We start from the raw sequence: 54767 nt of genomic DNA, 5'->3' as shown, positions 1-54767 counted from the left end.
CGTTATCGTGTTCGGTGCGTTCCTGCCTGGTTCTCTGGTTGACGTGCGTCCAGTGCGCGTCACCACGCACCTGGAAGGCAAAGAGCTGGAATTCAAGGTCATCAAGCTGGACCAGAAGCGCAACAACGTTGTCGTTTCCCGTCGCAGTGTCCTGGAAGCCGAGAACAGCGCCGAGCGCGAAGCTCTGCTGGAATCCCTGCAGGAAGGTCAGCAAGTCAAGGGTATCGTCAAGAACCTCACCGACTACGGCGCATTCGTCGACCTGGGCGGCGTCGATGGCCTGCTGCACATCACCGACATGGCCTGGAAGCGCATCAAGCATCCATCGGAAATCGTCAACGTTGGCGATGAGATCGATGTAAAAGTCCTGAAGTACGATCGCGAGCGCAATCGTGTTTCCCTGGGTCTGAAGCAACTGGGTGAAGACCCATGGGTTGCTATCAAGGCTCGCTACCCGGAAAGCACCCGCGTTACCGCGCGTGTAACCAACCTGACCGACTACGGCTGCTTCGCAGAGCTGGAAGAAGGCGTGGAAGGCCTGGTACACGTTTCCGAAATGGACTGGACCAACAAGAACATCCACCCATCGAAAGTCGTTCAGGTTGGCGACGAAGTGGAAGTCATGGTTCTGGACATCGACGAAGAGCGTCGTCGTATCTCCCTGGGCATCAAGCAGTGCAAATCTAACCCATGGGAAGATTTCTCTGGCCAGTTCAACAAGGGCGACAAGATCTCCGGCACCATCAAGTCGATCACCGATTTCGGTATCTTCATTGGTCTGGACGGCGGCATCGACGGTCTGGTTCACCTGTCCGACATCTCCTGGAACGAAGTGGGCGAAGAAGCCGTACGTCGCTTCAAGAAGGGCGACGAGCTCGACACCGTGATCCTGTCTGTTGATCCAGAGCGTGAGCGCATCTCGCTGGGTATCAAGCAGCTGGAAAGCGATCCGTTCTCCGAGTACGTCACTGTCAATGACAAAGGCGCTATCGTTCGCGGTACCGTTAAAGAAGTTGACGCCAAAGGCGCCATCATCACTCTGGCCGACGACATCGAAGCTACCCTCAAAGCCTCCGAAATCAGCCGTGACCGCGTTGAAGACGCGCGTAACGTTCTGAAAGAAGGCGAAGAGATCGAAGCCAAGATCATCAGCGTTGACCGCAAGAGCCGCGTGATTTCTCTGTCCATCAAGTCGAAAGACGTTGAAGACGAGAAAGAAGCTATTCAGAGCCTGCGTAGCAAGCCTGAAACCGCAGAAAACACTGGTCCTACCACTCTGGGTGACCTGCTGCGTGCTCAAATGGAAAAACAGAACTGAGTTCTGTCTGACCATTGAAAAAGGGCGACTTCGGTCGCCCTTTTTTGTGGGCGGTGTTTTTTTCGGCAATCACCAGGCGCAAGTGATCACATAAGTGGGGCAGTGGGGCTGTTCAAATCCATTCGGTCATGCTAAAACCTTCAAAGCGCTTTACCTAGCTGCTTGAAAAAGAAGGGAAAAATATGACGAAGTCGGAGTTGATCGAACGAATTGTCACCCATCAAGGACTGCTCTCATCCAAGGATGTGGAGTTGGCCATCAAGACCATGCTTGAGCAGATGTCGCAATGCCTCGCCACAGGCGACCGTATCGAGATACGGGGCTTTGGCAGCTTTTCCCTGCATTACCGCGCGCCTCGTGTAGGCCGCAATCCAAAGACCGGACAGTCGGTCAGTCTGGACGGCAAGTTCGTCCCGCACTTCAAGCCCGGCAAGGAATTGCGTGATCGGGTGAACGAAGAGGAGGAGCATGAGCTCCAATAGCGTTCTAAAGGAGTGCTGAATGCGAAATCTCAAACGCCTGGTTTTTTTTATAGTCGTCGTGCTGATCGTCTCGGCGACGGTAGTATTCATGCTTGAAAACCAGCAGCCGGTGGCGTTGGTGTTCTTTGGCTGGTCGGCGCCCGAGTTTTCGGTGGCTGTACCGGTGATACTGGCGTTGTTGGTGGGGATGATGATCGGGCCTGTGTTGGCCTGGGGTGCGCGATTGCGTGGCAGACCCAAGGCATCTCGCGTGGCGTGAGTGTTATCTTCTTTGACTGAGTTGCCCCCTCCATTCCTCGGCTGGAATTCCAGTCCCCTCCTGTACAATGAGTCGCTGGCGAGCGCTGATCGAAAGGTCATTGGCTGGTCAAGATGGAGCTAGAGCCCTCTGGTTCGCGCCTTGGCGTCGGTGACTAATGCCCTTATGATGTCGTCAGGTAACGTTATTTATCTGAAAACATTGAAAATGTTGGGTTTCACCGCCGCGAGCAGTCGTAAAATCCGCCGCGAGCTGTAGAATAATGACCTGCTCGCGTACAGGCGCATTTCATGGATCCCTTGCACCGGCTTTATCGATTGCGGGACATCGAGCTCTGATTGCGGTTTGTAACACTACTAATACCTTCTCTGGCCAGCTTCGCCAGAAAAGGACCAAGGATTTTAGAATGGAATTGATTCCCGTAATCATGTCTGGCGGCGTTGGTAGCCGGTTGTGGCCTGTTTCCCGCGAGACGCATCCCAAGCCGTTCATGCAACTGCCGGACGGGCAGAATCTGATTCAGAAAACCTTCCTGCGTGCCTCTGCCCTGGACAGCGTTGTCGAGATCCTTACCGTCACCAACCGCGAACTGTTGTTCAAGACCGAAGACGAATACCGGGTAGTCGATCGTGCGCACCACGCGCAAAGCTACATTCTTGAGCCGTTTGGCCGCAACACCGCTGCGGCGGTTGCGGCAGCAGCCTTGCAGTTGCAGGAAACCCGCGGCGACGACGCTTGCATGCTGGTGCTCGCGGCGGATCATCTGATTCAGGATCAGGCGGCATTCGCAGCAGCCGTGAACAACGCCGTGTCTCTGGCGACTCAAGGTTGGCTGGTGACGTTTGGCATTCAGCCGACCTATCCGGAAACCGGTTTTGGCTATATCGAAGCCGACGCTGGAACCCGCCTGGACGCTGGCCAAAAAGTCGCCCGTTTCGTTGAAAAACCCAATCTGGAAACTGCCAGGAGCTACGTGAGTGCCGGTAACTACTACTGGAACTCCGGCATGTTCTGTTTCCGTGTCGGTACAGTGCTGGATGAACTGCGCGCCCATGCGCCGGATGTCGTGGATGCGGTTGTCCAGACAATCGAGGGCTCGCGCCTGTCGACTGCCAAGGGGTACGCCTGCCGTGCGCTCGATGCCGACGCGTTCGCCAGGGTGCCGGATATTTCCATTGATTACGCCCTGATGGAGCGCTCAGCCAAGGTCGCCACCATTCCTTGTGATATCGGCTGGAGTGACATTGGTTCGTGGAATGCCGTCAGCGAGTTGACCGGTGAAGATGAAAACGGAAACCGGTTCGAAGGCGAAGTGCTGTCCCACGGCTCGCGAAATAACTACGTCAACAGCGAAGAGCGCCTGACCGCCTTGGTCGGTGTTTCCGATCTGCTGGTGGTCGATACGCCGGATGCGTTGTTGATCACCAACAAAGAGCATGCCCAGGACGTGAAGCACATCGTCCAGCAGCTCAAGTCCGGTGGCCATACTGCACACTTGCTGCACCGCACAGTGCATCGTCCGTGGGGCACCTACACGACCCTGGAAAACGGTGAGCGCTTCAAGATCAAACGTATCGTGGTCAAGCCCAAGGCCTCGTTGTCGCTGCAGATGCACCATCATCGCAGCGAACACTGGATCGTGGTCAGCGGCATGGCCGTGGTGATCAACGATCAGCAGGAATTGATGCTGAACACCAACGAATCGACCTTCATTCGTGCCGGTCACAAGCACCGCCTGCAGAACCCGGGTGTGATCGATCTGGTTCTGATCGAAGTGCAGAGCGGCGACTACCTGGGTGAGGACGACATCGTCCGTTTCGAAGATAATTACGGTCGCGTGGATAACTAATCTTCATTTTCAGTGCCTAACCCTCGCCTCGGGCATGATGCGCGAGGGTTGCGTGCAGTCTGCCTTGCGGGCTGCTTCATACTGAACAAAGAAACCTTCGGGTTTTTTGTCGCATAGGTTTTTACACATGAATTCCGTCTATCCCGCTATTCAGACACGCTGCTTCAAAGCCTACGATATCCGCGGCCAGGTCCCCAATGATCTGGATGCCGACATTGCCTATCGCATTGGTCGCTCGATGGTCGTGGAACTGAGCGCCAAAAATGTCGTGGTCGGCAGAGACATGCGTCTCGAAAGTCCTTCACTCGCCCAGGCTCTGATCCAGGGCATTCGGGATGCCGGCGCGGATGTCATCGACATTGGCCTATGCGGTACCGAGGAAGTTTATTTCGCAACCAGTCATTATGTTGCCGATGGCGGCGTGATGGTCACCGCCAGTCATAACCCCAAGGGTTATAACGGCATGAAGCTGGTACAGCGTGAGTCGCGTCCAATCAGCGGCGATACCGGCCTTGACGCCATTCGCCAGCGTGTCGATGCCGGTGACTTCGGTGAAGTCGCCATGCAGCAGGGTGGTGTGAAGCCGGCTCCTGACAAGACTGCTTACATCCAGCATTTGCTGGGTTATGTCGACGGCGCGGATCTGCGTCCGCTGAAGATCCTTGCCGATCCGGGCAACGGTGCCGTTGGCCCGGCTTTGCAGGCGATCAAGGACAAGCTGCCGTTCGAATGGGTGATCATCAACGCCGAACCCGATGGCAACTTCCCAAATGGCGTGCCCAATCCGCTGCTGCCGGAAAACCGCAGCATCACCCAGGACGCCTTGCTCAAGCATGGTTGCGACCTGGGCCTGGCCTGGGATGGTGACTTCGACCGCTGCTTCTTCTTCGATGAGAAGGGCCGCTTCGTAGAGGGTTATTACCTGGTGGGCCTGCTGGCAGAGATGCTGCTCAAACAGCACCCTGGCTCGAAGATCATTCATGATCCGCGCCTGACCTGGAACACTATCGATCAGGTCAATGAGGCAGGCGGTACGCCCGTGCTATGCAAGACCGGCCATGCCTTCATCAAGGAACGCATGCGCAAGGAAGATGCGGTCTACGGTGGCGAGATGAGCGCTCACCACTATTTCCGCGATTTCGCCTACTGCGACAGCGGCATGATCCCATGGCTTCTGGTGACTGCGCTGATGTCGGTTTCCGGCAAAACCCTGTCCCAGCTGGTCGATGAGCGCATCGCCGCCTATCCATGCAGCGGTGAAATCAACTACAAGGTCGACGACGTTAAGGCTGTGCTGGGCAAGGTCTACGACCATTACGCCTCGACTTGCTCGAACATCGACAAGACCGACGGCATAAGCCTTGAGTTCGCCCAATGGCGTTTCAACCTGCGTGGTTCGAACACAGAGCCGCTGCTGCGCCTGAACGTCGAAAGCCGCCGTGATCCGCAACTGGTCGCGGCGAAGGTCAAGGAAATCGAGGGGTTGTTGAACAGTAAATAGAAGGATTTGACACACAGCCTCTGATCTAGAGATCAGGGGCTTAGGAGCCGTCCCATCGCAGGACGAAAATGTACTGTTGCATGCCCAATTTGAATGGTGAAGAAGATGAGTGACAAGAAAGTAGCGTTGATTACCGGTATCACGGGGCAGGATGGTGCCTATCTGGCTGAGTTCCTTCTCAAGAAAGGCTACTCGGTACATGGCATCAAGCGTCGTAGCTCGCTGTTCAATACCGCGCGTATCGACCATCTGTACCATGATCCAAACGCTCAAGGCTACGATCTGACCCTGCACCACGGTGACCTGACTGACTCCAGCAGCCTGATCCGCATCGTGCAGGAAGTTCAACCGGACGAAATCTACAACCTGGCAGCACAGAGCCACGTAGCCGTATCGTTCGAAGAGCCGGAATATACCGCCAACTCCGACGCCCTGGGTGCCTTGCGCCTGCTGGAAGCCATCCGCATTGCCGGCCTGGAAAAGAAAACCAAGTTCTATCAGGCTTCGACATCCGAGCTGTACGGTCTGGTTCAGGAAATCCCGCAGAAAGAAACCACGCCTTTCTACCCGCGCTCTCCGTACGCAGTTGCCAAGCTGTACGCCTACTGGATCACGGTCAACTACCGCGAGTCTTATGGGATCTACGCCTGCAACGGCATCCTGTTCAACCACGAGTCGCCGATCCGTGGCGAAACTTTCGTAACCCGCAAAATTACTCGCGCACTGGCCCGTATCAAGCTGGGTCTGCAAGAGTGCCTGTATCTGGGCAACATGAACGCTCTGCGCGACTGGGGCCACGCCCGCGACTACGTCGAGATGCAGTGGCTGATGCTGCAACAGGAAGTGCCGGAAGATTTCGTCATTGCAACTGGCGAGCAGCACTCGGTGCGTGAATTCGTCGAGCTGGCAGCCAAGGAAATGGGTATCGCAGTTCGCTGGGAAGGCACTGGCATTGAAGAGAAAGGCTACGACGTTGCAACCAACAAGTGCATCGTTGCTGTAGACCCTCGCTACTTCCGTCCTGCCGAAGTGGAAACCCTGCTGGGTGATCCATCCAACGCCAAGAACAAGCTGGGCTGGGTGCCGACCACTTCTTTCGCCGAACTGGTTGAGGAAATGGCTCGTGAAGACCTGCGTGAAGCCGAGCGCGACCAACTGGTCAAGCAGCACGGCTACAAGTATTTCAACACTCAAGAATAATTGGGGTCCTCAATGATTCCCGTATACCAGCCCCATTTGGGTGGCCGTGAAAAAGAGTACGTCAATCAGTGCCTCGATTCGACGTGGATTTCCTCGCGTGGCGAGTTCATCTCCCGCTTCGAGACCGGCTTTGCCGAGTACATCGGTTCTGAGCACGCGACTACCGTCAGCAATGGTACTGTCGCGCTGCATTTGGCCATGGCTGCACTAGAGATTGGTGCTGGCGATGAGGTCATCGTCCCGACGCTGACCTACATTGCATCCGTCAACACCATCATGCAGACCGGCGCGGCCGTGGTGTACGCCGAGTCCCTGGCTGATACCTGGAACGTGAGTGTCGCTGACATCAAGGCGCGGATCACACCCAAGACCCGTGCCGTGATGGTCGTTCACCTGTATGGCCTTTCCTGTGACATGGACGCCATCGTGGCCTTGTGCAAGGAGCACAACCTGCTCCTGATCGAAGACTGCGCTGAAGCGTTCGGCTCCCTTTACAAGGGGCAACATGTCGGTACGTTCGGCGACGTGGCGACATTCAGCTTTTTCGGGAACAAGACCATCACCACCGGCGAAGGCGGAATGGTTGTGTGCAAGGACAAGGCCGTGCATGACCGAGCCTGTCACCTCAAGAGTCAGGGCGTGTCCAAGACCCGTGAGTACTGGCATGACGAGCTGGCCTATAACTACCGCATGACCAACATCTGTGCGGCTATCGGCCTGGCCCAGCTGGAACGTGCCGACGAGACCATCGCCCAGAAGCGTCAACTGGCCGACTGGTACCGTGAAGCGCTCAAGGGGCTGCCACTGGTTCTGCACGCAGAGCCTGAAGGCTATCGTCACTCCTACTGGATGTGCTCGATCCTGCTGGACGACCCTGCCCAGCGTCAGCCACTGCGTGACCGCCTGAAAGAGAAGGGTGTCGAAACCCGTCCTCTGTTTCCGCCGGCGCACACCATGCCACACTGCAAGACCGAGGAAGACTTCCCCATCGCGCAGAGCCTGGGTTCGCGTGGCGTGAACCTGCCTAGCTTCCCTACGCTGACGCGTGAGCAGGTGCAGCAGGTGGCGGATGAGATCAGGGCGTTCTATTCGAACTGATTAAGTAAGAGCCGCTGGGTAGAACCTTCGGTTTGGTTTCAAGCAACACGCCAGGCAATGCCTGGCGTTGTCGCCAAATATTCCAGAGGAAATAATGATTTCATATTTTTCCCGTGTTTGGGGCGCACGATATTTTTGGGTGCATCTCGCTTTTGCAGACCTCCGCTCACGCTGGAGGCGTTCTTTTTTTGGAGTTCTGTGGTCGATCATTCAACCATTGGGATTGACGCTCTTGTTGAGTCTGGTATTTAGCAAAATCTTCAACACCGAGATTGTGACATACGCTCCCTATGTTCTGTCGGGCATCATTGTATGGGACTTCATTTCCGCTAATACAGTGGCGGGATCTCTGTCTTTCGTGCAAGCGGATTCGTACATCAAGCAATGCAACCATCCGTTGGCCATCTATACCCTGAGAACCGTTGTTGGCAGTTCGATCATCTTTCTGTTGGCCAGCCTTTCACTTTTCGTGTGGGTGCTCATCGTGATGCCCCAGAATCTGGGCTGGTGCTGGCTGGCTGTTTTGACACTGTATCCATTGCTGGCGCTGATTGCATGGCCAGTCGCGACGCTTCTTTCCTATTTCGCTACGCGTTTTCGTGATATCCCGCATGCCTTGGGACTGGTCATGCAGGCGCTCTGGTTCGTATCCCCTGTTTATTTCGAGGCGAAACTGTTTCAACAGGGCGGTTTGCATGCGCTGGTGGACTACAATCCCATTTACCATATCCTGCAACTCATCAGGGCACCGTTGTTGCAGGGCGAATGGCCAACGCTTGATAACTACATGTTCAGTTTTGGTACAGCACTGTTTTTTGCACTGCTGGCACTGCTTGTCGGGTCCAAGTCCGAACGAAAAGTGATTTTTTATCTATGAACAAGAATCGGATAACCCTCAGCGGTGTGAACCTGCACTACGCCTCCGTCGCCTATAAAGAGCGGTCGATGAAGTCACTTTTAGCGAGTGTACTCAAAGGGGGCGATCAAAGCAGCCGAAAGGTCGCGGATATCCACGCGCTGAAAGACATCAGTCTGGAGATCGTCAGCGGCGAGAGAGTCGGCCTCCTGGGCCACAATGGCGCGGGTAAAAGTACGCTGCTCAAAACCATGGCGGGTCTTTATCCTATCTCAGCCGGGCAGTTGGAAGTGGTTGGGCAGGTACGTTCTCTGTTTGATTTGAGTCTGGGGTTCGAGCCGGACGCTTCGGGTCGGGAAAATATTCTTTACAGAGGGCTGCTGCTCGGTCTTTCGCCACGCTTCATGCGAGAGAAAGAAGCCGCAATCGTTGAGTTCGCCGGTTTGGGAGAGTTTATCGACTACCCCATCAAAACCTATTCAGCTGGCATGCAAGTGCGTTTGGCTTTTGCTATTTCCACTACGGTGGGGGGCGACATATTGCTGCTGGATGAGGTGATCGGGGCAGGTGACGCGAATTTCATGGCCAAGGCCAAGGCGCGCATCAGCGAACTGATCGAACAGGCTGAGATACTGGTTTTGGCGTCTCACGACCTGAGCGCATTGCGCTCGATTTGTACCCGCGGTCTCGTGTTCCACCACGGATCGCTTATGTTTGACGGTGGAATTGAACAAGCCATCGCAGAATACGCAAGAATTAATGGATTGAATAATGTCGGCTAAACCGTTGCGTGTGATGTGGCTTCTGAACCATGGGTCGGCACGGAAGTTTGAACTCCCAATGCTCAAGGCAGTGGGTATCAATGAGATTTTCCTGCCTAAGAGTTTTCCGCAGGAGATCGGGTTTCGCTCAGCGAGCGTGGATTATTCCGAAGACGCGAATCTGACGATTCCGGCAGAAGACTTGGAAATCCTGAACGGTCAGAACTGGTACGTTGCGCCAACGAAAGAGGCGTGGGCCATCGCGAACAAGCATTTCGATATTTGCTTTTTCATCTGCCACTCCCCGGGCTTCATGAATGAAGTCGCTCGCTCGTTCGAGGGAGCAGCCATTTGGCGAGCATACGGTCTCGACAAGAGTCTGAGTTACGGTGAGGTTGTCAAGGTTCTCCATTACGGTAGTCAGTCGGTCAAGCGTTTGGGGCGGCGGCTCTGGTTCGGGATTGCGTACGATCACCTCGCGCAGATCGAGCCACTTTTCCTGCAAAAGCGGGAAGTCTATCTGCCCTTGGGGCTGAGCAATTGCACGATCACCGACACGTGGAAGGGACGTGACAAGCAGATTTTCTTTGTCTGCCCTGACATCGGCTTCAGCAGTTACTACAAAAAGGTCTACGACGAATTCCGGCGTGACATGGGTGAGTTCCCATACAAGATCGGCGGGTCGCAGCCTATTGAGGTGGATGATCCCGATGTACTCGGGTTTGTAACCAACGAACAGCATGAGCGGAACATGACCGAGTCACGACTCATGTTCTACCACTCCAGTGAGCCTAACCATATTCACTATCACCCGTTTGAAGCCATTCGGGTCGGCATGCCTCTGGTGTTTATGGCGGGCGGCATTCTCGATCGCATGGGCGGTATAGGTTTACCCGGGCGTTGCGTGAGCATTGCAGAGGCGAGGGACAAGATTCGCAGAATTCTCAATGACGACGAGAGGTTGATTCAAAGCATTCGCGGGTCCCAAGGGATCTTGCTTGATGCAATGCGTGCGGAAAACTGCGTTGACGCCTGGCATATCGGCTTCGAGAAAATTGTCGCTGAACTGGCTGGTTATCGCGATGAGCAGGATGAGCGGCCCGCGATCAAGAACAAGAAGATCGCTGTTGTGGTGCCCGTAGAGTATAGGGGAGGGAGTTTGCGAGGGGCCAAACTGCTGGCTCAGGCACTGTACTCCGGCAGTCGTGATTGGAATGAGCCGGTTGAGGTCGTGCTAGTGCATCTGGACTTGCCAGACAGCTATCCGGACGAAGAATTCTCGGACATGAGTGAACACATCCAACGGCGTACCTATCGTTGGCGGATGCTCGATGCGAAGACTGCGCGTCGAGCGATGCGATACGCAGGTCATGAGGGGTGGGAGCCTACGTCGAGCAATTATATGGTGCCCGACGACGGTATCAAACAGTTGCTGGACTGTGATGCCTGGGTCATTGTGTCGGACCGGGTCAATGCCCCGTTGCTTCCGTTGCGTCCGTGCCTGTTCATGGTTTACGACTATCTGCAGAGATACGAAAAGGTATTGGCTGGCGCGGATGAGCACTTCATCCATGCAGTCCGCCGAGCGCAAAAGGTCATGGTTACCACTGAATTCACGCGCAAAGATGCCATTCAGTACGCGGGGGTCGATGAAAAGCGAGTGGTCAAATTACCGATGCTCGCTCCCGATTTCTCTGTTGGAACCGAACACGCTTTGGCTGCGCCAGCTCTGGCCAAGTCCTATTTTCTGTGGACGACCAACGCCAGCGCGCACAAGAATCATGAAAATGCATTCAAGGCGCTAGGGTATTATTACACTACGCTGGGCGGCAAGCTGGAATGCAAAGTGACTGGAATCGGTACCAAGAAACTGCTTAAAAGCGAACTTAACCATCTTCAAGCGGCCATCAAGGTATTCAATGGCAACAAAACACTGAAGAAGCATGTCCGCTGGTTGGGAGAGCTGCCTGATTACGAGTATCGCGCCTGGCTGGAAAATGCGGCATTTCTGTTGCACGCCGGGAAAATCGATAACGGGACGTTTAGCGTCATCGAGGCTGCCTATTACAACGTACCGTCCGTGAGTAGCGATTATCCCGCCATGCGGGAAATTGACGAGCAATTCGCGCTGAATCTCACCTGGATGGATTCCGGTGATTACAAGGATATGGCTCATAAACTCAAGGAAATGGAAATCTCCCATTTGTCGAAGTCTGCCTTGTTGCCGAGCCACGAACGCTTGAATGAGCAACACGTAGACAAGCAGGGTGGCAAATATTGGGAGGAGATCAGAGAATGTCTGTGAAGTATTACGGTATTTACCTGGCTTATGCGCCAGGTCTTGACTTGCGCCATGAAGGCTTGGGGCGGTATTTGGCAGCGTTTGTGAAAGGCGCTTCCGAACGTGCGGATGTGAAATTCGTACTGGTTTGTCCCAGTTGGTCGCGGAACAGTCTTGTCGAGCTGTTTTCTAGCGAGGGCGTTAGCGATGAGCAGCTCGAAATCGTCAGTCCTGCGAGCAAACCAATGCTGTTGAGAGTATATGAGGCTTACCTCGATCGTAAAAAACGCAGGCGCAAGTCGGTCGTTCGGCGCTGGGTAGCCGACAAGTTTTACGGTTGTAAGCGTGCGCTACTTGAGCATGCAGAGCAGCGACTGGTTATGACTAACAGCATCGGTGGAATACTGCTGTTGCTCATAGAAGCATTCATTGCCGCTCTGGTGGCGGTGGCGATCAGCCCGTTGCTGCTTTTCCTGGTGCCGCTAGTGCTCTTGCGTATGGGCAAGCGTTTGGCGAGAAAAGTGCTAAAGCCGCTCAAAAAAATCAATATCTGGTTTACAGGGGCTGTGGGCGAGCCAAAAGACGATGCATTCGTACTGCGTCTCTATCGCAGGATGGAGGTCGTCGAGTCGGAGCGAATGCTTACAATCATCAACCGAATGCACAAGGTTCGGGCATGGTACAGCCCGACCGCGTTTTGGCCTGCATTCAATGAGATCAAGACGCCAAAGTTGATGTGCGTCCCTGATGTTGTGCTATCTGATTTCCCGGTGGGCTTTTCAAGGGTGGGTGGGGATCGATATCTCCAAACCTTCGAAGCGGTACGAAAGGCGATTCAGACCGGCGATCACTTTGTGACTTACAGCAACGCCATCAAATGGGACACGTTGGTTGATCACTATGCTGTGCGCCCTTCCAGCGTAACGGTCATTCACCACGCTCCGAACATTCTGAGCCAGTGGGTGACAACCCGAGGATTCAAGGACCTTGACGCGACGTCAACGCACTACTGCTCGACACTGCTATCCAGTGCGTTGCGTAAATCGTCGAACAAGAACTACACCGTAGGATTCATGAGTTCCGAGTTCAAGTTTCTGTTCTACGCCAGTCAATTCCGGCCGAACAAGAACATGCTGACGTTGCTCAGGGCGTACGAGTATTTGCTGCGCCACGAATTCATCACTCATAAGCTGGTGCTTACAGGGGATCCTGAAAAATTCCCAATGGTCAAAAAATTCATTGCCGAGCATGGTCTGCAGAATGACGTTTTGTGCCTCTACGGTTTGAGCGTTCAGGAGCTAGCCGCCTGTTATCGACTGGCAGACGTTGCTGTCAACCCAAGCCTGAGTGAGGGCGGCTGCCCATTTACCTTCACTGAGGCGCTGTCGGTTGGTACTCCTGTGGTAATGGCCCGTATCGCGGTAACCGAAGAGGTCCTGACTGATGAGGAAATGCGGGAGAAGACTTTCTTCGACCCATACGACTGGCGTGATATGGCCGCAAGGATTCAGTGGGCTCTCCACAATCGGGAAGCACTGGTCGATCTGCAGAAACAGACATATGAGCGTTTGGTGAGTCGTACCTGGACTGATGTGGTCAACGAACATATCGACGTGCTTGATTCGATCTCTGCTGAAGTTCAGCCAGTTTTGAAAGAGGCGGTAGCATGATTGTACCCAAGCGGCTACTGGTCTTGGGGTTCGGGGGGCATGCGCGGAGTGTGGCGGATGTCGCGCTCTCACTGGGTATCAAACAGCTATTTTTTCTTGATGAGAACGCCAGACCGGAAGAGCAGTTTTGCTCGTTTCCGGTTAAAGCCGCAATTGATTTCGTTCCCGATGAAGAGTGGCAGGCACTACCTGCCTCTGGAGATAACGCCAGGCGCAGAGAGCAAATCGCTTGGGCAGAGCAGAATGGCTTCAAAGTTGCTACGCTCATTTCTGACCGTGCCACTCTGGGGATCGGTGCGAGGATAGGAGCTGGCAGTTTCGTCGCCCACCATGCGCACGTTGGCCCAATGGCAAATGTCGGAAAAGCTTGCATTATCAACACCGGCGCGGTGGTTGAGCATGAGTGCACAGTCGGCGATTACACGCACATTTCGGTCAATTCAGTCGTGGCCGGCCGTAGCCGTATAGGCAACCAATGTTTTATTGGGGCAAGTGCGGCTGTAATCGACGGCATTTCAGTGGGGGACGAGGTCGTTCTCGGCGCGGGTGGTTGTGCCGTTCACAGCCTTACAGAGCCGGGGGTTTACATCGGTGTACCTGCTAGGCGAATGGGTTCATAACGATGAAGGTCCTTCATTTCTTCAAGACTTACCTGCCCGACACGATGGGAGGCATTGAACAAGTCATCTTTCAACTTGCCGAAGGCGGGCGGCGGGTAGGTGTTGAAGCGCAGGTGCTTTCGCTGAGCTCAGGTCCCGTGCAATTTGATGGTCGGGTGGGAGGGCACGTAGTGCATCGCGCCCGGCAGGATTTGCATCTCGCATCTACGGGCTTTTCGCTGAGTGCCTTCGGGATGTTCAAGCGACTGTCCCGAGAGGTTGATCTTGTGCATTACCACTTTCCGTGGCCCTTCATGGATGTTGTGCATTTTGTTAGTGGTGTACAAGTTCCTTCGGTCTTGACTTATCATTCCGATATCGTCAAGCAAAAAATGCTAGTAAAAATGTATTCACCGTTGATGAATTCGTTTTTGAGAAGTGTTGATGCAATTGTTGCAACTTCGCCCAATTATCTCGCCAGCAGCCCTGTACTTCAGCGTTTTGAAAACAAAGTAAGTGTCATTCCACTCGGTATCGATCCAGAAACCTATCCTGCACCGCAAGACGCCAGACTTGATCGATGGCGTGCTGTTACCGGGCAGCGTTTTTTTCTGTTCGTTGGTGCGTTGCGGTACTACAAGGGCCTGGACTTTCTCTTGGACGCTGCGAAGCAGACCGGTTTACCGGTAGTGATCGTGGGCGGCGGCCCGCTTGAGCAAGCGCTCAAGCACAAAGCCCGATCCCTGGGGCTTGCCAATGTCCTATTTTTGGGCGGGCTGCCGGATGAAGACAAGTCGGCATTGCTGCAACTTTGTTCTGCAGTGGTCTTCCCGTCGCACCTGCGCTCCGAAGCCTTTGGCGTCACGCTGCTGGAAGGGGCCATGTACGGTAAGCCGATGATTTCTTGCGAAATCGGTACCGGTACAACCTACATCAATATCCACGGTGAGACAGGTCTGGTGGTTGAGCCTTGCAATGCGTCTGCACTGGCTGCCGCGATGCAGCAACTATGGGGTGACCCATTGTTTGCCGCACAATTGGGCGGTCGTGCTGCTATAAGGTTCGAAAAATGTTTCAGAGCCGATACAATGGTGGGTAGTTATAAATCATTGTACGACGAAGTTTTGGCGAAATGATTTCCGCTGTCTGAGCGTATTGAAGCCCGTTTTTCGTTAATTCACCCTTAGTCGATAGTTAGAATTCTGCGTCTGTTCGACATTGGCGGGAGAGTACGCTACGTTAGCTCTACAGTGCTGAGCCTTTCACACATTCGCTAGGCTTCTACTCAGGAAAAACTGGACCAAGAAAATGTTTAATGACCCGTCGTCGGACTCGATTTACGCGCTGGTTGCCACTACTGGCTATTTGCTTTTAGTGGACCTGATAAAGAAAACCGTTACGCCAATTGAAAATGCGCGCCCTGAGTACTATGGGATTTCGTGGCAGCCTCAATCGGATCATCTGATTCTGTCACATTCTGGTGTGGACAACGCCGCGATGCTGGGTATCGCCGATTACGCCACCTCGGAAAAAGGATTCATCTCTAGCGGCGAACTCAGTAGCAGCAATATCCTGTCTGCTCCACACCAGATTCTGTGCGCCAGCGACAGGCGAATCGTGTGCACTAATACCGGGCGAAATGCGGTCACCGTGCTGCAGATCGAGAAGCCGGGTCATTATCAGGAACAGCAGATTTCGTCAGCTCGATGGGATCGGCTTTCAACCGAGCAGATCACAGGAGACCATCTCAACTCGGTGTTTGAGCGTGATGGCCGCATCTATGTACTCGCCCATGGGCACCACAAAGGTGCGACGCTTGCGGTGATGGATTACCCGAGTTTGGAGATTCTGGAACTGCAGACGATCGGTAACCGAACCGGCCTGCACAACATCTGGGTTACTGATGAAGGGCAGAAAATTTCGTGCCACAGCAATATCGGCTCGCTGATCGATTTGACCTCCGATGATGTGATCTGGTCTGCCGGCAATCCAATTTACACCCGCGGTCTGGCGGCGACGACCGATTACCTTGTGGTTGGCGAAAGCCAGATGACCGGGCGGGATTTACGCCGCAGCTCCATGAGCGGCCTCTGGATCGTTGACCGCCATACCTACCAGACGCTGGACTACATGTGCCTGGGCCCTTACGGGGCGGTCAACGAAGTACGATTGCTCAATGTCGCCGACCTTGCTCACCACGGTCATGTTTTCCAAGGTATGAGCCAGTTGCTCGAGCGAAGCCTGTTCGCTAGGCAGCGCGAATCGAGTCTGCACGCGTCGAAGCTCGCAGCTTTCGAGGTCAAGGCCTGGACCGATTACGAAAGCGTGCTCGGCGTGCCTGCGCGATCCGAAGGCGGTGTCAGAACGGCTGATCCTCAAGGTCTCTGCATAATCACCCGCAAAAGTGCGGACGCCTCGTCTGTGGATTTCCACTACACTCTTGACACCACGAACGAAGCATCACATGTGTCAGTGGTGCTCTATCAGGGTAATGGCAGTGATACTGAGATGCACGCGCTACTCCTCCAGCCTCAGGATCAAGATCATGCATCGCTGGGTATGTGGAGCAACGATGGTGTCCAGTGGAGCGCTGATCTTGAGGTGCGAGTTCCCGACCTTCCACTCCGGGGGCATATTCAGGCCATCAGAGAGCACGATACCTTGAAAATCGTCTTGAACGGACGCTTATTGTTGACTCTAACGGCCGAGCAGTTGCCGATGATGGCGGGCTCGATGGGCATTCGCTGGATTGGCGCCTCGATCTCTCCAGCAACAAACTGACCCGCGCCCTGTAAAACAAGGACCATAAGTGTGGACTTGAACGAAAACATTGTACCGGCAAAAGGCACAGTAACCGCCTCTGATCGAGAGATGCGTCTGGGGCAAAGGCCTTTGGTTGTCTGGTTTACCGGGCTCAGTGGCGCTGGAAAATCCACACTGGCCTACGCGCTGGAAAGTGCGCTGTTCAAAGCCAATAAGCTTGCCTACACACTCGATGGCGATAATGTGAGGCATGGTCTGTGTCGTGATCTTGCTTTCTCTGCACGTGATCGCGCCGAGAACATTCGTAGAGTTGCGGAGGTGGCACGATTGATGTGCGAGGCCGGGATGATTACCATCGTGGCCTGCATCTCACCGCTGAAGCGCGATCGCGAGGCTGCGCGCGAAGTGATCGGAGCTCACAAATTTGTTGAAATCTACCTCAGCACCCCGTTGGTAGCCTGCGAAAAGCAGGACCCCAAGGGCTTGTATCGCAAAGCCAGGGCAGGGTTGATCAAGGATTTTACTGGTATCAGCGCTCAGTATGAGGCTCCTGAGGCCCCAGCGTTGAACTTGGATGCCAGTGAGAGCTCGGTCAACGAGTGCCTGGAACAGATTCTGAAGCTGCTTGCGGGCCGCCAGAGTGATTGAGTACGTGCAGGGAGGGAATGGCGCCTCGGTATTGAGACGCTGTTTTAAACGTGGCAGATCTGGGGAATCACTGTATATAAACGTCCTGGATCAGCGGCGTGGGCGGCGCAAGCGGCCAAGATAGCTGCGCGCAGACCACCAGAGCGAGGCGAGTTTCTGCAGGAAAGTAGGTCGTGCGACTATCGTAACTCGGCGTTTCTTGACGGGCAGTGGCTCGTCGTAATGAGACGGGTACTTCGAGTCATGTAACCCATAGCTGAAGTCCATGTCGTTCATTTTTTACTCCTGAAATACGGCGAAATAAACTAAAACCAGATTGTAACGGCAGTTTGCCATGCTGGCTACAGGCTATGCTGTTGAAAATACAGACATCTCATTAAACAAAGATGAACCTTGAGGCGAGGGGCAGCGTCAGTCCTTATCGATATGAGGCCGAACTGTCGCGTAAAAATTGGCTGGATTCACTCGATTGGGTTGTGCGCTGGCAAGGCAGCGAATAAGAGAAACCGACGATTTACGCCTGGAATGTGAGAGCCCGCGCTGGGCGGGCTCTTGATGAAGGAAATGCAGAGGCGCGCTAGACCTTTTCTCGAATGACTTTTCCAATATGGCAGGGGCTAAAATTTTGGAAAATGTCTTGGAGCCGCTGTCCGTAAGGTGCGCGATGTTAAACTGAGCAGGCGCGCCGTCGTCTGCCACCAGCGAGCAGGCCGCTGTCGGACATAAGAGCTTCATGGTAGGGATGTAAGTGATATCCTCACGACCAAGAAACCGGCCTGACAGCACTGTTTCCGAATTGTCCACAAATTGTTGCTCCAGATCCGCTGCAGAATACATATCTCCGCCCGACTTGATATGCTCAGCGAGAATGATTGGCACACTCCTCTTATAGAGAGGGGACTCCCCGAGAATAACCAGTTTGCTACCCATTTTTTTGAGTTTTTGGATGGTTAATTCAAATAGGTTCATGGTCTCACTACTCGCTCCCCAATTAGCTCCAAGAATTAATAGGTCAGGCTTGTAGTTAAGTATCTCCGGCAATGCTTGCGCGTTAATCTCCGTGCAGTTCGGATTGGCGCGGACCACTATGTTTTCTATAGGCGGGCACGCCGATGCAGAAATCAGACGAAGAGAGTAGCCATGCTTTTCGAAAAGAGGTTTCAGTCCGAGGTAATACTGAGCAGCATGACTGTCACCCCAAATCATGGCTTTTTTGAGATTGTTTTTTGGTAAGCAGGGTGTGAAGTCAATCCCTTCATGAATATGTCTGGCCTCAAAAAAAACATTCGCCAGTACGAAATGCAGGCTTTGGATCGTATTGAAGATAAGACATGGCTTTAGCCACGCGCTCGTCAGGGCTTTCGGTAAAGCCATTTTTGTATATAGTTAATCCCGAAATGGCCATGATGCAGCACAGTGATGCTAATGAGTTTCCGTAGATGCGCAACGGAGAGCTCGATCGTTTCGTGGCGCGAAATGGAGTCTCAACGAGTCTGTAGCAAATGGCCGCCAAGATGAAGGTGGCCACCAACACCGATACGTTAAAATGAAACGCAGTGGCGTTTGGAAACAGGCGTTTGCCGAAAACAATAACTGGCCAGTTTAACAAATATAGTGAATACGAAAGCTTTCCAATGTATCGAGCAGGCTCGTTCTCGAGGAGCCTTATAGACAATGCGCTTTTGCCCGACCCAACGAGCAGCAGAATGGCGGTGGCGAGGCATGGGAGCAAGGCGTTGAAACCGGGAAAGCTCATGTCTGAGGTGTAGCAGCATATACAAAAAAATAGTACTAAGAAAGCCAGTCCTAAGAGCACATTATTGATAATGGGGGTCTGAGGGTACGCTCGTTGCGGAAATGCTATTGCACATCCGATCAATAGCTCGAAGGCCCGGAATGGTAATAAGTAAAACGCCGAAGACGGACTATGGTTAAGTGCCCACTCTGAGAGCACAATTAACACATCTAACAATGCGATTAGGGTTCCGACAAAGACCCTTTTATTTGCTTTGGCAAGTAGTATGGCCAATAATGGGAAAAATATATAGAACTGTTCTTCTACTCCTAAGGACCAAAGGTGTAGTAGAGGAATCTCGGCCGCGGTAGCTGCGAAGTAGTTTGATGTCAGAAAGTAGTAAATGTTCGCGGAAAATAGAGAGGCTGCAAAAGCCGACTTTGCGACACCTGCGAGCTCCTGTGAGTACATAAAAAACGAGGAGAGTATCGCAGTAAAGAGAATCGTAGCCATGAAGGCTGGTTCCGCTTTGCTCTTCTTACGTAAAAAACTGATATGGAGAATGTGCCGCTGTTCAGTCCTTGGTAGATTATTTTCGATATCAGGTACCCTGATATCACAAAGAAAACATCGACACCAACAAAACCACCTTGGAAACTCTGAATATTTAAGTGGTAAAAAATCACACTCAGCACTGCGATAGCTCTTAATCCATCGATGTGCGGCATATATTTTATGTGCTGCTTGTCCATCACTACTCTTTACCTGAAAACAGCGCGGTGCTGGTGACATAGGTGGCAGCGAGGTGCTGCCGGTTCGCTTTTTAGAAAAACTTTTGCATGCATTGCAGCTTAGCTGTACGCCGGCGCTAGAAATGCCACCGGCGGACGATCAGTTTGTGTTATCTATACTAAATCGGGTCAGCCTGCCGGAGAGGCCATATTGGTTTTTGTCGGTCTTGCTGTAAATTGAAAGGGTGTTAACTCCTGACCGCAATGCGCCTACAGGTACTGCGCCAGAAAACTCGCCTGGGGCTGTCCATGTAATAGGGACATTTTCGCCATTTATTGACATGGTCAATCCTTCTCGTACATGGCTATTGATAAAGTCTGTAAATTCACCCGACAGCCTATAGATTCGATCGTTAGGTGTGAACTTAAAATTTAGTGTTGCAATGTCACTTGTAATCCATGCAACCGCATCGTGGTGAAAGTTGTTGACGGTCCATTCCGCTGGTCGCCAACCAGTGCCTGCGATAGGAAGCTCCATGCTCCACCAATCGCCGAAGTTCCAGTGATAGCTGCTTTTCGCTTGATGGTCCGCCAATCCTGTCATCCAGTAGGAGGGAGTGCTATTTTTCAGCACGTTCCGATAAACCTTCGCTAGACGGCTTGTATTGTGTGGAGAAGACAGTTGAATCAGCGTTCGGTTTTGTGGCAAGTCTGCTTCATTATCGGGATCAACAACGATAGCAATTGCGGTCAATTTGCTTATGTGCAGATCGGGAAGCTCCTCTCGCAGGGGTACGTAGGGGCCAGTGACGGCTTCTGGGTAATGAAATACCCATTCTTCCGACGTTTCTTCACAGTTCCCTTTTCGTGCGAGATTATCCGGTTGCTGCCATTCCTTGCTTGGCATGCGACAAATTTGAATTCCAGCAAAGTCGTGCCCGTACACGTAAGTTAGTGCGGCTCGCAAGTTTGATGCCAAAAACATCCATGTGTCATTCAGTTCGTTGGTTTTGTCCAAGATGACAAGTTGTTTGCTGCTCGGTTGCTCGACCAGCTTCGAAATAATGCTTGAAAGAATTTGTTTTTCACGGTTTCCTAAATTTGCGTAGTGTTGGAATTGAAAAATTTGGGTGCAAAGGCCCACAAATAGAAGTGCTACCGCTGCTGATCTGCTGAGTGTTTTTGAATGGCGATATATGAGAATCAGGGCCGATGACGTGATTAGAACACCACCCAAACTCGCAAACAGGAATGTTCTTTGGCTGATGCTTTGATGGGAAAGTGAAAGCAGGAATGGAGCGTACCCCAACAATGTCAGCAATGCCCCGACCACCATCGTCCGCAAGGCGACGGCATGATCTGACACAGTAGTATCATTTTTACGAGGCTTAGTTGCTTTGGCGATGAAGGTGGCTGCCACCACAAGACTGATTGTGACGAGTGCTGCATACCAGTAATTGGAGAATTCACTGTAAGTAATGCTCACTGCATCGAACCAGCCACCTAGAACTGTTCTCAATAGGCCGATTGAGAATAAGTGCGGAAAGGAATGCGTCAATGTGGCCAGGGTATCTTGGCCTGAAATATTGCTTTGATAGCTTTTGACATGGGGTGCGGTATAAATCACATAAGTGACATAAACGCACACGCCTACGGCCCATAGGATATGCTTCAATATTTGAGTGCGAGCTTCACGATACGTATTTTTTAATCCTGTCGAAGCATAAAGCACCAGTACCGGTAGCGGAGAAAGTAAAATGGATGCTTCATACATACTGCAGGCAGCCAAGAGAAATGCTGATGCAACAATTGCATACCCCCACCCCTTGCTTGCCTCGCTTAGCGCTTTGAGTTGCAATACCGTCGCGAGCAGCAGCAGGCTAAGAGCCCAGTTGATGTGTATCGACCGGAATGACAACTGCATTGTATCTGCAGGGTAGACAATAATCAGTATCGCCGCGAAAATTGACCATTTCTGAGAATTGAATATTTTTTTTGTCAGCAGGCTGACGCATGCCCCTTTCAGAATTAGCGAGAGGGCAGAGAGCAAATTCCAGTAAAGGAATGACTCACTGTTTAAATAGTACGCTATGGCTTGAGGTAGTATGGTCAACGGCCGTAGTGCATGTGCGGGTAGTGGGCTCGATGCATCGGTGATGAAAAATAACCCATGGTTCACGAACATTCCCAGGATATTCCATTCTTCGATGTTTCCTACAAGGGAGAAACCGAAAGGCAACCATAATGCTAAGACGAGTAGAATAGACGGTAATAGGTGTAGCGCAACTTCATTCAGGGAGATGGGTATTTCGAAAGTAGAGCTTGGTCGTTGAGTTGGAAGGATCTTAGTTGTCATGGGAACGGCTGTCCGTGGGCGTTTCGGGTAAATGGCTTCTGCTTAAGACTAATTTACTCAACAGGTAAGTTACCGGAATGAGCAAGACGATTACTGCAAGAGGCGCTATTCGCTCGTCTAAATGCACTCTTGCGACCAGTACGTTAAGCGACCAAGCAGCCACAATGTATTGTGCAAGATATACAAGTGGATAAAGTAAGAAACTTTTCCACGATTGGGTAATCTTGAAAACTATCGCTGAATTGAAAAGATAAGAAAACACTATCCCGCACGCGTAGGCGATCGCATAGGCAACCTGATAGCTGACGATCAGGTTCAGCATCAGGTATATGACATAGGTGAGGGCAGTGTTCAGACCGCCTCCGACGAGAAAATAGGCCCAGCGTTTCAGCGAGGCCTTGAAGGTTGTTTTGTCCATTTCAGCCAGGTGTCGACGTCAGATTTGTGAAGTCGGTATAGTTACGAATGTAGTCGCCTGCGTCGTAATAGTCGGATGTGAACACCAGCAGAACGGCATCTTCGGAATATTTGTACTGAATGCCCCACGTCATGGGCGGCAGGTAGATGCCCTTGTTTGGCGCATCGAGCATGACTTCAGCGCGGTTCTTCCCGTCGTCCACCACCACCGCGCAGCTCCCTTTGACGCAAATCAGGAACTGATGGCACTTGTGATGGGCGTGTTCGCCACGCGTCTTCTGGCTTGGAACGTTAAAGACAAGGAAATAACGCTTGGGCGTAAATGGGATTTCCTTCTCGAATTCGCCGACCGAAAGGTCACCGCGCATGTCGGGGACGAGTTTGAAGTTGTGCAGCGTAACGTCGCCTACTCCAACCCTGAAAATCGACTCCTTGTGCGGACCGGTGAGTGCTGGCTCCGAAGTCTCCAAATCACTGGAGCCCGCATTTTCCACGTAGCCTGTGATCCTGGCCGGGGAGCCAGCGACGATTGCGTAAGGCGGCACTGATTTAGTGACGACTGCACCAGCCCCCACCATCGCACCAGTACCGATGGTGATGCCAGGAAGGATCACCGCGCCGCCACCGATCGAAGCACCATCTTGAATGATCGTTTGCAAAAAGGTTTCGGGGAAAACTTTAGAGCGCGGAAACTTGTCATTGGTGAACGTCACATTCGGACCAACGAAAACATCATTACCGATTCGCAGGCCATCCCAGACATACACACCGGATTTGATGGTACTGCGATCTCCGATGACGACATCGTTTTCGATCAGGCAATGGGAGCAAACATTTACATCAGACCCGATAGTCGCCTCAGGAAGAATTACCACGTACTGCCAGACGCGTGTATTTTCCCCGATCTTGTCGCTTTGTACGTCGGCGGATGGATGAATGAAGTTCTTGGTCATGGTTGTTTCCTCTCCCTGTTATCGAGCTGCATGCTGACGACCGCTAACGGGCGCTGCTTGGTGTTTTCGTAGGCTCGCCAGGCATAGTCGCCAACAAGGCCCAGGCCCAGAAGGTTGAGAGTGCCCAGCAGGAGGACGACGATCATGGTGGCCGCGTAACCTGGTACGGCGATGGCGCCGCTGATTTTTGCAATGACAACCATCAAGCCAATAGCGAGTGATACCAGTGAGCCAATGGTGCCCATCCTGATGAGAAGTCGGATCGGGTAGTCGGTGAATGCAAATACACTGTCCATCATGTACTCGACTTTCTTCTTGAACGTCCAGGCCGACTTGCCCTCCTGACGGACCTGGCGATCGTAGCTGACGAATTTGCGGCGAAATCCTAGCCAGAAAATCAACGCAATCAGCGACGAGCGTGACTCTTCCAGCTTCAGTAGTTGGTCGCGAAAGATGAGATTACAACCGAATATGTCTACGCCCCCTGGCGGCATATCGTGTACCACGAGTTTACGATACAACCCCCAGAAAACCGAAGATGCCATGCGACTCGCGAAGGGGTCTTGGCGAGCATTGCGAGTGCCGATGGCCACATCGCATTCGCCAGCCGACAGCGCCTCGAAAAAGCTGATAAGCAACTCCGGTGGTTCTTGCAAGTCTGCCGCCATTACGCCGAAATACTGCCCCGTAGCAGCCATCAATCCAGTTCTTATCGCCGGGAAAGAGCCGAAGTTCCGGGCGTGAGCCAACAGCTGGGCAGTGAACGGCAAGTTCGGCAGTTCGGCCTGAAGCATGGAAAATGACGCGTCCGGGCTACCATCGACCACGAACACGGCTTCCATTTCGTTGTTCAGCCGCTGGTTGATCTCGGTCAGGGCAATGATCAGTCGTGGAATGGACTGAGCATTCTTGTAGACCGGGATGATGACAGAATACTTCATGCCTCCCACCCGTTCACCGCAGCGATGACATTGCGGACTTCGCCGTCTGTCATTTCTGGGTAGCACGGCAACGTCAAAATTTCTGCGGCAAGGCGTTCGGTATTGGGCAGAGTGATTGAAGCGTACTGATCTCCAAAGACCGGCTGCTGGTGATCAGGTACCGGGTAATGCACGTCGGAAGCTATTTGTTGACTGCGCAGGTGCTGCTGCAATGCATCGCGCCTTGCGCAACGGATGACATACAAGTGGCCGACACTGGCGTCACCGCTTGCTTCAGGATGCAGAATATCTGTCTGCTTTATTTCGCTGCGGTAGCGATCATTGATCTCGCGGCGTCTGGTGTTACAGGCGTCCAGATGCGGCAGAAACTCAGCCAGTATAGCGGCCTGCATTTCGTCAAGGCGGCTGTTTCTTGCACCTGCGAGCTCAACGCGGTATTTGGATGACCAGCCGTACTGCCGCAGTTGCGCTACCAGTTGAGCGGTATGCGCATCATTGGTGACCACTGCACCGCCGTCACCCAGCGCGCCCAGGTTTTTGGTCGGATAGAAGCTGAAACTCGCAACGTTGCCAAACGTACCGACGCGTTTACCGTGTTTCAGTGCGCCATGGGCTTGGGCGCAATCCTCAAGCAAGGGCACTGCCTGCGCAGCACAATACTCAGCAATTTCGCGAATCTCTGGAACGGCCAATCCGTAAAGATGTGTGACGACGACGAACTTAGCGCCTTGCGCAACGGCTTTCTTGACATCCGCCAGCGTCACGACTTGAGTTTCTAGGCCTACGTCCATAAAGATTGGTTCGCCGCCGAGCGCCAGAACTGACGTTGTGGTGTACATGCCAGCGTTGGCCGCGGTAGCCACCTTGTCGCCTTTCTGGACGCCCAAGCCCTTGAGTGCCAACTCGATCGCATCAGTACCGTTGGCAACACTCACGCAGTGGGCAGCGCCCAGATACTTGGCAAAACCTGCTTCAAAACCTTTTACTTCCGGCCCCAGCACCACCCATCCACTGGTGATGACACGCTGCACGGCTGCATCGATTTGTGTCCGATATGCATCGATTTTGGCGGCGAGGTTGTTGATCTGTTGCATTGATGATTCTCCCTTGCAGTTTAAGCGTCCGGGTCACTCGGTTTTTTTTCCAGGAAAAAGCGCGACGCCTCTCGCCTCCGTGCACACTCATCAGCTGAGCATCAGTAACCGGTCTTCATAGATGGAGGGGGATTCTAACGTCAGCGCTGATTTACACCAACTGAATTGGCTGTCGGCGATTGAACACCAAAGTGCATTTCAAAATGTGGACTGTGTGCGACCCACCAAGACGTTGCGTGATGTGCCTATGAGGATGGGCTCTCTTGGCTCTGCATCTACCAATTATGTTAAGGTCCGGCCCGTTCTCAACAGGTGGTGCCATAATGGCAGTGAGTATTCTGGTTACGGGGGCGTCCGGGTTTCTTGGGCGTGCGTTGGTCGCTGAACTTTCGACTGTTACGAACATGAATCTCGTAGCTGCGACGAGGGCCGACAAGCACCTGTTTCCTGACGTAACTCAAAGACCATCGCTGGATCTTTGCCCTGATTCAGACCACTGCGAACTATTGCGTAATATCGACGTGGTCATCCACACCGCCGCCCGCGTGCACGTGATGAACGACACCGCCGCCGATCCGCTCGCCCTGTTCCGCGAAGTCAACACTGCCGGCACGCTAAATCTGGCTCGACAGGCCGCCGCTGCCGGTGTGCGTCGGTTTATCTTCATCAGTTCAATCAAGGTCAACGGTGAATCCACGGCTCGCGGGCAGTGTTTTCACCCCGATGATCTGCCAAATCCCCTTGACCATTACGGTGCATCCAAGCATGAGGCGGAGCAGGGCTTGCTCGCGCTCGCCCGCGATAGCGCCATGGACGTGGTAATCATCCGGCCGGTGCTGGTGTACGGGCCGGGCGTCAAGGCCAATTTCCTGCAACTGATGCGCGTGTTGAACAAAGGCATTCCGCTGCCCTTGGGAGCGATCGACAATCGCCGCAGCCTGGTATCACTGGACAACCTGGTCGACTTCATCAAGGTGTGCATCGAGCATCCGGCAGCGGCCAACCAGGTTTTTCTGGTCAGCGATGGCGACGATCTGTCCACCACCGGGCTTGCGCGCAAGCTGGTGACTCATCTGCACGCACCAAATCGCTTGATTCCTGTGCCGCAGCCTCTACTGTATCTCGGCGCCGCGCTGTTGGGGCGCACTGCCGCCGCGCAACGGGTTCTGGGGTCGCTCTGCGTGGATATCGGCAAGAACCGCGACCGGCTGCAATGGACGCCTCCTGTCTCAGTAGATGATGGCTTGCGCAAGACGGTCGAACATTTTCTAGCAACGGAACAGAAATGAATCATTGGTTGTTGGCGGTGGCTGTGGCGGGGGGATCATTCGCTATGACGTACTGGCTGCGGCGCTATGCGTTGCACAAGAGTTTGCTGGACATCCCCAATGGCAGGAGTTCGCACACTGTACCTACGCCCCGGGGCGGCGGCGTGGCGATTGTCGTCAGTTATCTTGGGGCGCTGGTTGCGTTGTACGGCTCGGGCGAGCTGGGGTTTTCGATTTTCATGGCCCTGTTCGGCGCCGGTCTGCTCATCGCGGCACTGGGTTTTCTCGACGATCACGGCCATGTTGCCGCACGCTGGCGCCTGGCCGGCCACTTTCTGGCTTCCGCCTGGGGCCTGTTCTGGATGGGTGGGCTGCCCGTCATCACATTGTTCACCGTCCCGGTGAATCTGGGATTGATCGGTGATGTTCTGGCAGCGGTCTACCTGGTCTGGTTGCTCAACCTCTACAACTTCATGGATGGCATCGACGGGATCGCCAGTGTGGAGGCCGTGTGTGTCTGCCTCGGGGTAGCGGTGATCTATGCCGTGAGCGATCAGCTGTCGCACATCTGGCTACCGATCCTGCTTGCGGCGGCGGTCAGCGGTTTCCTGATCTGGAATTTTCCCCCGGCGCGGATCTTCATGGGCGACGCTGGCAGCGGTTTTCTTGGCATGATTCTGGGCATCCTGTCCATTCAAGCGGCGACTATTTCCTCGCAGTTACTCTGGTCATGGCTTATTCTCCTCGGTGTTTTCATCGTTGACGCTACATTTACCCTCATTCGTCGGCTCATTCGAGGCGACAAGGTCTATGAGGCTCACAGAAGTCATGCCTACCAGTTCGCCTCGCGGCGGTTCGGCAGGCACCTTCCCGTGACGTCTGCAGTCGGTGTAATCAATCTTTGCTGGCTTTTGCCCATCGCTGTGTGGGTGGGATGTCTTGGTCTGGATGGGCTGACTGGCGTGATTATCGCCTATGCACCGCTGATCGCCCTGGCCATTCGGTTTCGAGCTGGCGAGCTGGAAAAAAACTGACAGGGCGCGTGGCCGCCCTGATTGCCCATTCGATTTTTATCCGGCGAAAGGAATCAACAACCGACATATCGGTCGATTGGTAGGAGTTTGAACTCGTGTTCGAGGGAATCATGGACAAATTGCGCGTTTCATTGCTGGCGTTGCCCCGTCGCAAGAAGCGGATCATCCAGGTGGCCACAGACGTCTGTCTGGTCTGGTTTGCACTGTGGATGGCCTTTGTCGTTCGTCTTGGCATCGATGATCTGATCAACCCCCTTGAAATTCACACCTGGCTCTTCGTCAGCGCGCCTGTCGTGGCCATCCCCTTGTTCATCCGGTTTGGCATGTACCGGGCGGTCATGCGCTATTTTGGCAACGATGCACTGGTCGCCATTATCAAGGCGGTCAGCCTGTCCGCGTTGATTCTGGGCGTGGTCGTCTATCTCTACAGCAACCACCAGCATGTCGTGCCACGCTCGGTGATGTTCAACTACTGGTGGTTGAGCCTGGTGATGATCGGCGGCCTGCGGCTCGCCATGCGTCAGTATTTCCTCGGCGACTGGTTTTCTGCCGCACAGCATGTGCCGTTCACCAGTCGCGATGACGGCCTCCCAAAAGTGGCGATCTACGGCGCAGGTGCGGCAGGCAACCAATTGGTTGCGGCGTTGCGAATGGGCCGCTCGATGCGCCCGGTTGCCTTCATCGACGATGACGATTCCATTTCCAACCGGGTGATTTCCGGCCTGCAGGTCTACAAGCCCAAACATATTCAGCAGATGATCGATGGCACGGGAGCGCAGGAAATCCTGTTGGCCATTCCGTCTTCTGCCAGGGCCCGGCGGCGAGAGATTCTGGGCCTTCTGGAAGGCTTCCCTTTACACGTACGCAGCGTGCCCAACTTTTCCGATCTGGCCGCGGGGCGTGTCAAGGTCGACGACTTGCAGGAAGTGGACATCGCCGATTTGCTCGGCCGCGACGCTGTTCCTGCCCAGGACGAGTTGCTGGAGCACTGCATCAGAAACCAGTGTGTTTTGGTGACCGGTGCAGGCGGCTCGATCGGCTCGGAATTGTGTCGGCAGATCGTCTTGCTCAAGCCCACGACGCTGCTCTTGCTGGATCACAGTGAATTCAATCTCTACACCATTCTTTCGGAGCTGGAACGCCGGGTCGGGCGCGAATCGCTCAAAGTCAAGGTCCTGCCGATCCTGGGTTCGGTACGCAACCAAGCCAAGCTGCTGGACGTGATGAAAACCTGGCATGTTGACACCGTCTACCACGCCGCTGCCTACAAACACGTGCCGATGGTCGAGCACAACATCGCCGAAGGCGTGATCAATAACGTGGTCGGCACCGTCAATGCAGCCCAGGCTGCGCTTCAGGCGGGTGTCGCCAACTTCGTGCTGATCTCCACCGACAAGGCCGTGCGCCCTACCAACATCATGGGCAGCACCAAGCGCCTGGCCGAGCTCACGCTGCAGGCCCTGAGCCGGGAAACCGCGCCGGTGATGTTTGGCGATCGCTCCAACGTGCATCACGTCAACAAGACGCGCTTCATCATGGTCAGGTTCGGCAACGTCCTGGGTTCATCCGGCTCGGTGATTCCGCTGTTCCACCAGCAGATCAAATCTGGCGGACCGCTGACGGTCACTCACCCCAAGATCACCCGCTATTTCATGACCATCCCGGAGGCCGCGCAGCTGGTCATTCAGGCCGGCTCCATGGGGCAGGGCGGTGATGTCTTCGTGCTGGACATGGGCGAACCGGTGCGGATCATCGAACTGGCGGAAAAGATGATTCATCTGTCAGGGTTGAGCATCTGCTCGGACAAGAACCCTCAGGGCGATATTTCCATCGAGTTCACAGGCCTGCGTCCCGGTGAAAAGCTCTACGAGGAGTTGCTGATCGGCGACAACGTTGCCGCCACCAGCCACCCGATGATCATGAGCGCCCAGGAAGATCACCTGCCGTGGGAGACCTTCAAGCAGAGCCTGTCGAGGTTGCTCAAGGCACTGGATGAGGACGACTACGCCCGAGTGCGGCAGATCTTGGGGGATACGGTGGCGGGGTATGCGCCGGAGGGGGATATTGTGGACTGGATTCATCTTCAGCGGCGTCACGAGCCCTGAGGCCCATCAGCCCTCCGAAACCTTTTCTTACTCACCGGCTCCCGACTTCCATACGACCCGAACGCCCGGTTTCAAGGGCTTGCAGCGCGGTACACATCCAGTCACTGATGCCTGCATTGACGCTCCGTGAACAAGGTCTAGGTTTGGGAAGCAGCTCAGGAAAGCTGCTCCCTAATCAACGATGTCATGGAGTATTACTCATGCGCATGTCCTACCTTTCTTCCCTCGTCTTCGCCGTGGTCGCCAGCTTCTCGATGGCTGCCAACGCACAAACCCCAGCCGCGACAGCCAGCCCGGCGCCCGCCACGACGATGGCCGCACCCGCAGCGCAGTCGGGCAAAGTCAACATCAACACCGCTTCGGCGGACGTCCTGCACAAGGAACTGTCCGGCATTGGCGCGGGCAAGGCAGCGGCGATCGTCGCCTATCGTGATGAAAACGGTGCGTTTGCGTCGGTCGACGAGTTGATTGAGGTCAAGGGCATCGGCAAGGCGCTGGTCGACAGGAACCGGGAAAAGCTGGCGCTCGACTGACCCGCGGACGCAGCAGAAGACCGATCGATGATCGGTCTTTTTTTATCCAGTGACAGTTGGGGGATGAGGGTTGCAGTCATCGCCCGGGCTTGACACTTCAAATGACAAAAATCATATAATCTTGAAAATTACGGTCGTAATATACCTCGATTGCTACGCTCAACGCCCATGGACCCAGACTCATGGGCAATCGCAGGTACGACGTTACACATCTGGCGCATGAATCTGCGCCTTTCCATGCAATGAAGGTTTAAAGGGTGAAGCCATGAACGCACGTCGCATCGTAGTCACGGGGATGGGGCTGGTGACGCCTTTGGGTACGGGAGTCGAGGCCGTCTGGCAGCGGCTGCTCGAAGGGCGCTCCGGTATCGTCCGGCTGCCTGAGGAAACAGTGGCCGATCTGCCGGCCAAGGTCGGCGGGCCAGTGCCGACGCTGGCCGAGGATACCGAAGCCGGGTTCGACGCTGACGCCGCAGCGCCGCCCAAAGAGCAGAAGAAGATGGACCGTTTCATCCTCTTCGCCCTCGGTGCGGCCCAGCAGGCGGTGACGCAGGCGGGCTGGGCGCCTTCCACCGATGAGGAGCGCGAGCGCACGGCGACGATCATCGGTTCCGGGGTGGGCGGTTTCGTCTCGATTGCCGATGCGGTACGCACCACCGACTCTCGTGGGCCACGCCGGCTTTCGCCGTTCACCATTCCATCGTTTCTGGTCAATCTGGCGGCCGGGCACGTTTCTATTCAGCATGGTTTCCAGGGACCGCTTGGCGCGCCAGTGACCGCTTGTGCCGCAGGTGTGCAGGCCATCGGTGATGCGGCGCGGATGATTCTCGCCGGTGAGGCGGACATTGCCATATGCGGCGGCGCCGAGGCCTGCATCGACCGAGTGTCGCTGGGTGGATTCGCGGCGGCGCGGGCGCTCTCCAGTGGCTTCAACGACACGCCAGAGCGCGCCTCGCGGCCGTTCGACCAGGACCGCGACGGCTTCGTGATGGGTGAGGGTGCCGGCATCATGGTCATCGAGTCTCTGGAGCATGCGCTGGCGCGAGGTGCCAAGCCAATTGTCGAACTGGTGGGGTATGGCACCAGCGCCGACGCTTATCACCTGACCGCCGGCCCTGAAGACGGCAGCGGCGCACGCCGGGCGATGCAGGCGGCCATCCGCCAGGCCGGCATCAAGCCGTCCGACATTGCGCATCTGAACGCCCACGCCACTTCAACGCCGGTGGGTGACAAGGGCGAGATGGCGGCGATCAAGACAGTGTTCGGCGATCAGGGCGGGGTGGCGGTGACGTCGACCAAGTCAGCGACCGGGCACCTGCTGGGTGCGGCGGGTGGCATCGAAGCGATTTTCACCGCGCTGGCGATTCGGGATCAGATTGCGCCGATGACGTTGAACCTGGAGAAGCCGGATGAGGCGGCAGCGGGCATCGATATCGTCCACGGCAAGGCGCGTCCGATGAAGATCGAGTATGCGCTGTCCAACGGCTTCGGCTTTGGCGGCGTCAATGCGAGCGTGTTGTTCCGCCGCTTCGAAGCCTGATTGAAACGCCATGCCCCTGCCTGTGGCGGCAGGGGCATTTCACCTCATGCCTGAGGGATCTGCAGTTTAAGCTGCTCGCGGGTGGTCTTGAGGATGCGCTCGGCCAGTTGCGGGTCTTTGGCGCTACGGGCCAGGACCAGGGCGCCGACCAGGCTGGACATCATCATCACGGCCTTGTCGCTGTTCTCGGAGCCCTCGGGCATGCCGGCCTGAAGTGCCGCGAGCATGCTGTTGATCAGCTCGTCGGTGATTTCGCTCGGCTGGCCGCGCTGGCCGAGTTCCGAGGACATGGTCGGCAACGGGCAGCCGTTCTCCGGCTCCAGACGATGAGCCGGGGCCAGGTACATATCAATGAACGCCTCGGCGGAGGTGTCATTGCCCAGCTTTTCAGCGCGCGATGCCTGCAGGCTGTCTACCGCGCAACGCAGGGCCTTTTCGACCAGATCATCCTTGGATTTGAAGTGGGCGTAAAAGCCACCGTGGGTCAGCCCCAATGCCTTCATCAGCGGCTGCAAACCGGTCGCGCCGATACCGTCACGACGAAACCGCGCGCCCGCCTCGACAAGGATGCGCTGATGGGTTTGGGCTTTATGATCTTCGGCGTAACGCATTGAAAGGAGCCTCCCGACTATGGCTCTTGAAATGTTGATCGACATTCTTACATGGATGAACAGCCGGCGCAGTATCCACGGTTCGGGAGGGGGCGACCATTGGTCAGAAGGTCACAGGGGGATTACAGACATCTGCGTCGCCTGACAGGGCCCTATCGAGAGCAAGCTCACTCCTACAGGACTGTGCATTTCAAATAATCGGTGGACCGCTGTACGAGCGCGCTTGCCCGCGACGGCGGTGGTACATCCGGTACATCGCTATCGCCTGGCACGGCCCCGTCGCGGGCAAGCGCGCTCCTACAGGGTATGGCAAATAATCGATGCGCCGCTGTAGGAGCGCGCTTGCCCGCGATGACGGAGGTACATCCGCCACATCGCTATCGCCTGGCACGGCCCCGTCGCGGGCAAGCGCGCTCATGCGGGGTGTGGCAAATAATTGGTGGACCGCTGTAGGAGCGCGCTTGCCCGCGATGACGGTGGTACATCCGCCGCATCTCTATTGCCTGGCATGGCCCCGTCGCGGGCAAGCGCGCTCCTACGGGGTGTGGCAAATAATCGATGCGCCGCTGTAGGCGCGCGCTTGCCCGCGACGACGGTGGTACATCCGCCACATCTCCATTGCCTGGCACGGCCCTGTCGCGGGCAAGCGCGCTCCTACGGGGTGTGGCAAATAATCGGTGGACCGCTGTAGGAGCGCGCTTGCCCGCGATGACGGTGGTACATCCGCCACACCTCTATTGCCTGGCACGGCCCTGTCGCGGGCAAGCGCGCTCCTACGGATGGATGCGGGGCGAGGGAATGCTGCAATCCTGTAGGAGTGAGCTTGCTCGCGATGAGGCCGGTACACCCAGCACAGCTCTCGGGCTTATTTAGGCCCCATCATCTTCGCCAGCACGTCAGGCCGTGGGGCGCCTTGTTGCTGTTGCAGGTGGCCATTGGCGTCCTTGTAGAAAATCGACGGTGTCGCCGACAGGCCCATGTCGTCCATCAGCTTCATGTTCGCATCGAGCTTGGCCTGGATGTCTTTGGGGATGGTGTCCATGGCCTTGAGCGTGCTGCTCTTGCCCGCCTGTTCGTGCTTCTGCAGGGCCAGTTCAGGGTTGGCATCAGCCAGCAGGGTGGCGGCCTTGGCGGCGCTGTCTTCGCGGATCACGCCGACCATGATGTGACGCAACTGCACCTTGCCGGACTTGACCCAGGGCCGCGCCTGTTCCCAGAAGATGTTGCAGTACGGGCAGTTGGCGTCGCTGAACAGGTAGATGACCTTGGGCGCGGTCTTGGCGCCGTCGGCGATCCAGGTGCTGTTTTCCATCTGGTTCCACATCTCTTTGGTCATGGGCTCGTAGACCAGCTTCTGCAGCGGCGCCTCGCTCAAATCTTCGCCTTTCTCGTCAAACAGATTGCCCGCCAGTACGTGCTTGCCATCGGCGGTCAGGTACAGCGCCATGGCTTGTTTCTGGTATTCGGCGGCGTAACCCTTGAGCCCACCGGGCGCATCGAAGCTGCCCTTGACCGTGGCACCCTTGGCTTCCAGCGCCTTGATCGGCGCGGGCAGTTCTTCGGCCTGCAACAGGGCGGTCTGGAAGGTGAGCAGGCTGGCGACGGCCAAGGTAGAAATCCGCATGTAACTCATTGAGTACTCCTGATTCGGGAAGAAGCCAGTGCCGCCGGTTCAGCGAGCTGCCCAAGGGCATGGGTCAGGCTGGCGTTGGACAGTTCGCCCAGGTGGCTGGCCGAAAGGCGGCCATCGGGGCGGTAGAAAAGGGTGGTAGGGAGCGCGGCCGAACCGACGCGTCGGGCCAGTTCACCAGAACCATCGAACAGCAGATTGTCTAGTTGCAGACCCTGGCTCGTCAGAAAAGTCCCGACCTCCCGTGGGGTCTCGGCCTGATTGACGAACAGGAAGACCACATCGGGGTTCGCCTGCTGGGCCGCCTGCAACACCGGCATCTCGCGCCGACACGGCGGGCACCAGGTGGCCCACAGGTTGATGACCAGTTTCTTGCCTTGGAAATCGCTCAACTGCACAGGCATACCTGCGGCGTTGCGCAAGGTCAGGTCCGGCAGGCGCGCATCCTGTTGCGATGCGCTGACCGCAAGGCTGGCCAGCCACCAGAACACCAGGCCACTGACCACGCCTATCCCCATCGGGGTGCGCAAGGCGGGCCGCCTGAAGCCGTGCACCAGGGCGCCGATCACCACGGCGACCACCCCCGGCCAGACCAGAAACCCGCCATCGCGGATGTCGATGATGCTCGCCGGATGGCTCTGATACTGCGTCCAGTACACCAGCACGAAACCCACACGCGCCAGCAACAGCCCCAGCAGGAACAGACCGAACAGCGCGCGTTCCGGGTTGACCCCTTGGCGACGGCCCCTGAGCCAGCCGACAAAGGTGGCCAGCACCAGAGCCGCCAACAGCAGCAAGTGGTTGAGCGCCAGGGAGAAGGGCCCCAGGGAAAAACTCAGCATCAACCCTGCTCCCGGGTCGCTTGCCACTGCTGCAGGAAGCCCTTGTCATCGACCTCGCCGGTGATGCGATGGGACCGGCGCTCGCTGCCGTCCGGGCCTAGCCATAACAGGGTTGGCGGGCCGGGGACCTTGTAGCGTTCGAGCAATTGACGGCTGGCGTCGTTGTCGGCGGTCACGTCCAGGCGCAGCAGGCGCACACCGTTCAGCGCCTCGATGACCTGGCTCTGCCCGAACACGGTCTTTTCCATGATCTTGCAGGACACGCACCAGTCGGCGTAATAGTCCACCAGCACCCACTGGCCATTGGCGGTGGCTGCGGCGAGTTCGCGGTCCAGTGTGGCCGCATCCTTGATGGTGGTGAAGGCATCGTGGTTGCTTGCGCTTTCGCTGTTGGTCCTGGAACCGCTGTAGACCTTCAGCGGTTGCCAGGGATCGTCCGCGCCCCCGGCGGCACCGATCAGCATCATCGTGCCCCACAGGCCGAGAATCAGCCCGACTGGCGCACAGATCGGCGCCGCGCGTTTGAGGCTGCGGGTCTGAGCGATAGCACTGAACGCGAGGATCAGCAGCAAGGCGCCGAACAGCGCAAGCCACAGGGGTTCGGCCAGCAGCGGACGAATCATGAAGAGTGCCGTGCCCAGCAACAGGAAGCCGAACACGCCCTTGACCAGGTCCATCCAGGCACCCGGTTTGGGCAGGAAGCGGTTACCCACCGTCACCACCAGCAACAGCGGCAGGCCAATGCCGAGCCCTAGCGAGAACAGCACCAGCGCGCCCTGCAAGGCGTTGCCGCTCTGAGCGATGTACAGCAAGGCACCGGCCAGCGGCGCGGTCATGCAGGGGCCGACCAGCAAACCGGACAACGCACCCAGGATGGCCGCACCTACCAGACTGCCACCCTGACGCTGGCGTCCGGCATTCTCCAGACGATCACGCACAAAGGCCGGCAATTGCAGTTCGAAGAAGCCGAACATCGGCAGCGAGAGCAACACGAACAATCCGGCGAAACTGCCCAGCAGCCAGGGTTGTTGCAGCGTGGATTGCAGGTTGCCACCCAGCAGCGCCGCGACCACGCCCAGCCCCGCGTAGATCAACGCCATGCTCAGCACATAGACCCCGGCCAGGGCGAAACCGCGACGCGGGCGGGCGCCGCTGCCCACCACCACGCCGGCGAGAATTGGCAGCATCGGCAGCGAGCAGGGGGTGAAGGCCAGCAGCAGACCCAGACCGAAGAAAATCAGCAGGCTCAGGCCCAGCGAGCGTTCCTGCAGCGTGCTGGCCAGCGCCTGATCCTGTGCCTGGCCGTTGACCACGGTCGCACCGCCTTTGCCCAGGTCCACCACCTGGGTTTGCGGCGGATAGCAAAGGCCGGCATCGGCACAGCCTTGCCAACCCACCTTCACCTGCCCGCTGGCAGACGCCGGGATCGTCAGCTCAAGGCCCTGCCGATAGACCTGCTGCTGGCCGAAATACTCGTCGTTGTGGTCTTCGCCAACCGGCAGAACCGGCAGCAGGCCCGCACTGAGGCCGTCGAACTTGAGGCGCTTCTGATAAAGGTAATAGCCGTCTGCGATTTGCCAGTACAGACGGGTTTCTCCGGAGTCGAGACGCTCGGAGCTGAATATGAAGGCCTGCTCGACAGGCAGGAAATCGGGCTTCTTGAACAGATCGCCGCCGGGCAACGCCTGAGCCAGCAGCGGGAACAACAGAAGCACCAGTATCAACAACTTACGCATGCGCACACCTTGCCAATCATCTATGAGCCGAGGTTGGAGCCCTGTGATTAAGTGCCGATTAACCCATCAACCAACCTGTCGAAATACCCGCCCGGGGATCATGCATAATCCACTCTTAATCCCGCGTTGTTTCAATTGCCTTTTCTGCCGAGGCCGCCCATGCACGTACTGCTTTGTGAAGACGACGACCTGATTGCCAGCGGCATCGTCGCCGGCCTCGATGCCCAGGGCCTGACCGTGGACCGCGTCGCCAACGCTGCGGGCGCGCGGGCGATGCTGTCGGCGGCGCACTTCGATGTCATGGTGCTGGACCTGGGGCTGCCTGACGAAGACGGCCTCAGGTTGCTGCGCCATCTTCGCCAGCAGGGGGTGGAAATTCCAGTGTTGATCCTCACGGCCCGCGACACTGTTACCGACCGTGTCGACGGCCTGCAGGCCGGCGCCGATGACTATCTGCTCAAGCCCTTCGACCTGCGTGAACTGAGCGCCCGGCTGCATACGCTGGTGCGGCGAATGGCCGGGCGCAGCGTCAACGTGATCGAGCATGGCCCCTTGACCTATGACCCCAGCACCCGCGAAACCCGCCTCTCGGGCCAGGCGGTGGACCTGTCCCGGCGCGAACAGGCGCTGCTTCAGGCCCTGCTCAACAATCACGGGCGCGTGCTGTCCAGCGAACAGCTCAAGGATTGCGTCTACGGCTTTGGCGATGAAGTGGAGAGCAACGCATTGAACGTTCATATCCATCACCTGCGGCGCAAGCTCGGTAGCCGAATCATCGAAACCGTTCGCGGCCTGGGCTACCGCCTGGGGCCGGCCGGCGATGTCGCGGAGCAACAGGGATGATGAGCCTGCGCACGCGCCTGAGCCTGATCCTGGGTTCGGCGTTCATCCTGATCTGGGTGCTGGCGGCGGCGTGGATGCTGCGCGACCTGCGCACGCAGATGATGCAGTCCCTTGACCAGCGGCTGGAGGCTTCGGCGCGGATGGTGGCGGGGTTGCTGGAGCAGATGCAGATGCCCGACGACGGCCAGAGCAGCTCGATGCACACCGCTGATCTGCGCATCCCCAACGGCATGGCCTGTCAGTTGAGCAGCCTGCGCGGCCAGGTGCTGGCGCGCACCGAAAGCTCGCCCGCCGAACCCTTGAAAGCTGACGCCAGCGGCTTTGTCGACCAGATGATCAACGGCGAGCACTGGCGCGTGTACACCATGATGCACGGCAACGTGCGGGTGAGCACCGCGGACCGGCAGATCGAGCGCGATGTGCTCGGCCAGTCGGTGCTGCTGGCGGCGTCGGTGCCGGTGCTGGTGGCGTTGTTCGGCAGCCTGATCCTGGTCTGGTTCGGCATTGGTCGCGGGCTGGCGCCGCTCAATCGCATGCGTGACGCCTTGAACCGGCACAGCGCCGATTCGGTCGAGCCACTGGACGTGCCGAACCTGCCCAGCGAGCTGCAGCCGTTGCTCAAGAGCCAGAACCAGTTGTTCCTGCGCATCGCCCAGACCCTGGAGCGCGAGCGCCGCCTGACCGGGGATGCGGCCCACGAATTGCGCAGCCCGCTGACCGCCATCAAGACCCACCTGCAAGTGGCGCGCATGACCGAGGGCGACAAGCGCGACAGGGCGCTGGCCCATGCCGAGGAGGGCGCTGACCGCATGCACCGCACCCTGGAGCAGTTGTTGCTGCTGGCACGGGTGGAGGGCAGTCTGTCGTTCGATGACGGCGTGCAGTGCGATGCCGAGAAGGTCGCACGGCTGGCGATTCACGATGCCAACCATGGCGATGACGAGCGCATCCAGTTGATCCTGCCGGGGCACCTGTCTACCGCCCCGGTGGAAATGCCGGCGGCGCTGGCGGTCGCTGCATTGCGCAACCTGCTGGACAACGCACTGCGCCACACCCAGCCCGGTGCGCGAGTGGAGTTGAGCCTTGAGACCTTTGACGGCCATGCGCATTTCCGGGTGCGCGACTACGGCCCGGGCATTCCGGAGCCGGATCTGGACAAGATGACCCAGCGCTTCTGGCGCAACGGCAAGAGCCCGGGCGCGGGGCTGGGGCTTGCGATCGTGCAGGCGATCGTCCAGCGCTCCGCCTGCTCGTTGCGGTTTGACAGCCGCAGCGATGGATTGCGGGTCGAATTGAGCGTGCCGTTGCGGCGAATTGACGGTTGACACGTAGGAGCGCGCTTGCCCGCGATAGCGGTGTGTCAAATGGTATTGATTGACCTGACACACCGCCATCGCGAGCAAGCTCACTCCTACAGGGGAGGGGGATTTTTCACCCCATCCAACCGTCGGAAACCTCTGAATCTGCGACCATCCCTCCGACAACCCTTTGATTCTGCTCTCTAATCCCGGACAATCGCGCCCCTTTCCCTGTACAGAACCGGTCAGGGGCGCTGACTGCCAAGTTTTTCGACGCGCTTTTGACCTTGTAGCTATCACCGGCAACGGAGAAATCGACCGGATGAATGATCAGGCCAACAGCGTCGAGCAACCTATCGACGCCGCGCCCGCGAGCGTGACTTCCAGCCTCACCAAATGGCAGCGCCACGACACCACCTGGATGCTCGGGTTGTTCGGCACCGCCATCGGCGCAGGCACCCTGTTCCTGCCGATCAACGCGGGCATCGGTGGCTTCTGGCCGCTGTTGATCCTGGCCCTGCTGGCCTTCCCGATGACGTTCTACGCACACCGCGGCCTGACGCGTTTCGTGCTCTCGGGCCGTGAAGGCGCGGACATCACCGAAGTCGTCGAGCAGCACTTCGGCAAGAAGGCCGGTGCGCTGATCACCCTGCTGTACTTCTTCGCGGTGTTCCCGATCCTGCTGATCTACAGCGTGGCACTGACCAACACCGTCAGCAGCTTCCTGGAACATCAACTGCACGTTCAGCCGCCTTCGCGCGCGCTGCTGGCCTTCGTGCTGATCCTCGGCCTGCTGGCCGTGGTGCGCTGCGGGGAGCAGTTGATCGTCAAGGCCATGAGCCTGATGGTCTATCCGTTCATCGTCGCCTTGCTGTTCCTGGCGGTGTTCCTGATTCCGCACTGGACCGGCGGCATCCTCACCACCGCAAGCCAGGTGCCTGCGCCCTCGGCGCTGCTGCACACCCTGTGGCTGGCGATTCCGGTGATGGTGTTCTCGTTCAACCACTCGCCGATCATCTCCGCGTTCGCCGTGGATCAGCGTCGCCAGTACGGCCCGGCTGCCGAACAGCGCAGCTCGCAGATCCTGTCCCGCGCCCACGGCTTGATGGTGGTCATGGTGCTGTTCTTCGTGTTCAGCTGCGTACTGACCCTGTCTCCTGAGCAACTGGCCGAAGCCAAGGCGCAGAACCTGTCGATCCTGTCGTACCTGGCCAACCACTTCAGCAACCCGACCATCGCCTTTGCCGCGCCGTTGATTGCCTTCGTGGCCATTACCAAGTCTTTCCTGGGCCATTACATCGGCGCCAGCGAAGGCCTCAAGGGCCTGGTCATCAAGAGCGGCAGCCGTCCGTCGCCCAAGATGCTGGACCGCCTCACCGCTGGCTTCATGCTGGTGGTCTGCTGGCTGGTGGCGACGCTCAATCCAAGCATCCTGGGCATGATCGAAACCCTGGGTGGCCCGGTGATTGCGGCGCTGCTGTTCTTGATGCCGATGTACGCCGTGCGCAAGGTCCCGGCCATGCGTCAGTACGCGGGCAAGCTGTCCAATGTATTTGTGGTGGTGGTCGGCCTGGTGTCGATTTCGGCCCTGGTGTATTCGCTGCTGCCCTGATTCATTCTCGCAGCACATGATCTCCGGGCTTGAGCCACCGCGTCAGCCGGTAAAAGCTGAAGCTGAAGCCCGGAAAGATCACCGTCACCTTGCCGCTGTTGCTCTGATACCAACTGCGGCACCCTCCCCAGGACCACACGGTGCGTTTCATCTCCCGATGAATCATTGCGGTGTAGCGCTCTTCCGCTTCGGGGCGCACTTCGATGCTGCCTTGGGCTGAGTTTCTCACGCTGGCAATACTGGCTATCACGTAATGCATCTGCGCTTGGAGCATGAACAGTGCCGAGGTGTGGCCGGTGCTGGTGTTGGGCCCGGTGATCAGGAACAGATTGGGAAAGCCCGGTACGCAGGTGCCCAGGTAGGCCCGCGGGAAGGGCTGCCAGACCTCCGCCAACCGCCGGCCGTCCCTACCCTCGATTGGATAGGGAATGGCGTTATCGGTGGTCTCGAAACCGGTGGCCCAGACGATCAGGTCCAGCGCCATATGCTCGCCGTCCGTGGTGACGATACCGTTCTGGTCGAGCCGGGCGATGGACGCGCTGTGCAGCGTCACGTTGCTGCGCTGCAGCGCCGGGTAGAGTTCGCTGGAGAGCAGCACGCGCTTGCAGCCCAGGGTGAAGTCGGGTGTCAGCTTGCGCCGTAGCTCAGCGTTCGGCACTTGCCGCTTCAGATGCCTGCGGGCCATCCATTGCACCAGCGCAAGCCCGGCCTTCGAATACTTGAAGCCGATGAAGCGGGTCTCAAGCTTCAGGTAAATCAGCGCGCGCAGCAGGCGCAAGGCCAGGGGGCTGGTCAACAGTCGGCGTTGCAGGTGGCTGAAGGTGTGATCGGGGCGCGGCAGCACCCAGTGGGCGGTGCGCTGGAAGACGTGCAATTGGGAGACATCCGAGGCAATCGCCGGAATGATCTGCGCAGCGCTGGCGCCGCTTCCTACAATCGCCACCCTTTTGCCCCGGTGATCGAAGCCAAGGTCCCAGTGATTACTGTGGAAACTCGTGCCTTTGAATACATCCATACACTCGAACGAGGGAATCTGTGGCTGGCTGAGGGGACCGCTGGCATTGATGACGAACCGGCTGCTGAACGTGCCTTTGCTGGTCTGGACTGTCCAGTGCCGAGTGGCGTCATCCCAGGTGAGCCCTTGGACCTCGGCGCCGGTTTCGATCCTGTCCAGCAGCCCGAAGCGTTCGACCACATGCCGGGTGTAGCGCTGCAGTTCTTCCTGGCCCGCGTACATCTGTGTCCAGGGAAAGGGCGCGAACGACAGCGAGTAGAGCGGCGAGGGAATGTCCACCGTGGCGCCGGGGTAGGTGTTCTGGCACCAGGTACCGCCGAAGAAGTCGCGCCGCTCCAGCAGGCGAAAGTCGTCGATGCCGGCCTTGAGCAGGTTGATCGCCGCGCACTGTCCGCCAAAGCCGCTGCCGATGATCAGCACCTCAAACGTCTTCATGGCTGGTCTCGTTCAATCCTCATGGAGGCACCCGTAGCAGTCCGGCTTGCCGGCGGCCGTCCCGTCGAAAATGCCGACGCCGGCAAGCCGGACTGCTACGGAATTGATCGATGATTTATAGCTGGGGTTTGACCAGTCGTCTGGAAAGTGTCGCGAGGTCATGATCCGGACGTTGCCTATCGTCGATAGTGGCCACATGCTGTCACCCCCTTTTCCCCGGAACCGTGGTCGATCATGAGCAATGAATCCCTGCCGCCAGGCACCGACAGCGACGTCTACAAAACCTTGCTCGAATCGACCCGGGCGATTCCCTGGCGGATTGATTGGCAGAGCATGACGTTCAGCTACATCGGCCCGCAGATCGAACAGTTGCTGGGCTGGGAGCAGGGCAGTTGGGTCGGGATCAACGACTGGGTCGAGCGCATGCATCCAGATGATCGCGATTACGTGGTCAACTTCTGCGTGTCGCAGTCCAAGGCCGGCGTCGATCACGAGGCCGATTACCGCGCCCTGACCAAGGATGGCGACTACGTATGGATTCGCGATGTGGTGCATGTGGTGCGCAAGAACGGCGAGGTCGAGGCGCTGGTCGGCTTCATGTTCGACATCAGCGAGCGCAAGAAGACCGAAGAGCACCTGGTGCGCCTGCAGAAGCAGCTTGAGGCGTTTTCCTATCAGGACGGCCTGACCGGCATCGCCAACCGGCGCATGTTCGACACCGTGCTCGAACGCGAGTGGGCCAGCGCCCAGGAAACCCATCAGCCGCTGTCGTTGATCATGATGGATATCGACTACTTCAAGCAGTACAACGACCACTACGGCCACATCAAGGGCGATGAAGCACTGCGCACCGTGGCCAAGACGCTGTCGCTGGCGGCGAACGAACCCGGGGATTTCATTGCCCGTATCGGCGGCGAAGAGTTCGTCTGGCTGCTGCCGCACACCTCTCGGGACAAGGCGCACCGGGTGGCCGAGAAATGCATGCAACTGGTTCGACAGCAGCAGATCCCCCACGAAAAATCCGACGTGTCGCCGCTGCTCACCCTGAGCCTGGGCGTGGGGACTGTCACGCCGGCGGCGGGCGATAGCGCGGTGGCGTTCATCGAGAAGGTCGATGCGTTGCTCTATCGGGTCAAGCGCAACGGTCGCATGCGCGCCGAGTACGGCGAGTTCTGAGCGGGGTATTAGCGGTTTGTGACCGGCGGGTCGCAAATCGACGAATGGTTTCTGAAGCTGGTCTATAGTCTCCCGGCGCCCTTGCGCACATCTTTTTTGGACAGGGAGGCTCAAACATGACTGACAGATCCGTAGTATCGACGAGCGCAGAAATCCTGGACTCGTCCGTGTCCTTCAAACCTGTTGACTATCCCCGTATCGGGAGAGCCAGAGCGGAGTCAGGCAATTTCGAGCTGAGCGAACTCAAACCATGGTTCACGCTTGTGGACGACGAGGAAGAAGAGGAGGAATAGCCACCTTGAGACCGCCGAGAAAGACCAGGGGTGTCACGGTCGTGCGCCTCTGGTCCCCACCCGTTTGGCTACACCTCTTCCAGTCTGGTTCTTTGGCTCGCATTGCCGTCATGTTTGACACTGGCGTCGTTACCCACGCATGATCCTGCTCGTTCATGAGCGATCCAGCGTGATACCGAGGCCATTATGTCTGCCAATCCCGAAGCCTTTCCCGGCGAGCGTCAGCGTCTGATTACCGAGCGTCTGGCCGTTCATGGCCGGGTGATCGCTGCAGAGCTGGCCGCTGAATTCAACGTCTCCGAGCATTCCATCCGCCGTGACCTGGGCACGCTGGCGTCGGCCGGGTTGTGCAAGCGGGTGTACGGTGGGGCCATTTCCCTGGCCAGCGACGGGCCGTTGACTGTACGCATCGAGCACGAACCTGGACGCAAACGCGCATTGGGTGTGGCGGCGGCGGGCCTGATCGGTGCCGGTCAGCACGTGTTCATCGATGGCGGCTCGACCAACCTTGCGATTGCCCGCGCCCTCGATCCGCAGATGGCTCTGACAATCACCACCAATTCCCCGGTGATCGCCGTGGAGTTGATGAAACTGCCGCAAGTGGAGGTGATCCTGCTGGGTGGGCGACTGAGCCCGGTGGCGGGCAGCACCTATGGTTTCACCACCATTTCGCAACTGACCCACTTCAATTTCGACCTGTGCTTTCTGGGCGCCTGCGCGCTGGATGCGGTCAAGGGCGTCACTGCGTTCGACATGGACGTGGCCGAGTTCAAGCGCGCCGTGGTGGCGCGCAGCGGGCAGGTGATGGTGGCGGTGATCAACGAGAAGCTTTCCAGCATCGCGCACTATCAGGTCGCGCCCTGCGACGAGGTCGGCACGCTGGTGGTCGAGCACGACGCGCCGTCTGACCGGCTGGAGCTGTTTCGCGGCCAGGTCGCGCAGATCGTCAAGGCTCAAGCCAGCGAGTGAGCCACCACGCTGCTGCCCTGCCAGATTTCCGTGCGGTTGCGCCCGTCATGCTTGGCCAGATAGAGCGCGGCGTCGGCCCGTTCGACGAATTCCTCCAGGCTGGTGCACTCGTGGGCCGCGCAGCCGTAGACCCCCAGGCTGATGCTGACGATGCCCACAGGATTGCCCTGATGTTCCAGGGCGCGGGTCAGCACTGACAGACGAATCTTCTCGGCCAGCAGGAACGCGCCCTGGGCATCGCTGTAGGGCAGGAACACGGCCATTTCTTCGCCGCCATAGCGCACCGCCAGGTCACCGGTGCGGTTGAGGTTGCTGCGCACGCACTCGGCCACCGCGACGATGCACTTGTCGCCGGCCACGTGGCCATAGTTGTCGTTGTAGCTTTTGAAGAAATCGATGTCGATCATGATCAGGCTCAGCGGGTGCAGATTGGCCTGGCCGTTGGCGAACTCCAGCCCGAGGATTTCCTGGAAATGGCGGCGGTTGGCCAGGCCCGTCAGGCTGTCCTGCAAGGCGAGTTTTTCCAGCGAGTGACTGGCGATGCGCAATTGCGATTCGGCATTGAGGCCGAAACGGATCTGCTGGAACAACAACACCCCGAACAGCAGGTTGGCCACTACCACGCAGACGATGATCGCCAGCGAACGCCAGGCGTACTGACGCCATTCCTCCAGCACTTCGTCCTCCGAGAGCCCCGCCAGCACCACCAGCGGGTAGCGGTCCAGGCGCTTGTAGCCGTACAGGCGCAGCTCGTGGTCCAGCACCGAGCGCACGGTCGCGGTGCCTTCGTAGTTTTCCTTCAGGTATTTGCGAAACAGCTCACCGTCGGCGATGGACGCGCCTCGCACGTTATCGATCGCCGGACGACGGGCCAGCACGATGCCGTCGGCCATGGCCAGGGTAATCACGCCCCGCTGGCCAATGCTGAAGCGGTCGAAGAAGCGGTCGAAATACGCAAGTTCGATGGTTGCCAGCACCACTCCTGCGAAGTTGCCGGCAGAGTCATTGACCCGTCGGGAAATCGGGATGATCCAGTCGCCGGTGGTGCGGCTGCGCAGGGCGTGGCCGATGTGGGGCAGGGTGCTGTCGATGGTCTTGTGGAACTGGAAATATTCGCGATCTGCGTTGTTGGCGTTTTCCGGCATGCGGTTCATCGAGGTGGCCGCCCAGTTGCCGTCCTTGTCGTAGATGAACAGGCCCTGGATCTGTTCGACGCTGCCGGCCGTGGCCCGCAGGAATTCATGCATGCGTGAACTGGTGGCCGCGCCGAAGCCGTCATAGGACAGACGCTCGACGATGCCCGCCACCGGAATGTCAGCCTGATCAAAGGTGTCCTGGGCCTGCTGCGCCATCGAGCGCGACAGGTTGGCAACATTGGTGTCGGCCAGTTCCAGCTCGTGGATGCGCGTCTGGCGCAATTGCCACAGCGTGATACTGGTAATGGAAAAACACACCAGCACGGTGAAAAAACCGGCAAGCCAAAGCACCGGCATGCGCTTGAGGCGCCTGCTCCTTGCGTCCAGGTCCGTCCCTTCTACCTGTCTCAATCCCCGCCCTCGCTGACGAACATGACTTCAGACCCGCCCACGGGACGAACGCCTCGCGGTTCGTGGCCATGGGTATCGCAACAGCGATCATAGAATCACAGCGTAGGACAAGTACGGGATTTTGAAGGGAAAATTGTCGAATCTTGTCAGATGAAGGAGGCTCGCCGGGTTGTTCAGTGAAAATGCCTGCGTGGAGCAGGGCACAGGTGCGGCCACTGACACACCAATGTCGCTGCCGATGCGGGCCTTTCATCCCCATGACCGGTATCATTGGCCTATCTACCCGACCTCGGTGCGACATGAATTCTCCGGAACCTGGCAAGGCGCCTTCCCCTGATCGCGATCGTATTTCCGCATCCTTGCTGGGGCCGGGTTGCGAGCCTGATCCTCGCTTCACCCTGGCCAACGAGCGAACCTTCCTGGCCTGGATTCGCACGGCGCTGGCGTTCCTGGCGGGCGGCATTGCGGTAGAAGCCTTCACCGGCGATGTGTTCAGCCCGGGGCTGCGCCGTGCGGTGGCGTTGTCCTTGCTGGTGCTGGCCATGCTGGTCAGCGCCAGCGCCTGCATCAGATGGCTGAAGGTCGAGCGGGCCATGCGTGTGCGCAAGCCGCTGCCATTGCCGGTGCTGGTGCCGATCCTCTCGCTGGGCGGTGCGCTGGTGGCGGCGGGGCTGATCGTCTTTCTGATCTACGGCGCGTCGTGAGCCGCCGCGCCCAGGCGCCTGCCACGCTGGGGCACGACGACCCCGGCCTGCAGCCGGAACGCACCTTGCTGGCCTGGCGGCGTACGCTGATGACGCTGCTGGTGGTGTGCACGATTTTCCTGCGCTGGATTCCACACTTCGGGCTGATTGCCTTGCTGCCCATCGTGTTCTCGCTGATGGCCGGGATCCTGATCCAGATCGGCCTCAACGCGCGCTATCGCAAGAGCGCCAAAGGCCTGAAGCAGGAGCGCATCCCCGCTCCCTTGCGCGAAGTGGTGGTGCTGGGCGCGACGGTGATCGTGCTCAGTGGGGTGGGAATCTATGCGGTGGTGTTCGGCTAAGAAACGCCGCACGACGCAACCGCAACCCCAATCCGCCCGCAACCGCAACCGCAACCGCAACCGCCAACGCCAACGCCAACGCGAACGCGAACGCGAACGCGAACGCCAACCCCAACCCCAACGCCTGTAGGAGCGCGCTTGCCCGCGACTGCGGTGTGTCAGGCGGTGCATGATTGACAGACACGCCGCCATCGCGGGCAAGCGCGCTCCTACGGTTCAGGGCTGGCGATCGGTTGCGATGGTTTGCCCCTCTGCCGCAGCCCCTGCGCGGCTCTCCTTGCGTTCGCTCAGCCAATCGGCGACCTGTGCGCCGAATTCCGGCGGTGCCTTGCGGCCGGTGCGCCGCGCAAGGTCGAGGATGGTCTGCTGCGCCAGGGCATCTTCCATGCGCTTCTGCGCGGTCATCATGGCGGCGTTTATCCCGCACATCCCTTCGGTTGCCCACTCGGGCGCGCAGCCGTCGAAAACTGCGCAACGGCCACGAATGTCCCGGCAATCGAAAATCAGCTTGCGCCCGTCAATCGCCGTGACGATGTCCAGCAGGGTGATTTCGTCCGAGGGCCGTCCCAGCCGAAATCCGCCGCGCACCCCTTCAGTGGCAACCACCAGCCTGGCCTTGGCCAGTTTGGTGAACACCTTGGCCAGGTATTCCTGAGGCACACCTTGCAGATCTGCCAGGTCGCGCACGCTGGCTTCGCGGCTGTCGCCGCGTTCATCGACCAGGTACAGCAGGCAGTGAATGCCGTATTCGACACCGGCACTGTAGAGAGACATGTCGATCTCCGACTGAATTGATCGTGCAAAAGCTAACAATTTGCGCAGTTCATCGCAAGGAACGCTGAGTCATGGCGATCAGTGGCAGCGGCGGCAAACCTGTTCCTGCGCCAGGTCGACGGTCGGTGTTTCTTCATAATCTATTGATTAACAACGTATTTATAAAGATGCAGGACGTGAATCTGGAGTTACACCTGAAAAAAGTGCTTGCCGAAATAAACTCCGATCAATAGAGTCGTAGTTGTCTTGAGGCGGTCGCCAACTCCGACCCGCATACACCTGAAACGTCCTTTTGTTATTTGGAGCACACGATGAAAAAGCAGATTCTGATTGTCGGCGCGGGTTTTGGCGGCATGTGGAGTGCCCTGAGTTCCACCCGTTTGCTGGACATGCATCAGCGCCACGACGTCGAAGTCACGGTGCTGGCGCCTGAAGCGGTGCTGGGCGTACGTCCGCGTTACTACGAGCAGCAAGTGCATCAGATGCAGTCGCCGCTGGGTCCGTTGTTCGATGCCGTTGGCGTGAACTTCATCAAGGGCATGGCTGACACCATCGACGTGGCCGGCAAAAAGGTGGGCTACACCGATGCCAACGGCGTCCAGACCTCGATCAACTACGACAAACTGGTTCTGGCCACCGGCAGCCGTGTCGTGCGCCCGGCTTCCGTGCCTGGGGTCGAACATGCATTCGACGTTGACCACATGAACGAGGCGACTCGCCTTGAGCAGCACATCAAGTCGTTGGCCCAGCAGCCTGAGTCGGCGATGCGCAACACAGTCGTGGTGGCGGGCGGCGGCTTCACCGGCATCGAAACAGCGACCGAAATGCCTGCGCGCCTGCGTGAAGCCCTGGGGGCGGATGCCAAAGTGCGCGTCATCATCGTTGACCGTGGCGAGAAGGTCGGCGCTGCACTGGGCGCGAACATCAGCCCGGCCATCGTCGAAGCCACCGAGGCGCTGGGCGTGGAATGGGTCGTCGATGCGTCTGTCGCCGCCGTGGATGCCAATGGCGTGACCCTGGCGGACGGGCGTCGCATCGATGCCAAGACCGTGGTGTGGACCGTTGGCGTGCGCGCCAGCTCCCTGACCGAGCAGATCCCCGGCGAGCGCGATGCCGCAGGCCGCCTGCACGTTGACCGCAACCTGAAAGTCATCGGCCAGGCCGACATCTTCGCCACCGGCGACACCGCCTACGCCGCCACCGACGATGAAGGCAACTTCGCCCTGATGACCTGCCAGCACGCCATCGCGCTGGGCCGCTCGGCCGGCAACAACGTCGCCGCCGACCTGCTGGGCGAAGCGCCGATTCCGTACAGCCAGGTGAAATACGTCACCTGCCTGGATCTCGGCGCCTGGGGCGCGGTGTACACCGAAGGCTGGGATCGCCAGGTCAAGCTGATCAAGGAAGAAGCCAAGCAACTCAAGCAGCAGATCAACTCGGTGTGGATCTACCCGCCAGTGGCCGAACGTGAGGCCGCGCTGGCTGCGGCGGACCCGTTGATTCCTGTGGTCGCATAATCTGACACATCAAACACGTAGCAGCACGGCTTGCCGGCGGGGCGATCTCAAGGACGCCCCCGCCGGCAAGCGGAACGTTCCCCGGCCGGGCTGCTACGTCGAACCCATCACACGCTCAACGATTCATATCCAGAATCATGCAGGTGGTGGTACCGGTCGCGAACAACCGTCCCTCGGCGTCGTAGATCTTGCCTTCGGCCAGCGCGGTCGAGCGGCCGACATGCACCACGGTGCCCTCGGCGCGGATCGGGCCGCTCTTGTCGGTCAGGGCGCGGATGTAGCTGATGCGCAAATCCAGGGTGGTGTAGCCCTGGCCTTTCTTCAGGCGGGTGTGGACTGAACAGCCCATGCAGGAGTCGAGCAGGGTGGCGGCGTATCCGCCGTGCACGATGCCCAGCGGGTTGTAATGCTGCGGGCCGGGAGTGCCCTGAAAGATGAAGGAGCCGGGCGTCCACTGGATCGGCACGAAGTCCATCAGTTCGCCGATTGGCGGGTGAGGGTAGAGCCCGCTGCCGATACCGTTGAAGAACTCCTCCGGCGTCAACTGCGCCACCTCCATCAGGTTCATGCTGCCAGCCTTGCCCAGCCGGGCACGCATTTCCTTTTCCTGTGCTTGCCAGAGGGCCAGGGTTTCTTCGCGAGAGGTGCTTTGCATGGGCGTACGCTCCGGGACGCATCCGGCGGAATGTCGGATGAGAAAAATTACGGTCATAATCCCGCTGCTTGATGTCGACCGCAATATCAAAAATGTCCAACAGTGGCAAAAGCGCCCGGCAGGTTTTTGTCTGGTGCGACACATCAAGTGTCGATTTGCACGTCCGTGGTTCGACTACTGTTCGAAACCCTGGACTATGGTGTTCGGGGAACCCTCTACAGAAGGACGCCGACCATGCGATTCATGATGCTGATGATCCCCAAGGGATACGAAACCGCAGCCCCTGGCACCCTGCCCGAGGCTGACGCCGTGGAGCGGATGATGAAATACAACGAATCCTTGCAGCAGGCCGGGGTGCTGCTGACCCTCGACGGCCTGCATCCGCCGACCATGGGCGCCCGCGTCACGTTCGACAAGGGCCAGGCACAGGTAATCCAGGCGCCGTTTCCGGGCGTCAGCGAAGTGCTGGGTGGCTACTGGATGCTTGAATTGCCGTCCCTTGAAGCCGCCATCGACTGGGCGAAACGCTGCCCGGCGGGGGACAATGAAACCGTCGAAGTGCGTCAGGTGATGAGCTTCGATGATTTTACGCCGGACATTCAGCAAGCAGCGGCGGGGTTCAACGAGATGCACCAGGACAAGCCCTGAACTGTCCCGTAGCAGCACGGCTTGCCGGCGGGAGCGGTGCATCAGAGAAAAATGCGCCGCCTGACACAACGCTCCCGCCGGCAAGCCGTGCTGCTACGAGGGCGGGGCCTCACACATGCCCATCCTTCTTCACAAAATGCTTGTGCATGTCCGCTGTCAGCGCCTCGACGCGTTCGGTCAGCACCTTGGTCATCTCCGTCAGGCGAGTGTTCTGCTCCAGCAGTTCGAGCATCTGTGCAGTGTTCTGCGCGGCGCGGGCCATGCGTTCTTCGTTGGCGACGGCCAGTGCTTCGCGGTGCTGGGCGTCGGCGTCGGAACTGGCCTTGTCGCGGGCGGCCTGACGGGTCTGCGCCAGCAGAATCAGCGGCGCGGCGTAGGCCGATTGCAGGCTGAACGCCAGGTTGAGCAGGATGAACGGGTAGACGTCGAAGGTCACCAACCCCGTCATGTTCGCCCCCACCCAGAGGAGCACGATCAGCGTCTGCGCCCCCAAAAAGGTAGGCGTGCCGAAGAACCGCGCAAAGGCTTCGGCTTTCAGCGCAAAGGCGTCAGTGCCGAAGGTCGGCCCCAGGTGCGCGTGGCCCTTGTGGAAACGCAGGTGATGATCGGTCGGGGACTGGCCCGGGTCGGCGGAGGATGGCGTGGCAGACATGGAGGCTTTCCTGAGGGCAGAAACATCCGCCCACTATAGGCCGCCTCCAGGGCTCTGTGCACTGAACGCCGGTGGAACGAGCCGCCGGGTGTCAGTCCAGCGGGTCCGGATACAGGGGCTTGGAGCGGTACATGATATTGGCGTAGTCGTAGACGTACTGCCGCCCCGCGTGGCTGGTCAGGCGCAGGTTGTCGATCAGTTGCCGCTCTTTCTTGTTCAGGTATCTCACCCCTTGGAGGCCACTGGACTTGAGGCGATCTCGTTCATGGGCGTCAGGAAAGGTGATGACGTTCGTCATGAAAAATCTCCTTGATGGGGTCCATACCCGGCTCCCTGTGCCGGTGTCGCCGTTTATCGTGCGACGGCCCACCATACTCACAACAGGTCGGACCCTTCAACCCCGCGAGCGATCGATGGCTCATGCGATCTGGATGATCTCGAAGGATTGGCGGCTGCCATTGACGGTGATTTCCAGCTCATCGCCGTCGAACTTGCCCAGCAGATTCTGCCCCAGTGGCGCCTTGGCGGTGATCACCGTCACCAGGGTCTGGTCCAGGCTGACCTTGAGGCCAGCCGCATCGGGGCCCAAAAACAGCGTCTGTTGAACGCCGTTTTCCGATTCCAGGCTGATCAGGTCACCGGGCTGAATGCCGCGCTGGTCGTCGAAGGGCTTGAGCACCAGGCTGCGGTAGGCCGCCAGCGCCAGACGGATTTCCTCGACCCGACGCGCCTGCCCGGCGGCCAGGTACGACGCCTCCAGCCCGAGGGTGTCGTACTTGTTTTCGGCGATGTTTTCTTCGTGGGTCGCGGTTTCGTAGGCCGTTTGTGCGGCGCGAATCGCGACCTCCAGGTCGATTTCCAGCTTTTCGACGATCCGTTGCAGGACCTGTTGCTTGTTCATAGGGCTTGCTTGTCTCTCGCGGTTCAGCCGCAGTACTGATAAATGGCGGCGCGGCTCTTTTCGCTCGGCGCGGTCTGGTTCTGCTGCATCCAGAACTGGCATTTGGGGCCATTGAAGCTGCGTTGGCGCTCGGCCTGTTCGGCCTCCTGCGCCTGGCGGGCTTCACTGTCTCGCAGGATCTGCCGGTACTGGTCGAACATCGGGTTGTCGCTTTCAGGTTTGGCTTTTGCCGCAGGCGGCGCAGTCAATTGCGTGGCTGCGTTGCTCACGGCCTGCGTCTGCTCGGCAGGCAGCAGCCGGTAGATCAGCCAGCCGGTGAGCGCGACGGCGAGAAACCCCAGCCAGATACCCGCGGCAATGGACAGCACCAGCTTCAGAGGACGCAGCGTGACGGACAATTCGCGATGGTTGACGTACATGGCAGACTCCCTACTTGCGCATATGAGGTCGACTCGGGCTGCAATTGTCGCATGATCGGGGGTGGTGATTGTGCGCCGGAATGAAGGACAATCCGCTTTTTTGAACAGTCTCGAGGAGCCGGGATGAAAGCCTCTTGGGATATTTTCTGCACGGTTGTGGATAACTTTGGCGACGTCGGCGTGACTTTTCGCCTGGCGCGCCAGTTGGTGGCAGAGCACGGCATGGACGTGCGCCTGTGGATCGACGATCTGTCGGCGTTCGCCCGTCTGTGCCCTGGCGCGGACGCTGAGGCCCGTCAACAGTGGCGCGAGGGCGTCAATGTGTGTTTCTGGCCCGCAGACTGGCAGGCAGTGGAGCCTGCCGATGTGGTGATCGAAGCCTTTGGCTGCCATCTGCCGCCTGCGCAGATCGAAGCGATGAAGGCCCGCAACCCCAAGCCGCTGTGGCTGAACCTGGATTACCTCAGCGCCGAGGAGTGGGTCACCGGTTGTCACGGCCTGCCGTCGCTGCAATCGAGCGGCATCCAGAAATTCTTTTTCTTTCCGGGGTTTCGTCCGACCACGGGCGGGCTTCTGCGCGAGGCCGGGCTGATCGCGCGCCGTCACGCATTCGAGCAGGACCCGGCGGCGCAACAGGCGTTTCTGGCGCAGTTGGGCGTTTATCCACAGCCCGGCGCGCAGCTTGTTTCGCTGTTTGCCTATGAGCACGCAGGGCTGGGGTCATGGCTGGACAGTCTGGCCCAGGCCGGGCGGGCCACTCATCTTCTGGTGCCCGAAGGCCGCATCATCGGTGACGTGCAGCGCTGGCTGGGTGTCGAGGGGTTGAACGCTGGGGCGCTGCATGTGCGCGACAACCTGACGATTCAGGTGCTGCCTTTCGTCCGCCAGGAGCAGTACGACCTCTTGCTGTGGTGCTGCGCATTCAACGTGGTGCGCGGCGAAGACTCGTTCGTGCGGGCGCAATGGGCGGGCCGGCCGTTCATCTGGCACATCTATGAGCAGGACGATGACGCCCACTGGGCCAAGCTCGATGCGTTTCTGGAACTGTATCTGGCGGGGTTGTCCGAGGCGGCGGGGCAGGCACTGACCCAGGTCTGGCGTGCGTGGAACGCCGGGCAGGACATGGCCGAAAGCTGGAACACCCTGCAACACCATCGCCAGGAGCTTGCAGGGCACGCCGAGCGCTGGTGTCTGGAACAGGCCTTGCAAGATGATCTGACGACTGCGCTGGTAACGTTTTACCGAAATTGGATATGATACGCGGCCTTGTATTAAGCCCTGTACGAAAAGTGGCTTTTCGTACAGGGCTTAGAAAGAACTTCAATCCAAATTCGGATACTCGTAATGAAAACTGGTAAAGAGCTTAAACCCGGCACCGTGATCCGTATCGACAACGATCCTTGGCTGGTTCAGAAAGCTGAATTCACCAAGTCGGGTCGTAACAGCGCGATCATGAAGACCAAGCTGAAGAACCTGCTGACCGGCTACAAGACTGAAACCGTCTACTTCGCCGACGACAAGCTGGACGACGTGATCCTGGATCGCAAAGAAGCCACCCTGTCTTTCATCAGCGGTGACTCCTACACGTTCATGGACACCACCGACTACACCATGTACGAGCTGAACGCCGAAGACATCGAAAGCGTTCTGCCATTCATCGAAGAAGGCATGACCGACGTCTGCGAAGCCGTTTTCTTCGAAGGCCGTCTGGTTTCCGTAGAGCTGCCGACCACCATCGTGCGTCGCGTTGACTACACCGAAGGTTCCGCTCGCGGCGACACTTCGGGCAAGGTCATGAAGCCTGCCAAGCTGGCTAACGGCACCGAGCTGCAAGTAGCCGACTTCATCGAAATCGACGACATGATCGAGATCGACACCCGTGAAGGCGGTTCGTACAAAGGCCGTGCGAAGTAAGCACTGCTTTTTGTAACGCCGGATACGAAAAAGCCCGACCATTGAGTCGGGCTTTTTTGTGGGCGGGGGTTACCAGTTCATGGGACTTTCCCTGCATATGTTTGCTGCTTGTCGGTACGCCGTCGCGGGGGGGGGGGGGGCGCGGGGGGGGGGGGGGCCCCCGCGGGGGGGGGGGCCCCCCCCGCCCCCGGGCCGGGGAATAAGGCAGGGCGAGGAGGGGGCCGCCCGCCGCACGCCCGCCCA

52 protein-coding genes are annotated in these 54767 nt (G+C 57.8%); 32 read left to right on the top strand and 20 right to left on the bottom strand.

Translation table 11 applies throughout. The features are described 5' to 3' along the window. From rpsA to cysC, 15 genes are all read left to right on the top strand, one after another. The coding region (gene rpsA, locus ACIPO9_RS02835; RefSeq protein ID WP_400778766.1) for a 30S ribosomal protein S1 at positions 1-1318 on the top strand (1318 nt) is incomplete at its 5' end. Between the two features lie 182 nt (positions 1319-1500). Next, positions 1501-1800 (top strand): integration host factor subunit beta, encoded by a 300-nt coding sequence (gene ihfB / locus ACIPO9_RS02830; RefSeq protein ID WP_037011901.1) that lies wholly within the window; start codon positions 1501-1503, stop codon positions 1798-1800. Positions 1801-1819: 19 nt separating this feature from the next. Then, a complete protein-coding gene (locus tag ACIPO9_RS02825) occupies positions 1820-2059 on the top strand; it encodes a lipopolysaccharide assembly protein LapA domain-containing protein (protein ID WP_400778765.1) in 240 nt (79 codons plus the stop codon). 406 nt (positions 2060-2465) lie between these two features. Further along, the gene (locus ACIPO9_RS02820) at positions 2466-3908 is read left to right on the top strand and encodes a mannose-1-phosphate guanylyltransferase/mannose-6-phosphate isomerase (protein ID WP_400778763.1); all 1443 of its coding nucleotides are present in this window, start codon (positions 2466-2468) and stop codon (positions 3906-3908) included. 127 nt (positions 3909-4035) lie between these two features. Beyond that, complete coding sequence (locus ACIPO9_RS02815; protein ID WP_400778761.1) at positions 4036-5409, top strand: phosphomannomutase; 1374 nt, start codon at positions 4036-4038, stop codon at positions 5407-5409. Between the two features lie 105 nt (positions 5410-5514). After that, positions 5515-6609: a GDP-mannose 4,6-dehydratase gene (gmd, locus tag ACIPO9_RS02810; RefSeq protein ID WP_400778759.1), complete on the top strand. Its 1095-nt coding sequence runs from the start codon at positions 5515-5517 to the stop codon at positions 6607-6609. Positions 6610-6621: 12 nt separating this feature from the next. Beyond that, a complete protein-coding gene (locus tag ACIPO9_RS02805) occupies positions 6622-7707 on the top strand; it encodes a DegT/DnrJ/EryC1/StrS family aminotransferase (RefSeq protein WP_400778757.1) in 1086 nt (361 codons plus the stop codon). A gap of 94 nt (positions 7708-7801) precedes the next feature. Then, the gene (locus ACIPO9_RS02800) at positions 7802-8584 is read left to right on the top strand and encodes an ABC transporter permease (protein ID WP_400778755.1); all 783 of its coding nucleotides are present in this window, start codon (positions 7802-7804) and stop codon (positions 8582-8584) included. Beyond that, positions 8581-9345 carry an ABC transporter ATP-binding protein gene (locus tag ACIPO9_RS02795; RefSeq protein WP_400778753.1) on the top strand — a complete coding sequence of 255 codons (765 nt, stop codon included), beginning with the start codon at positions 8581-8583 and terminating at the stop codon, positions 9343-9345. The genes ACIPO9_RS02800 and ACIPO9_RS02795 overlap by 4 nt, the downstream gene beginning before the upstream one ends. Next, positions 9335-11629: a glycosyltransferase gene (locus ACIPO9_RS02790; RefSeq protein ID WP_400778751.1), complete on the top strand. Its 2295-nt coding sequence runs from the start codon at positions 9335-9337 to the stop codon at positions 11627-11629. Before ACIPO9_RS02795 ends, ACIPO9_RS02790 begins: the two co-directional genes overlap by 11 nt. Further along, the gene (locus ACIPO9_RS02785) at positions 11620-13275 is read left to right on the top strand and encodes a glycosyltransferase (protein WP_400778750.1); all 1656 of its coding nucleotides are present in this window, start codon (positions 11620-11622) and stop codon (positions 13273-13275) included. Before ACIPO9_RS02790 ends, ACIPO9_RS02785 begins: the two co-directional genes overlap by 10 nt. Continuing rightward, positions 13272-13895 (top strand): acetyltransferase, encoded by a 624-nt coding sequence (locus ACIPO9_RS02780; protein ID WP_400778749.1) that lies wholly within the window; start codon positions 13272-13274, stop codon positions 13893-13895. The genes ACIPO9_RS02785 and ACIPO9_RS02780 overlap by 4 nt, the downstream gene beginning before the upstream one ends. 2 nt (positions 13896-13897) lie before the next feature. Continuing rightward, the gene (locus ACIPO9_RS02775) at positions 13898-15010 is read left to right on the top strand and encodes a glycosyltransferase family 4 protein (RefSeq protein ID WP_400778747.1); all 1113 of its coding nucleotides are present in this window, start codon (positions 13898-13900) and stop codon (positions 15008-15010) included. 172 nt (positions 15011-15182) lie between these two features. Continuing rightward, positions 15183-16655, top strand: coding sequence for a hypothetical protein (locus ACIPO9_RS02770; RefSeq protein WP_400778746.1), 1473 nt, complete (start codon positions 15183-15185; stop codon positions 16653-16655). 90 nt (positions 16656-16745) lie between these two features. Continuing rightward, positions 16746-17285, top strand: coding sequence for an adenylyl-sulfate kinase (gene cysC, locus ACIPO9_RS02765; RefSeq protein WP_400778790.1), 540 nt, complete (start codon positions 16746-16748; stop codon positions 17283-17285). Positions 17286-17696: 411 nt separating this feature from the next. On the opposite strand, the gene ACIPO9_RS02760 is transcribed toward cysC, so the two are convergent. The 8 genes from ACIPO9_RS02760 to ACIPO9_RS02725 all read right to left on the bottom strand — a co-directional run bounded on the left by ACIPO9_RS02760 (position 17697) and on the right by ACIPO9_RS02725 (position 25512). Then, the gene (locus ACIPO9_RS02760; protein ID WP_400778744.1) at positions 17697-18659 is read right to left on the bottom strand and encodes an SGNH hydrolase domain-containing protein; all 963 of its coding nucleotides are present in this window, start codon (positions 18657-18659) and stop codon (positions 17697-17699) included. Continuing rightward, entirely contained in the window at positions 18559-19491 is a 933-nt protein-coding gene (locus ACIPO9_RS02755; RefSeq protein ID WP_400778788.1) for an acyltransferase family protein, read from the bottom strand. The genes ACIPO9_RS02760 and ACIPO9_RS02755 overlap by 101 nt, the downstream gene beginning before the upstream one ends. Continuing rightward, positions 19410-19748, bottom strand: a complete 339-nt coding sequence (locus ACIPO9_RS02750; RefSeq protein ID WP_400778786.1) for an acyltransferase family protein — start codon at positions 19746-19748, stop codon at positions 19410-19412. The genes ACIPO9_RS02755 and ACIPO9_RS02750 overlap by 82 nt, the downstream gene beginning before the upstream one ends. Positions 19749-19911: 163 nt before the next feature. Then, positions 19912-22107, bottom strand: coding sequence for a hypothetical protein (locus tag ACIPO9_RS02745; RefSeq protein WP_400778742.1), 2196 nt, complete (start codon positions 22105-22107; stop codon positions 19912-19914). Then, positions 22097-22525: a GtrA family protein gene (locus ACIPO9_RS02740; protein WP_400778740.1), complete on the bottom strand. Its 429-nt coding sequence runs from the start codon at positions 22523-22525 to the stop codon at positions 22097-22099. Before ACIPO9_RS02740 ends, ACIPO9_RS02745 begins: the two co-directional genes overlap by 11 nt. Before the next feature lies 1 nt (position 22526). After that, entirely contained in the window at positions 22527-23477 is a 951-nt protein-coding gene (locus ACIPO9_RS02735) for a WxcM-like domain-containing protein (protein ID WP_400778738.1), read from the bottom strand. Further along, positions 23474-24418 (bottom strand): glycosyltransferase family 2 protein, encoded by a 945-nt coding sequence (locus tag ACIPO9_RS02730; RefSeq protein WP_400778737.1) that lies wholly within the window; start codon positions 24416-24418, stop codon positions 23474-23476. Before ACIPO9_RS02730 ends, ACIPO9_RS02735 begins: the two co-directional genes overlap by 4 nt. Then, a complete protein-coding gene (locus ACIPO9_RS02725; RefSeq protein ID WP_400778735.1) occupies positions 24415-25512 on the bottom strand; it encodes a DegT/DnrJ/EryC1/StrS family aminotransferase in 1098 nt (365 codons plus the stop codon). The genes ACIPO9_RS02730 and ACIPO9_RS02725 overlap by 4 nt, the downstream gene beginning before the upstream one ends. Before the next feature lie 323 nt (positions 25513-25835). Between ACIPO9_RS02725 and ACIPO9_RS02720 the strand changes: the two genes are divergently transcribed. The 5 genes from ACIPO9_RS02720 (at position 25836) to fabF (ending at position 31992) form a co-directional block, all read left to right on the top strand. Further along, a complete protein-coding gene (locus ACIPO9_RS02720) occupies positions 25836-26801 on the top strand; it encodes an NAD-dependent epimerase/dehydratase family protein (protein ID WP_400778733.1) in 966 nt (321 codons plus the stop codon). Further along, on the top strand, positions 26798-27814 hold the full coding sequence (locus ACIPO9_RS02715; protein WP_400778731.1) for a glycosyltransferase family 4 protein: 1017 nt from the start codon (positions 26798-26800) through the stop codon (positions 27812-27814). The genes ACIPO9_RS02720 and ACIPO9_RS02715 overlap by 4 nt, the downstream gene beginning before the upstream one ends. 110 nt (positions 27815-27924) lie before the next feature. Next, on the top strand, positions 27925-29919 hold the full coding sequence (locus tag ACIPO9_RS02710) for a polysaccharide biosynthesis protein (protein WP_400778729.1): 1995 nt from the start codon (positions 27925-27927) through the stop codon (positions 29917-29919). Between the two features lie 200 nt (positions 29920-30119). Then, positions 30120-30452, top strand: a complete 333-nt coding sequence (locus tag ACIPO9_RS02705; protein ID WP_400604138.1) for a ComEA family DNA-binding protein — start codon at positions 30120-30122, stop codon at positions 30450-30452. Positions 30453-30717: 265 nt separating this feature from the next. Further along, a complete protein-coding gene (gene fabF / locus ACIPO9_RS02700; RefSeq protein ID WP_400778728.1) occupies positions 30718-31992 on the top strand; it encodes a beta-ketoacyl-ACP synthase II in 1275 nt (424 codons plus the stop codon). 44 nt (positions 31993-32036) lie between these two features. Here the strand turns inward: fabF and ACIPO9_RS02695 are convergent, their stop codons facing one another. The 4 genes from ACIPO9_RS02695 to dsbD all read right to left on the bottom strand — a co-directional run bounded on the left by ACIPO9_RS02695 (position 32037) and on the right by dsbD (position 36811). After that, a complete protein-coding gene (locus ACIPO9_RS02695) occupies positions 32037-32603 on the bottom strand; it encodes a TetR/AcrR family transcriptional regulator (protein WP_274132286.1) in 567 nt (188 codons plus the stop codon). Positions 32604-33468: 865 nt separating this feature from the next. After that, positions 33469-34227 (bottom strand): thiol:disulfide interchange protein DsbG, encoded by a 759-nt coding sequence (gene dsbG, locus ACIPO9_RS02690; protein ID WP_400778784.1) that lies wholly within the window; start codon positions 34225-34227, stop codon positions 33469-33471. A 5-nt stretch (positions 34228-34232) separates the two neighbouring features. Next, complete coding sequence (locus tag ACIPO9_RS02685) at positions 34233-35075, bottom strand: prolipoprotein diacylglyceryl transferase family protein (protein ID WP_400778726.1); 843 nt, start codon at positions 35073-35075, stop codon at positions 34233-34235. Further along, complete coding sequence (gene dsbD / locus ACIPO9_RS02680; RefSeq protein WP_400778724.1) at positions 35075-36811, bottom strand: protein-disulfide reductase DsbD; 1737 nt, start codon at positions 36809-36811, stop codon at positions 35075-35077. Before dsbD ends, ACIPO9_RS02685 begins: the two co-directional genes overlap by 1 nt. 159 nt (positions 36812-36970) lie before the next feature. On the opposite strand from dsbD, the gene ACIPO9_RS02675 reads away from it, so the two are divergent. The 3 genes from ACIPO9_RS02675 (at position 36971) to ACIPO9_RS02665 (ending at position 40564) form a co-directional block, all read left to right on the top strand. Then, the gene (locus tag ACIPO9_RS02675) at positions 36971-37654 is read left to right on the top strand and encodes a response regulator (RefSeq protein ID WP_274132280.1); all 684 of its coding nucleotides are present in this window, start codon (positions 36971-36973) and stop codon (positions 37652-37654) included. Continuing rightward, positions 37651-38979 (top strand): ATP-binding protein, encoded by a 1329-nt coding sequence (locus ACIPO9_RS02670; RefSeq protein ID WP_400778722.1) that lies wholly within the window; start codon positions 37651-37653, stop codon positions 38977-38979. Before ACIPO9_RS02675 ends, ACIPO9_RS02670 begins: the two co-directional genes overlap by 4 nt. A gap of 295 nt (positions 38980-39274) precedes the next feature. Next, positions 39275-40564: a serine/threonine transporter gene (locus ACIPO9_RS02665; protein WP_400778720.1), complete on the top strand. Its 1290-nt coding sequence runs from the start codon at positions 39275-39277 to the stop codon at positions 40562-40564. A gap of 1 nt (position 40565) precedes the next feature. Here the strand turns inward: ACIPO9_RS02665 and ACIPO9_RS02660 are convergent, their stop codons facing one another. Further along, a complete protein-coding gene (locus tag ACIPO9_RS02660; RefSeq protein ID WP_400778719.1) occupies positions 40566-42014 on the bottom strand; it encodes a flavin-containing monooxygenase in 1449 nt (482 codons plus the stop codon). Between the two features lie 234 nt (positions 42015-42248). On the opposite strand from ACIPO9_RS02660, the gene ACIPO9_RS02655 reads away from it, so the two are divergent. Next, the gene (locus tag ACIPO9_RS02655; protein WP_400778717.1) at positions 42249-43190 is read left to right on the top strand and encodes a diguanylate cyclase domain-containing protein; all 942 of its coding nucleotides are present in this window, start codon (positions 42249-42251) and stop codon (positions 43188-43190) included. Between the two features lie 479 nt (positions 43191-43669). Beyond that, positions 43670-44452: a DeoR/GlpR family DNA-binding transcription regulator gene (locus ACIPO9_RS02650; RefSeq protein WP_400778716.1), complete on the top strand. Its 783-nt coding sequence runs from the start codon at positions 43670-43672 to the stop codon at positions 44450-44452. Here ACIPO9_RS02650 and ACIPO9_RS02645 read toward each other — a convergent pair. Next, positions 44437-45945, bottom strand: a complete 1509-nt coding sequence (locus tag ACIPO9_RS02645) for a diguanylate cyclase (RefSeq protein ID WP_400778714.1) — start codon at positions 45943-45945, stop codon at positions 44437-44439. The genes ACIPO9_RS02650 and ACIPO9_RS02645 overlap by 16 nt on opposite strands. A 353-nt stretch (positions 45946-46298) precedes the next feature. Here ACIPO9_RS02645 and ACIPO9_RS02640 point away from each other — a divergent pair, with 353 nt between their 5' ends. Then, complete coding sequence (locus ACIPO9_RS02640; protein ID WP_274132271.1) at positions 46299-46703, top strand: YidH family protein; 405 nt, start codon at positions 46299-46301, stop codon at positions 46701-46703. After that, positions 46700-47044, top strand: coding sequence for a DUF202 domain-containing protein (locus tag ACIPO9_RS02635; RefSeq protein WP_400604116.1), 345 nt, complete (start codon positions 46700-46702; stop codon positions 47042-47044). Before ACIPO9_RS02640 ends, ACIPO9_RS02635 begins: the two co-directional genes overlap by 4 nt. Positions 47045-47260: 216 nt before the next feature. Here ACIPO9_RS02635 and ACIPO9_RS02630 read toward each other — a convergent pair whose 3' ends face one another. Then, complete coding sequence (locus tag ACIPO9_RS02630) at positions 47261-47818, bottom strand: RrF2 family transcriptional regulator (protein ID WP_400778712.1); 558 nt, start codon at positions 47816-47818, stop codon at positions 47261-47263. Between the two features lie 71 nt (positions 47819-47889). Here ACIPO9_RS02630 and ACIPO9_RS02625 point away from each other — a divergent pair, with 71 nt between their 5' ends. Together ACIPO9_RS02625 and ACIPO9_RS02620 are read left to right on the top strand one after the other, a co-directional pair. Next, positions 47890-48051 (top strand): hypothetical protein, encoded by a 162-nt coding sequence (locus ACIPO9_RS02625; protein ID WP_400778710.1) that lies wholly within the window; start codon positions 47890-47892, stop codon positions 48049-48051. A gap of 78 nt (positions 48052-48129) precedes the next feature. Further along, complete coding sequence (locus ACIPO9_RS02620) at positions 48130-49335, top strand: NAD(P)/FAD-dependent oxidoreductase (RefSeq protein WP_274132267.1); 1206 nt, start codon at positions 48130-48132, stop codon at positions 49333-49335. 115 nt (positions 49336-49450) lie between these two features. Here the strand turns inward: ACIPO9_RS02620 and ACIPO9_RS02615 are convergent, their stop codons facing one another. Beyond that, a complete protein-coding gene (locus ACIPO9_RS02615) occupies positions 49451-49990 on the bottom strand; it encodes a PaaI family thioesterase (protein WP_400604110.1) in 540 nt (179 codons plus the stop codon). A 234-nt stretch (positions 49991-50224) separates the two neighbouring features. Between ACIPO9_RS02615 and ACIPO9_RS02610 the strand changes: the two genes are divergently transcribed. Beyond that, the gene (locus tag ACIPO9_RS02610; protein WP_274132264.1) at positions 50225-50638 is read left to right on the top strand and encodes a YciI family protein; all 414 of its coding nucleotides are present in this window, start codon (positions 50225-50227) and stop codon (positions 50636-50638) included. 109 nt (positions 50639-50747) lie between these two features. Here the strand turns inward: ACIPO9_RS02610 and ACIPO9_RS02605 are convergent, their stop codons facing one another. The 4 genes from ACIPO9_RS02605 to ACIPO9_RS02590 all read right to left on the bottom strand — a co-directional run bounded on the left by ACIPO9_RS02605 (position 50748) and on the right by ACIPO9_RS02590 (position 52610). After that, complete coding sequence (locus ACIPO9_RS02605; RefSeq protein WP_400778708.1) at positions 50748-51290, bottom strand: DUF1003 domain-containing protein; 543 nt, start codon at positions 51288-51290, stop codon at positions 50748-50750. 91 nt (positions 51291-51381) lie between these two features. Next, positions 51382-51588: a hypothetical protein gene (locus tag ACIPO9_RS02600; RefSeq protein ID WP_274132262.1), complete on the bottom strand. Its 207-nt coding sequence runs from the start codon at positions 51586-51588 to the stop codon at positions 51382-51384. Between the two features lie 120 nt (positions 51589-51708). Next, on the bottom strand, positions 51709-52191 hold the full coding sequence (locus tag ACIPO9_RS02595; protein WP_400778706.1) for a transcription elongation factor GreAB: 483 nt from the start codon (positions 52189-52191) through the stop codon (positions 51709-51711). 23 nt (positions 52192-52214) lie between these two features. Further along, positions 52215-52610 (bottom strand): hypothetical protein, encoded by a 396-nt coding sequence (locus tag ACIPO9_RS02590; protein ID WP_274132258.1) that lies wholly within the window; start codon positions 52608-52610, stop codon positions 52215-52217. 123 nt (positions 52611-52733) lie between these two features. Between ACIPO9_RS02590 and earP the strand changes: the two genes are divergently transcribed. Together earP and ACIPO9_RS02580 are read left to right on the top strand one after the other, a co-directional pair. Then, the gene (gene earP / locus ACIPO9_RS02585) at positions 52734-53867 is read left to right on the top strand and encodes an elongation factor P maturation arginine rhamnosyltransferase EarP (RefSeq protein WP_400778704.1); all 1134 of its coding nucleotides are present in this window, start codon (positions 52734-52736) and stop codon (positions 53865-53867) included. Between the two features lie 87 nt (positions 53868-53954). Next, a complete protein-coding gene (locus ACIPO9_RS02580) occupies positions 53955-54524 on the top strand; it encodes an elongation factor P (protein WP_274132254.1) in 570 nt (189 codons plus the stop codon). The last annotated feature ends 243 nt before the right edge of the window (positions 54525-54767 follow it).

This window comes from Pseudomonas sp. NPDC090203, assembly GCF_044746765.1.
GTDB lineage: Bacteria > Pseudomonadota > Gammaproteobacteria > Pseudomonadales > Pseudomonadaceae > Aquipseudomonas > Aquipseudomonas putida_AD.
Note: the sequence above shows the minus strand (reverse complement) of the source record. Positions and strands in the feature narration are given on the sequence as shown.

What these genes read in the sequence shown, in the direction of transcription:
- ihfB (WP_037011901.1), top strand. Translation starts at nt 1,501, where the DNA reads ATGACGAAGTCGGAGTTGATCGAACGAATTGTCACCCATCAAGGACTG.
- ACIPO9_RS02825 (WP_400778765.1), top strand. Translation starts at nt 1,820, where the DNA reads ATGCGAAATCTCAAACGCCTGGTTTTTTTTATAGTCGTCGTGCTGATC.
- ACIPO9_RS02820 (WP_400778763.1), top strand. Translation starts at nt 2,466, where the DNA reads ATGGAATTGATTCCCGTAATCATGTCTGGCGGCGTTGGTAGCCGGTTG.
- ACIPO9_RS02815 (WP_400778761.1), top strand. Translation starts at nt 4,036, where the DNA reads ATGAATTCCGTCTATCCCGCTATTCAGACACGCTGCTTCAAAGCCTAC.
- gmd (WP_400778759.1), top strand. Translation starts at nt 5,515, where the DNA reads ATGAGTGACAAGAAAGTAGCGTTGATTACCGGTATCACGGGGCAGGAT.
- ACIPO9_RS02805 (WP_400778757.1), top strand. Translation starts at nt 6,622, where the DNA reads ATGATTCCCGTATACCAGCCCCATTTGGGTGGCCGTGAAAAAGAGTAC.
- ACIPO9_RS02800 (WP_400778755.1), top strand. Translation starts at nt 7,802, where the DNA reads ATGATTTCATATTTTTCCCGTGTTTGGGGCGCACGATATTTTTGGGTG.
- ACIPO9_RS02795 (WP_400778753.1), top strand. Translation starts at nt 8,581, where the DNA reads ATGAACAAGAATCGGATAACCCTCAGCGGTGTGAACCTGCACTACGCC.
- ACIPO9_RS02790 (WP_400778751.1), top strand. Translation starts at nt 9,335, where the DNA reads ATGTCGGCTAAACCGTTGCGTGTGATGTGGCTTCTGAACCATGGGTCG.
- ACIPO9_RS02785 (WP_400778750.1), top strand. Translation starts at nt 11,620, where the DNA reads ATGTCTGTGAAGTATTACGGTATTTACCTGGCTTATGCGCCAGGTCTT.
- ACIPO9_RS02780 (WP_400778749.1), top strand. Translation starts at nt 13,272, where the DNA reads ATGATTGTACCCAAGCGGCTACTGGTCTTGGGGTTCGGGGGGCATGCG.
- ACIPO9_RS02775 (WP_400778747.1), top strand. Translation starts at nt 13,898, where the DNA reads ATGAAGGTCCTTCATTTCTTCAAGACTTACCTGCCCGACACGATGGGA.
- ACIPO9_RS02770 (WP_400778746.1), top strand. Translation starts at nt 15,183, where the DNA reads ATGTTTAATGACCCGTCGTCGGACTCGATTTACGCGCTGGTTGCCACT.
- cysC (WP_400778790.1), top strand. Translation starts at nt 16,746, where the DNA reads ATGCGTCTGGGGCAAAGGCCTTTGGTTGTCTGGTTTACCGGGCTCAGT.
- ACIPO9_RS02760 (WP_400778744.1), bottom strand. Translation starts at nt 18,659, where the DNA reads ATGGCTTTACCGAAAGCCCTGACGAGCGCGTGGCTAAAGCCATGTCTT.
- ACIPO9_RS02755 (WP_400778788.1), bottom strand. Translation starts at nt 19,491, where the DNA reads ATGTACTCACAGGAGCTCGCAGGTGTCGCAAAGTCGGCTTTTGCAGCC.
- ACIPO9_RS02750 (WP_400778786.1), bottom strand. Translation starts at nt 19,748, where the DNA reads ATGCCGCACATCGATGGATTAAGAGCTATCGCAGTGCTGAGTGTGATT.
- ACIPO9_RS02745 (WP_400778742.1), bottom strand. Translation starts at nt 22,107, where the DNA reads ATGACAACTAAGATCCTTCCAACTCAACGACCAAGCTCTACTTTCGAA.
- ACIPO9_RS02740 (WP_400778740.1), bottom strand. Translation starts at nt 22,525, where the DNA reads ATGGACAAAACAACCTTCAAGGCCTCGCTGAAACGCTGGGCCTATTTT.
- ACIPO9_RS02735 (WP_400778738.1), bottom strand. Translation starts at nt 23,477, where the DNA reads ATGACCAAGAACTTCATTCATCCATCCGCCGACGTACAAAGCGACAAG.
- ACIPO9_RS02730 (WP_400778737.1), bottom strand. Translation starts at nt 24,418, where the DNA reads ATGAAGTATTCTGTCATCATCCCGGTCTACAAGAATGCTCAGTCCATT.
- ACIPO9_RS02725 (WP_400778735.1), bottom strand. Translation starts at nt 25,512, where the DNA reads ATGCAACAGATCAACAACCTCGCCGCCAAAATCGATGCATATCGGACA.
- ACIPO9_RS02720 (WP_400778733.1), top strand. Translation starts at nt 25,836, where the DNA reads ATGGCAGTGAGTATTCTGGTTACGGGGGCGTCCGGGTTTCTTGGGCGT.
- ACIPO9_RS02715 (WP_400778731.1), top strand. Translation starts at nt 26,798, where the DNA reads ATGAATCATTGGTTGTTGGCGGTGGCTGTGGCGGGGGGATCATTCGCT.
- ACIPO9_RS02710 (WP_400778729.1), top strand. Translation starts at nt 27,925, where the DNA reads ATGGACAAATTGCGCGTTTCATTGCTGGCGTTGCCCCGTCGCAAGAAG.
- ACIPO9_RS02705 (WP_400604138.1), top strand. Translation starts at nt 30,120, where the DNA reads ATGCGCATGTCCTACCTTTCTTCCCTCGTCTTCGCCGTGGTCGCCAGC.
- fabF (WP_400778728.1), top strand. Translation starts at nt 30,718, where the DNA reads ATGAACGCACGTCGCATCGTAGTCACGGGGATGGGGCTGGTGACGCCT.
- ACIPO9_RS02695 (WP_274132286.1), bottom strand. Translation starts at nt 32,603, where the DNA reads ATGCGTTACGCCGAAGATCATAAAGCCCAAACCCATCAGCGCATCCTT.
- dsbG (WP_400778784.1), bottom strand. Translation starts at nt 34,227, where the DNA reads ATGCGGATTTCTACCTTGGCCGTCGCCAGCCTGCTCACCTTCCAGACC.
- ACIPO9_RS02685 (WP_400778726.1), bottom strand. Translation starts at nt 35,075, where the DNA reads ATGCTGAGTTTTTCCCTGGGGCCCTTCTCCCTGGCGCTCAACCACTTG.
- dsbD (WP_400778724.1), bottom strand. Translation starts at nt 36,811, where the DNA reads ATGCGTAAGTTGTTGATACTGGTGCTTCTGTTGTTCCCGCTGCTGGCT.
- ACIPO9_RS02675 (WP_274132280.1), top strand. Translation starts at nt 36,971, where the DNA reads ATGCACGTACTGCTTTGTGAAGACGACGACCTGATTGCCAGCGGCATC.
- ACIPO9_RS02670 (WP_400778722.1), top strand. Translation starts at nt 37,651, where the DNA reads ATGATGAGCCTGCGCACGCGCCTGAGCCTGATCCTGGGTTCGGCGTTC.
- ACIPO9_RS02665 (WP_400778720.1), top strand. Translation starts at nt 39,275, where the DNA reads ATGAATGATCAGGCCAACAGCGTCGAGCAACCTATCGACGCCGCGCCC.
- ACIPO9_RS02660 (WP_400778719.1), bottom strand. Translation starts at nt 42,014, where the DNA reads ATGAAGACGTTTGAGGTGCTGATCATCGGCAGCGGCTTTGGCGGACAG.
- ACIPO9_RS02655 (WP_400778717.1), top strand. Translation starts at nt 42,249, where the DNA reads ATGAGCAATGAATCCCTGCCGCCAGGCACCGACAGCGACGTCTACAAA.
- ACIPO9_RS02650 (WP_400778716.1), top strand. Translation starts at nt 43,670, where the DNA reads ATGTCTGCCAATCCCGAAGCCTTTCCCGGCGAGCGTCAGCGTCTGATT.
- ACIPO9_RS02645 (WP_400778714.1), bottom strand. Translation starts at nt 45,945, where the DNA reads ATGCCGGTGCTTTGGCTTGCCGGTTTTTTCACCGTGCTGGTGTGTTTT.
- ACIPO9_RS02640 (WP_274132271.1), top strand. Translation starts at nt 46,299, where the DNA reads ATGAATTCTCCGGAACCTGGCAAGGCGCCTTCCCCTGATCGCGATCGT.
- ACIPO9_RS02630 (WP_400778712.1), bottom strand. Translation starts at nt 47,818, where the DNA reads ATGTCTCTCTACAGTGCCGGTGTCGAATACGGCATTCACTGCCTGCTG.
- ACIPO9_RS02625 (WP_400778710.1), top strand. Translation starts at nt 47,890, where the DNA reads ATGGCGATCAGTGGCAGCGGCGGCAAACCTGTTCCTGCGCCAGGTCGA.
- ACIPO9_RS02620 (WP_274132267.1), top strand. Translation starts at nt 48,130, where the DNA reads ATGAAAAAGCAGATTCTGATTGTCGGCGCGGGTTTTGGCGGCATGTGG.
- ACIPO9_RS02615 (WP_400604110.1), bottom strand. Translation starts at nt 49,990, where the DNA reads ATGCAAAGCACCTCTCGCGAAGAAACCCTGGCCCTCTGGCAAGCACAG.
- ACIPO9_RS02610 (WP_274132264.1), top strand. Translation starts at nt 50,225, where the DNA reads ATGCGATTCATGATGCTGATGATCCCCAAGGGATACGAAACCGCAGCC.
- ACIPO9_RS02605 (WP_400778708.1), bottom strand. Translation starts at nt 51,290, where the DNA reads ATGTCTGCCACGCCATCCTCCGCCGACCCGGGCCAGTCCCCGACCGAT.
- ACIPO9_RS02600 (WP_274132262.1), bottom strand. Translation starts at nt 51,588, where the DNA reads ATGACGAACGTCATCACCTTTCCTGACGCCCATGAACGAGATCGCCTC.
- ACIPO9_RS02595 (WP_400778706.1), bottom strand. Translation starts at nt 52,191, where the DNA reads ATGAACAAGCAACAGGTCCTGCAACGGATCGTCGAAAAGCTGGAAATC.
- ACIPO9_RS02590 (WP_274132258.1), bottom strand. Translation starts at nt 52,610, where the DNA reads ATGTACGTCAACCATCGCGAATTGTCCGTCACGCTGCGTCCTCTGAAG.
- earP (WP_400778704.1), top strand. Translation starts at nt 52,734, where the DNA reads ATGAAAGCCTCTTGGGATATTTTCTGCACGGTTGTGGATAACTTTGGC.
- ACIPO9_RS02580 (WP_274132254.1), top strand. Translation starts at nt 53,955, where the DNA reads ATGAAAACTGGTAAAGAGCTTAAACCCGGCACCGTGATCCGTATCGAC.